The following is a 57,671-nucleotide window of genomic DNA, read 5'->3' on the forward strand; positions in this document are numbered from 1 at the left end:
AAAGAAGCTATTGTAGATATTGAAAAGAATAAGTTAAAGGAAGCTGTTAGGTTGATTTCGGAAAAACAAGCTAAAGGAGAAATCACAGAAGAAGAAGCTAAAAAACAAAAAGAAGCAGCCGCTAAGTTAGCAGCACAAAATATTGAGAATAAAACGGCTATTGTAGATAACAAAATAGCGTTAGCAGAAAGAGGAGAAGATGTTGAAAATGGAGAAGCAATTCAGAGTACCTTAATTTTTGATAAAGACGGACTTAGAATTGAGAATAGAAAGGTGTATGGAGATACGCTTAACAGAAGACACTATAAATATGATAAAAGAACTACAGGAAGTTTAGTAGTAGCTTTAGGATTAAACAATAGTATTATTGATGGAGAAGGTATAGATGGTTCTCCGTATGAGATAGGTGGAAGTAGATTTTTTGAGATTGGGTATATGTGGAATACACGTTTGTTTTTAAATAGCAATGCTGTACGTTTTAGATATGGTATTACTTTTCAGAACAACGGTTTAAAGCCTACTGATAATATGTACTTTGTAGAAAATGGAGATCAGACCCTTTTACAAGAGCACCCTAATAGCTTGAAAAAAGTAAAACTACGTATGGATAATATTGTAGTGCCTGTATTTTTTGAGTTTGGACCTTCTAAAAAAATTGATAGAGGAGATTATTTTAGATATAGCAATGATGAAATGTTTAAGTTTGGTATTGGTGCATATGCAGGTTTAAACTATAGTACACGCCAAAAGTTAAAATATAAAAATGATGGTGACAGGGTAAAGGAGAAGATAAAAAGTGATTTTAATACCAATAATTTTATTTACGGAGTAGCCGCTTATATTGGTATAGGAGATACCTCTTTATATGCTAAGTACGATTTAAACCCAATTTTTCATGATGCTGTAAAAGAACAGAATAACGTATCGTTAGGAATACGATTTGATTTAGATTAAATATTTTTGAATTAGAATAATACCTTTGACAAACGGCGCCTAGTTAGGCGTCGTTTTTTTGTTATATTAGTAAATGGTACCAACCCTCACGAAAAATTAGTTAATTTTGCAGACCAAAAATTTATAGAGTATTGATTGCTAAGGAAACCATAGATAAAGTTTTTGATGCTACGCGTGTAGAAGATGTTATTGGAGATTTTGTTCAATTGAAGAAATCGGGAACTAATTACAAGGGGTTAAGTCCGTTTACAGATGAACGAACCCCAAGTTTTATGGTATCTCCTGTAAAGCAAATATGGAAAGATTTCAGTAGTGGTAAGGGGGGTAATGCAATAGCTTTTATAATGGAGCATGAGCATTTTACATACCCAGAAGCTATTCGGTATTTGGCTAAAAAATACGGTATAGAAATAGAAGAAACAGAGCAAACAGACGAAGCAAAAGAGCAAGCTAATGAGCGAGAAAGTATGTTTGTGGTTTCAGAATTTGCCCAAGAAAACTTTGAGCATAACTTATGGGAAACCGGCGCTGGTAAAGCTATAGGGCTTTCTTATTTTAAAGAACGAGGTTTTTTAGATTCTACTATTAGAAAATTCAAACTAGGATATTCTTTAGATGAGTGGGATGCTTTTACAAAGACAGCTTTAGATAAAGGCTATCAGTTAGAGTTTCTAGAAAAAACGGGACTTACTATTGTAAAAGAAGAAGGAAAGCATTTTGACCGTTTTAAGGGGCGTGTAATGTTTCCTATACATTCTATGAGTGGTAGAGTACTTGGCTTTGGGGGTAGAATTTTAGATACACAGAAAAAAGCAGCTAAGTACCTAAACTCTCCTGAGAGTGATATATACCATAAGAGTAAAGTGTTGTATGGTATTTACCATGCAAAACAGGCTATCGCTAAAGAAGATAGTTGTTACTTAGTAGAAGGATATACAGATGTTATACAGTTTCACCAAAACGGAATAGAGAATGTAGTTGCTTCTAGTGGTACTGCACTAACACCAGAGCAAATTAGATTAGTTAATAGGTTAACTAAAAATATTACGGTGCTATTTGATGGTGATGCGGCAGGGTTGAGAGCTTCCTTACGTGGGGTAGATCTTATCTTAGAGCAGGGAATGAATGTTAGGGTGTGCACGTTTCCGGAAGGAGATGACCCTGATAGCTTTGCAAGAAAAAATAGTTACGACGATATAAAGGCGTATTTAGCCGAGAATGCCCAAGACTTTATTCAGTTTAAAGCTTCCTTGTTAGTTAAAGAAGCTAAAAACGACCCGATTAAAAAGGCAGATACTATTAGGGATATTGTAGGAAGTATAGCCAAAATACCTGATAGAATTCAGCAAGAAGTGTATTTGCAGGAATGTTCTAGAATTATGGATATTTCTGAAGATGTACTTTTTAATACCTTGGCACAACTTCATAATAAAGAGGTTAAAGAAGCTGATAAAAACTACAAAAAAGCAAGACAGCAGCAAGCTTTTAACGTTGTTAAAAACGAGCCCTTGCAGCAAACTAAGGTAGACAGGCAATATCTATTAGAACGAAAAATTATTGAGTTGTTGTTACTCTATGGAGAACGTTCTACTGTTTTTGAAGACATGGTGTTGAAAGAAACAGAGAAGGGCTTGGCAATGGAGCAACAGGAATTTGAAGCAAGAGTATTTGAAAAAATATATTTAGATCTTCAGGAGGATGAGGTAGAGCTTTCTAATGACATTTTTAGAAATATTTATGCGAGTTTAATGGAGGCGTTTACCTCAGAGAAGGCTTTTACAATTGAAACTTATTTGCAAGAATTAGAACCTACAATATCTGCAGAGGTAACCTCTATACTGATGGATGAAGAAAAATATAGCTTAGATAATTGGGAGTCTAAAGATATTTTGGTGAAAGCTAAAGATCACGATTTAGGATTGCTAATTAACGAAACTATCTTAAGTCTACGATGCTACCTAATAGAAAATAGAGTAGAGGATTTAAAAGCACAAACGTTACAAAATACAGAAGGTAATACAGAACTTCTAGAAGAAGCTATGCATTACCTTCAATTAAAAAAAGTATTGTCTGAAAAACTAAATAGAGTTCTCTAATTAAAACAACTCTAAAGCTTTTGCTTGTTGTAACATATCTACCATATTATCTACGTTTAGTTTACGCATTAATCTGGCTTTGTATGTACTTACAGTTTTTTCATTTAATCCAAGTTCTTCTGCAACTTGTTTGTTTCTCTTACCTGCAGATAATAGCTTAAGAACTTCTACTTCTCTAGTAGAAAGTCTTCTAAAATATTTTCTTGGTTTGTTTGTGCTTTCGTCAAAAGCTAATCTTTGTGCAAGCTCGTTAGTAATAAACATATTACCTCCGGCAACTTTAAGAATAGCTTCTTTTAAAAGCTCTAAACTAGCGGTTTTGGATATATAACCATGTGCTCCTGCTCTTAGGGTACTTACAGCGTAAACATCTTCTGGTTGGGCACTATACATAAGTACTCTAACCTCGGGGTATTCTTTTTTTAGTTTACGTAAAGCGGTAATTCCGTTAACCTCAGGAATATCCATCTCTAGAAGTATTAAGTCAGGGGTATGACTGGTTAAATACTCAAAAAGTTCATTGGTGGTAGATACTGAGTCTACTACATCTAACTCTGTAGAAGGCTTGAAGAAAGACTCCAATCCTTGCTGTACGATCGGGTGGCTGTCTGCCACTAAAACTTTAATCATTTTTTAGGGTTTAAGGGTTCATAAAACAACAAATGGGATTAACAAAACAATCCAATATTAATTTTGAAAATCCTCACTCTGTATTTGTGGGGTATGTAGGCTGTAAAAATAAGAAAATTATTCTTTTTGTCAAAAAAATATGATACTTACCTCTGAAATCCCTCAATTATTTTAATTCGTTGGGTATCAAACAAACAGGTATCGGGTCCATCTTGTGTTTGTTTGCATTATTGAACCTTTTGTAGATGGCAAAAACTTGCTGTTTTCTACCACTAAAATCATCTATAGTTTTACCAGCTTCATCTTGCGCCATAGCCCATTCTAACTCAGGGTAAGATGCTCCTAATTGATCCTCGTCGGTTCGGTCGTCTCCCCATAAACCGTCAGTAGGTGCTGCTTCAATAATTTCTTGGTTTACTCCTAATGCTTTGGCAATTTCGTACACTTCTGTTTTTAATAAATCTGCAATAGGACTTAAATCTACACCACCATCACCATATTTAGTATAGAAACCAACTCCAAAATCTTCTACTTTGTTACCAGTACCTGCTACTAATCTTTTTTCTAGTGCTGCAAAATAATAAAGGGTAGACATACGTAATCTAGCTCTTGTGTTGGCTAACGACATAAATCTATCTTCTTCACTACTTACAGGTGGTAAGCTTTCAATTAAACTATCAAAAACCGGAGTTAAATTTACGGTAGTCATATGTACCTTTTCAAAATTGCTTTCTAACCACTTGATATGATTTAATGCGCGGCTCACCTGATTTTCAGATTGGTGAATTGGCATTTCTAAACACAGTACATCTAAACCAGTTTTTGCACATAAAGTAGACGTAACGGCCGAATCAATTCCGCCAGAAACTCCAATAACAAAACCATTCATTCCTGCGTTGGTAGCGTAGCTTTTTAACCAAGAGACAATATGCTCAATAATTTCATTTGTTTTCATATATAGATAGTTTACTTTAAATAAAGTATAAATACATTAAATTTGCAGCTAATTTACCTTTTTTTAATAATTAAAAATAGCGTTTAGCGTTCTCATTTGAAACATTATATAAATTTTATGAAAAAAATATCTCTACTAGTTGCGGTATTAGTTTTGTTTTTAGGCTGTGATAAATCCTCTCAAATTGAGAAGGAAATTAGCGAGATTCCTGTAGAGGTAAAAGTAAAGCGTTTTGATCTTGATTATAAGAAGGCAACACCTGCAGACTTGCCCCAGTTAAAGCAAGAGTATCCGTATATGTTTCCTCAGGAATATCCAGATTCTGTTTGGGTAACTAAAATGTACGATACACTACAGAGATCTTTGTTTAATGAGGTTTATAAAGCCTTTCCTGATTTTGAAGCACAGGAGAAAGAGCTAGCGTCTTTCTTTCAGCATGTGAAGTTTTATTATCCTAACGACCCTATTCCTACGGTTATAACTGTAACTTCTGATGTAGATTACAAAAACCAGGTTATATATACAGGTAAATATTTGGTAATAGGCTTAGATACCTACTTAGGTGCTTCTCATGAGTTTTATTCAGGTATGGCACAATACATAACAGAATCTTTAGATAAAAAGTACATGATAGTAGATGTTGCTTCAGCGTATGCCGATGCTAAAGTAGCTTCACCAAGAATGAAAGATTTTCTTTCTGTAATTATTTATTATGGTAAAAAACAATATATAGAGCAGTTGCTAATACCTAATAAATCGGCTGCAGAGAGGTTGAAATATAGCGAAGAACAGTATACTTGGGCAGAAGCTAATGAAGCTATGATATGGCAATACTTTGTGGAAAATGAGGTGTTGTATAGTACGGCTCCTAAATTACTAGAGCGTTTTGTTATGCCTGCTCCGTTCTCTAAATTTTATTTACCAGTAGATAATGAATCACCTGGTAGATTGGGTATTTACATAGGAAGTAAAATTGTAGATGCTTATATGAAAAACAATGATGTATCTTTGCAACAAATGTTAAATACCTCTGCGCAGGAAATTTTTAAGAGTGCGCATTATAAACCAAAAAAATAATGAGTAAAGGAAATACTTCAGATATTCAATTAAATATTGAGTTAGACGAAAATAAAGTACCAGAGAAATTAAGTTGGACGGCTAAAGATGGCGGAATAGAAAATGAAGAGGCAAAAGCAATGTTACTTTCTATTTGGGACCATGATAAAAAAGAAACATTAAGAATTGATTTGTGGACAAAGGATATGCCTTTAGATGAGATGAAAATATTTTTTCACCAAACATTAACGGCTATGTCTGATACTTTTTACAGAGCTACTCAGGATGAAAAAATGACTGCAACCATGAAAGATTTTTGTGATTATTTTGCAGAGAAGCTTGAGTTAAAAAAATAGAAAATATCTTTCCGAATATAAAAGTTAGGTGGTAGCAATTTGTTACCACCTATTTTTTAAAATATACTTTAAAAGTAGTGCCTTTGTTTACGGTGCTTTCTACTTCTATTTTTCCTTCCATAGCCTCTATTTGATTTTTGGTAATAAATAATCCTATTCCTTTGGCTTCTGGGTGTTCGTGAAATGTTTTATACATTCCAAAAAGGTTTTTTTTGTGAATGTTTAGGTCTATACCTATTCCATTATCGGCTACTAATAGGACGATGTAATTAGTACCCTCTTCAATAGATAGGTTTATTACCGGAGTTCTAGAAGGATGTTTGTATTTAATAGCATTGCTCAAAAGATTAATGAGAATGCTGTCTAAATAAGCTGGTACATAGTTAATATACACATCAGCTTTTATGTTGTTTTCTATGCTAACATTGTTTTCTAAAATATGAGCATTTAAGCCATTTAAGGTGTTTTCTATAAAATCTGTTAGGTTTAGTTGTTTTACATCTTCTCGTTTTTTGGTATGCACCAAAATAACATCGTTCAAATGTTTAATGGTAGCAGAAAGGTTATCTACCGCCTGATTAATCATTTTAAAGTAGTCGTTATTGGTTTGTAAGGGCATTTCCATCTTCATTAAGTCTAGTAGCATAGCTAAATTGCCAGAGTGAGAGCGTAGGTTATGCGATACAATATGGGCAAAGTTTAATAATCGATGGTTTTGATTTTGCGTAATTTCTAATAACGATTGTATTTTTCTGTAAGCTGCTTTTTGTTCAGATAAATTGGTTATTTGAGATACGAAGTGTAGCGGATTTCCATTGTTATCTTTTATGATGGATACAGATAGCAATGCAAAAATAATATCTCCATTTTTATGGAAATAACGCTTTTCTAATTGATAAGTTTCTGCTTTACCGTCAATAAGATCGTATACATTTTGTAAATCAATATCTAGATCTGCAGGGTGTGTGATGTCTTGAAATTTTATTTTATATAACTCATCTTTTTCATAGCCCAGCATTTCACATAAACTTTTGTTTACACGTAGCCAATCTCCTTCTAATCCAACAATGGCCATTCCTATAGAAGAGCTTTCAAATGTATTTCTAAACAGTGCTTCTTGGTGGGCTAACTTTTCTCGTTTTTGTACTTCCTCTGTAATGTCTTGAATTAAACCATAAAGTTTTGTGCATTTTCCGTTTTTCATAACGGGTATGCCTATAGCTTTAACCCATTTATCATTTCCTTTTGCGGTAGTTATTATGGTTTCTACTTCATAGCGTATGCCTTTGGTAACGGCATCTTCATAGCTTTTCTGTACAATAGCTAAAGAATCTTCGTCTTTAGAAAAAACCAGCGCGTCTGCTAAGGTGCCTTCAAAGTTTTCAGGTACTTCATAAATTTCTTTGGTTACCTTGTTCCAGAAGAATTTTTCTGTTTCAGGGTATACTTCCCAGATACCAATGGTAGCAGCCTCGTTGATATGTTCAATTAAGGTTTTATGATTTTCTAGTGATTGAATGCGGTCTTTTTTTTCTGTAGTACCAACTACATATTGGGGTTCGTTATATTTGTCAAGTACTACAAAACCAGTACATTTAATCCATATAACTTCGTTATCTATATCGTGGTATCTTTCTAACGAATGAAAATCTTTTTTAGTAGACTGAAGATAGTTTTGAAGTTGTTGATAGGAGTACTGTAAATCTCCTTTTAAAATGGCTTTTTGCCAAAAGAGATCATCATTTGTTTCAGTTGTATTGAGGTAACCAAGAAGTTTCCAGAAGTCGCTAGTAAAGTATCTTTCTTCTGGTTTTTTGATATTCCATATCCATGCACCTTGCGCATTTTCTAGTTTAACGGGTATGTTACTTTCTGCATCGTCTTTTAATAGAACAGAAAGTTCTTGGGCTAAATAACTCATATGTTCAGGATTGGGTACTCTATTAACAAAATTACTAAAATTTTGCCGGTACCATAATCCTGAACATATGAAGTTAAGAATTCTTAAGTTTTGTATTTATTTACTTAAGAAAATATGTAGAAAAGTATGTTTATTGTTTAATAAACTGAAGATTTACTAGTAAGGATACTGTATCTGATACTACAACACTACCAGCTTCTGTCACAGCGCTCCAAGTAAGGCCGAAGTCTTTTCTGTTGATTTTTGCTACCGCTTCAAAACCAGATTTTGTTTGTCCGTAAGGGTCAACCGCAGTACCATTGTATTCAACTTCAAACACTACTGATTTAGTAACGTTTTTGATAGTTAGGTCTCCAGTTAATTTACCGCTTTCGTATGAAGTTGAAACAAATTTAATTTCTGGATACGTTTCAGCATCAAAGAAATCAGCAGATTTCAAGTGGTTGTCTCTATCGGTATTGTTAGTGCTAATTGAAGCTGTTTTTACAGAAGCTTCAAAAACTGCATCTTCAAAATTTTCTGAAGTAGTTTCTAATTTACCTTCAAATTCTCCAAAGTTACCTGTTACGGTAGAAATCATCATGTGTTTTACTTTAAACACCATTTCTGAATGCGTAGGGTCAATAATCCAAGTTGTCTTTTCCATGTTTTTTAATTTTTAAAATTTTTAATTATAATTTCATTGGGACTTCCATTAATAGAAGTCTTGTGTTGTTCTCTTTTGTGTTAATGGTAAAGCTATCGGTATCCCATATACCAAAACCATCTCTTTTTTCTAAGTTTTCACCGTTTATAGTTGCTGAACCTTCTAAAACAAAAACGTAAACTCCATTTTCTGGTTTTTTCAAATTGTATGTTTCAGAGATGTCCGTATCAAAAGTTCCTAGATGAAACCATGCGTTTTGATGTACCCAAACACCATCGTCTTCTTTGTTTGGAGATAGTATTTGAAATAATTGATTTTGGGTATCTGTATTCGATAGCGTTATTTGATCGTATCTAGGAGTTACATTTTTTTGATTTGGGAATACCCAAATTTGTAAAAATTTAACGGCTCTGTCTTTATTTTTATTATACTCACTGTGGAAAACTCCTGTACCTGCACTCATTACTTGTATGTCTCCCTCTTTAATAGTGGTAGTGTTGCCCATACTGTCTTTATGTTCTAGGTCTCCTTCTAACGGAATTGAAATAATTTCCATATTGTCGTGAGGGTGTGTTCCAAATCCCATACCAGCAGCAACATTGTCATCATTTAAAACACGTAATGCGCCAAAATTCATGCGTTCTGGGTTGTAATAATTTGCAAAACTAAAAGTATGATGGCTATCTAACCAACCATGGTTAGCATGTCCTCTGGTGTCTGCTTTGTGAATGATTGTTTTCATAGTATCACTTTCTTTTATAGTTAATGTTTTCACATCTGTTTCTTTAATCATAGCATCATAATCAGATTTTTTTAGCTTCACTTTGGTAGCTCTAATCATTTTTTCTGATTGATGCGATGTTTCTTTGAAACTCATGTTGTTTTTATTTTACAATACAAAGTACCGTAATAAAACAAGGCTAGAAAATATGAGAATGCGGGAAAGACTTATAAAAATCCGATGTTAGATACTTTTCTTGTAGCTAGAAGGAGAGTGTCCTGTACATTTCTTGAAAAAAGAGCTGAAATGAGAGGGTTCGCTAAAGCCTAATTCATAGCCGATTTCTTTGGTAGTTAGGTCAGAGAAATACAGCATTCGTTTTGCTTCTATGTCAAGACGCGATTGAATGTATTCTTTAGCCGTTTTACCAATTAAAGATTTTATAGTTCTGTTTAAATGGTCTGGTGTTATGTTTAAAGCTTCTGCATAGGTAGAGGTTGCATGCCATTTTTTATAATTGTGTTCAACCAAATTTTTAAACTCTTTTAAGGTGTGGTTGCCAGTTTCTATTTTTTGAAGGTTATCTTCTTTAAAAGAGCATAAATTGGTGCATTGAATCAAGAACAGCTTTAAATAAGATCCTATGGAAAAATCTTTTAAAGGAGTGTCTGATTTGTAAAGTTGTAGCATTTCCTCTGCAAAGAAAGTTAGTTTTTCTAGTTGATTATCTTGTAGTTTAAGAGGAGGGCTTTCTCCGTAATCGTAAAACAAGTTTAAGTCGTCAATAAAACTTAGAGGAATGTTATTTTCAATTAAAAATTGACTCGAAAAAACCATAGAGTATCCATAAGTAGCTTTTTCTTCTATTACTTGGTGTACTTGTCCAGGGCTAAGAAAAAATACTTGATGGTCTTCAATTTTAAATTCTTTAAAGTCAATGGTATGTGTGCCTTTTCCTGTTTTTACTAACAAAACTGTGTAAAAGTCGTGTCTGTGTGGAGTGTCTGGTTTACCTTGGTGTTTAACGTAAATATCTTCTGTTCTAGAGATACCAAAACTCATTGCAGGGTTGGTTTTGTTTACGTTATTATATGTTTTAATTGATTCCATAAAAAACCTTCGGTAGGGTAAAGGTACATTATTCTTTGTTCATTTCAGAAGTGTCTTGCTCTTTAAGTTCTACTTCAATATTTTTTGTAAATACTGCATATGAAGCGGGGTTGATTTTTTTACCTGATGAATTTGCGTAGAATTTAGTAAACTCGGCGCCAAAATATAATATAGCTGCTGTATAGTAAAGCCATACCAATAATACTATAACGGAGCCTGCTGCTCCGTAAGCAGAGCCTGCGCCACTTGTTTGTATGTATAACAGGATAAAATATCTTCCAACCATAAATAGCAATGCGGTAAAAAAAGCACCTACCCTTACATCTTTCCAAGATATGGAAGCGTCTGGTAAAACCCTGAAGACAGTACCAAATAATAAGGAAAGTACGCTAAAGGTTAAGGCTATATTGATACCGTTGAATAATAACACAGTGATATGAGGAAAATGTGATTTTAAATATTCGTTAAGAGCTACTAAAATACCGTTTAGTATAAGTGAAATAACCATTAAAAAACCAATGCCAATAATTAATGATGATGATAATAGTCGGTCTTTTAAAATTTTTAACCATCCTTTTTTAGGCTTAGCTTTAATTTTCCAAATCATGTTAATGGAGTCTTGTATTTCGCTAAATACGGTGGTAGAGGTTATTAGTAAGGTGATAATACTAATGGTGATAGCAGTGGTTGTTTGTCCTGAAAGTTCAAGGTCTTTTAGTATATCTTGAATTTGCAATGCGGCATCAGAACCAATTAGATTATTTATTTCGTAAAAAATATGTCCTTTCACCGCATCCTTACCAAAGAAAAAACCAACAATAGACATTACCAAAATAAGTAAAGGGGCTAATGCTAGGGTAGTGTAGTATGATAATGATGCGCTTAATTTTAAGCCTTTATCGTCAAAAAAAGCGATGGCGCTTTTCTTAAGAAGAGAGCCAAATAATTTTAGATGGTTGATAATTTTCATAAAGACTTCTTTTTAAATGAAAGTATAAAAAAGGAAGGATTTAAGTGTGGTTCTTAAGAAACCTTTAAGGGTGATTTGAAAAAAGTTTATGAGTTTGGTGTGACAAAAATGTAAGTAACTCGTCATAATAGAAACTAAAAATATCAACCATGAAAAAAATATTCATTTTATTAGTAAGCTTAGTTGCTTTGGCTTCGTGCGGAACTAAAACGCCTTATGATACCTTTAGAGAGGAAAATAAAGAAGAAATTACATTTTCGTTAAACGCGTCTTCTACATTAGCAAATTTGTTTGTAAATGAAGATGATATTGCGGGGTTAAAGAATGTGGTTTCTGGTATTAAAAACTACCGAATAATGGTTTCTGATAATAATGGTGGAGCGCTTGAGAAAAGGTTTAAAGAATTAGTGAACTCTAAAAAATATGAAGAATTATTTAGAGTAAGTAACAATGGTGATGATGTGCGTTTGTACTTTTATAAAAAAGGAAACAAGATAAAAGAAATCATCTGTAAGGTAAATAGTAAGGAAAACTTAGTGGTGCTTAGTGCGCAGGGGAATTTAAAAATAAAAGATTTGAATAAGCTGGTAGAAGAAATGACGGTGGGGTCTAGATAATTATTCCCCACTATTTACCACTTCGTTTAAACTATCTATATATGCTAGTACTTCATCTTTACCAAAACCAGAAGAAGAGGAAGTAACTAAATGATGCGGAGCTTCTTCCCAAACATCATTGGTAAGGGTGTCTAAATATTTAGCTACATTTTTTTCTAGTGCAGCAGGTTTTAGTTTATCAGCTTTTGTAAAAATAATAGAAAAAGGAATTTGGTTTTCGCCCAGCCACTGCATAAATTCCATATCAATAGGTTGTGGTTCGTGGCGAACATCTACCAATACAAAAGCAGAAATTAACTGTAAGCGTTTCTCAAAATAATTGGTAATAAACTTCTGAAAAACCTTCTTGGTGCTTTTAGAAACTCTAGCATACCCATAGCCTGGTAAATCTACCAAAAACCAATTATCATTTATTTTAAAATGATTGATAAGCTGCGTTTTTCCTGGTTTACCAGATGTTTTAGCTAAACTTTTTCTATTGGTAAGCATGTTTATTAATGATGATTTACCAACGTTTGAACGGCCAATAAAGGCATATTCAGGTAAACGCTCCTTTGGGCATTTAGAAACGTCAGTATTACTCATTATAAAGTCAGCCTTCTTAACTTCCATATATTATAAACTTCTTTTAGTAAGCCAAGCATCTAAAATTTCGTTGAATGTGTTAGGGTGTTCCATCATAGGGGCATGTCCACATTCATCAATCCAATACAGGTCAGAGTCTGGTAATAATTCATGAAACTCTTCAGCTACATTCGGAGGTGTTACAGAGTCGTTTTTACCCCAGATAATACAAGTAGGAGTGTCCATGTTAGGAAGGTCTTTAGACATGTTGTGGCGAATAGCGCTTTTAGCAATGGCTAAAGTTTTAACCAGTTTAGAACGGTCGTTTACGGTTTCAAAAACTTCATCTACAATTTCTTTAGTAGCCACTTTTGGGTCGTAAAAAACGTCTTCACTTTTCTTTTTGATAAACTCATAATCTCCACGCTTAGGATATCCATCTCCCATGGCGCTTTCATAAAGTCCAGAACTACCTGTAATTACAAGAGCCTTAACTTTTTGCGGGAAGAGTTTAGTGTGTAATAAACCAATATGACCTCCAAGAGAATTTCCTAATAAAATAGCCTTGTCAATCTTTTTATATTCAATAAACTGTTCTAAAAACTTAGCTAAGTTTTTAACGGTAGTTTTAATCAATGGCATTGAGTAGATAGGTAATTCTGGAATAAGGATTTTGTATCCCTTTTTTGAGAAAAATTGGGTTACTCCTTCAAAATTACTTAGTCCTCCCATTAAACCATGTAAAATGATAATGGGTTGTCCTTCTCCAATCTCTAGGTAACTGAACTTACCTTCTTTTTTTACATTCTTAAGCATCAACGATGTTAATTTTTCCAAGAAACAAATATAAGTATTTACACAAAACTCCTACCTAAAAAAGGAAAAAGCTTTAAACAAATAGGTGAATTCACTTTTTAGAGGCTCTTTTTATGCAAGTAGAGGCTAAATGATTGAAGTCCTAAATGTTATCCTAAAAAAGTTAAAAAGATCAAAATTTATTAACAATGTGGGTTTTAGTGGTAAAATGTGGGGAATTATTCCATATATTTGAAAAACTAACAGGTTAGGTGGATAATTAATGACAAATTTTATCGGAACATATGAGTGTAAGGCAGATACCAAAGGTAGGGTGCTGCTTCCGGTTGCGTTAAAAACGCAACTTGCGCCTATGTTAGAGCAAGGATTTGTTGTTAAAAGGGCAGTTTTTCAAAATTGTTTAGAGCTGTATCCTATGGAAGAGTGGAATGCAATGATGCAGAAAATAGGAAAGCTTAACAGGTTTAATAAAAAGAATAATGACTTTATAAGAAGATTTACTGCTGGGGTGAAAATGGTGGAAGTAGATGCTAGTGGTAGATTTTTAATTCCGAAAGACTTGGTGAATTTTGCGGGCATTTCTAAAGAGATAGTATTGTCGTCTGCAATTAACATTATTGAAGTTTGGGATAAAGATACGTACGAAAAAGTAATTGATGATGCTACAGATGATTTTGCAGACTTGGCTGAAGAAGTAATGGGAGGTGATGATGATGAATAACGAAGGAAATACATATCATAATCCGGTACTCTTGAAAGAGACTGTGGATGGTTTGAATATAAAAGAGGATGGTGTTTATGTGGATGTGACTTTTGGCGGAGGTGGTCATTCTCGAGAAATATTAAAGCGACTTGGTAAAAATGGTAGGTTGATTGGCTTTGATCAGGATGAGGATGCATTAGCCAATGTGCCAGACGATGACCGATTTACTTTAGTAGAGCAAAATTTTAGACACATCAAGCGTTTTTTAAGATTTCATGGAATTAAACAGGTAGATGGTGTTTTAGGTGATTTTGGTGTGAGTTCGCATCAGTTTGATGTTCCGGAGAGAGGGTTTTCAATTCGTTTTGATGGAGATTTAGATATGCGAATGAATCAGCAGAGTGATGTTTCTGCTTCTACTGTGGTAAATGAATATGATGAAGCTGATTTAAGAATGGTGTTGTCTACGTATGGCGAATTAAAATCTGCTTACGGAATGGCAAAAGCTATTGTTGCAGCAAGAAAAAATGAGTCTATTAAAACAAGTGAAGATTTAAAACGCGTGTTGGCTAAGTTTTTACCAAAGTTTAAAGATAATAAGGTGTTAGCTCAAATTTACCAGGCAATACGAATAGAGGTGAACCAAGAGATGGATGTGTTAAAGGAGTTTTTAATGCAGATGCCAGAAGTGGTAAAGCCTGGAGGGAGAATAAGTTTGATTAGTTACCATTCTTTAGAGGATAGATTGGTAAAGCGCTTTATAAGAGAAGGGAAGTTTGAAGGGCAGGCTGAAAAAGACTTTTATGGGAATATAGATGTTCCTTTTAAAAAGGTAGGCGGGTTGATAGTGCCAACGCAAGAAGAAATAGAAATTAATAATAGAGCGCGTAGCGCAAAATTGAGAATAGCAGAGCGTATATGAAAAACGGATTACTAGACTTTTTAAAAGGAGATTTTCTGGTAAGGCAGGAAGCTGGAGCGGCAAAAAGATGGCGCTTTCTGTTGTTTGTTTCTGTGTTAGCTGTAGTAATGATTAGTAGTTCGCATAGTGCAGACCAAAAAGTGCACTTGATAGCTCAAATGAGTGAAGAGGTGCAAGAGTTGCGTAGTGAGTTTGTAGAAACAAGGTCTCAATTACAACAATTAAAATTAGAATCAAAAATTAGACAAGAGGTGTTAGCAATGGGTTTGAAACCATCTGTAAATCCACCAAAAAAAATAAGAATAGAGAAGTAAACTGATGGCAGTTACCGAGAAAAAAATATTAGTCAGATTATATATTGTGTCAGCATGCATGTTTTTGCTGGCATTGGCTGTATTTGTAAAATTGGTGACCATTCAGATAGTAGACGGAGAAGGGTATAGAACAGCTGTAAAAGAGGCTAACATAAAAAGTGTGGTGGTGCCTGCTAATAAAGGTAGTTTGTATTCTGATGATGGAAGTTTATTAGCAACTTCAGTAACTCGTTACGATGTGCATTTTGACGCGGTTACTGCTACTGATAAAAACTTTGATGAAAACATTAAGCCTTTGTGTGATTCTTTAGGGAAACTGCTGGGTAAGAGTAGTGCTGGCTTGCAAAGTAGATTAAAAAGAGCAAGAGCGCATAAGAATAGATATTACTTGATAGCTAAAAACCTAGGGTACGGTGATTATGTACGCTTAAAAAATTTTCCGCTTTTTAAACTAGGAGCTTATAAAGGTGGAATTATTACAGAGCGTAAAACCGTTAGAGAATATCCGTTAGGGTCTATAGCTAAAAGAAGTATCGGTTACTACCGAGTTACTAGAGGTGGAGAAGTAAAACCAGTTGGGTTAGAGCAAGCGTGTGAGCAGTATTTGAATGGTAAAGATGGGGAAAGCTGGAAACAACGTATTGCTAAAAATTTATGGAAGCCTATTAATAGTACAAATGAGATAGAGCCTAAAGATGGGAGTGATGTGGTGTCTACTATTGATATTAATATACAAGATATAGCGCACCATGCTTTGTTAGAGCAGTTAGAAAAATATAAAGCAGATCATGGTAGTGTAGTAGTAATGGAAGTTGCTACTGGTGAGATTAAGGCTATTGCTAATTTAGGTAGAACTAGTAACGGTAAGTATTACGAGCGTTTTAATTATGCCGTAGGTGAAGCCCATGAGCCTGGGTCTACATTTAAACTAATGGCGGTAACGGCTGCTTTAGAAGAGAAAGTGGTAGATACGAGTTATATGGTAGATACAGAAAATGGAGTGATAAAATATTATGGTAAATCTGTTAGAGATTCACATAGAGGAGGATACGGAGTGGTTTCTTTGGCGGAAGCATTTCAGTTTTCTTCTAATACCGGTATTGTAAAAACCATACATGAAAGTTTTAAAGATGATCCGAAACGATTTACAGATAGATTGGATGAAATGAATGTGGCTCAGCTATTAGATTTATCTGTAAAAGGAGAGGCAGAACCTCATATGCCGCATCCGGGTGATAAAACTTGGAGTGGTATTGCTATGGAGTGGATGGCGTTTGGGTATGGAGTTTCTTTAACACCACTACAAACCTTAACGTTTTACAATGCTATTGCTAATAATGGTGAAATGGTAAAACCACGATTGATTAAAGAAGTTAGAGAATGGGATAAGGTGGTTTATAAATTTGATAAAGAAGTTATCAATCCAAAAATATGCTCTCAGGAAACTGTAAATAAAGTAAAGCAGTTGTTGAAAGATGTAGTAGAGAAAGAGCATGGAACTGGGCATAAATTGTATTCGCCAGATTTTTCTATGGCAGGTAAAACAGGTACGTGTCAAAAGGACTATGCGCATACAGATAGAAGTAAATTAAACTATATCTCATCATTTGCGGGATTCTTTCCTGCTGAGAATCCTAAGTATTCTTGCATTGTGGTAATTCATGAGCCAGATAAAAGTGTAGGGTATTATGGTGCAGATGTTTCTGGGCCTGTATTTAAAAAAGTAGCCCAAAAGATATATACCAGTTCTCCTTTAATAGATACGGTAAAAGAAATAAGCAAGCCTGCTAATGAAGTGATTGTAGATTATGAGCGCTTTTTTGACAAGGCTAATGACAAAAGTGCCGTGAATGTACCTAATGTAAAAGGTATGTCGGGCATGGATGCAGTTGCTTTACTAGAGAACTTGGGGATTAGAGTAGAAGTGAATGGAGTAGGAGATGTAGCATCACAATCTATTCAAGCAGGACAAAGAATAACAAAGAACTTAAAAATTGTATTAACACTGTCATGATGTTGTTGAAAGACATATTGTATAAAGTTAGTATTGAAGCAGTTTCTGGTACTACGGCTGTAGCAGTTAATGCAGTGCACTTTGATTCTAGAAAAGTGGCATTGAATGATGTGTTTGTTGCAATTAGAGGAACTGTGTCTGATGGTCATGACTATATAGAAAAGGCAGTTAATCAAGGTGCTTTGGCTATTGTGTGTGAGGAGTTTCCTGAAGTAATGGTAAATGGAGTTACCTACATACAGGTGGCAGATACGCATAGTGCTTTAGCTTTTATGGCTGCTAATTATTATGAAAATCCTTCTTTTAACTTAAAGCTTGTTGGTGTAACAGGTACCAATGGTAAAACAACAGTAGCTACGTTGTTAGCTCAGATGTTTGAAAAAGCAGGTTATAAGGTAGGGCTTATTTCAACCGTTAAAATTTTAGTAGGAGATACAGTATATCCTGCAACACATACTACGCCAGATTCTTTAACCATCAATAAGTATTTACAGTTGATGAATGAAGAGGGGGTTGAGTATTGTTTTATGGAAGTTAGTTCTCATGGAATAGATCAAAAACGTACAGAAGGCTTAAAGTTTGCTGGAGGTATTTTTACGAATTTGTCTCATGATCATTTAGATTATCATAAAACTTTTGCGGCTTACAGAGATGTGAAAAAATCCTTCTTTGATAATTTGCCAAAAGATGCATTTGCTTTGGTAAATGTAGATGATAAGAACGGGTTGGTAATGTTGCAAAATACCAAAGCAACTAAAAAAACATACGCCCTAAAGTCGTATGCAGATTATACAGCAAAAATACTAGAGAATCAGTTTTCAGGCTTATTACTAAAGATTGATGATCAAGAAGTATGGACGCGATTAATAGGTGATTTTAATGCATATAATCTATTGGCTATTTATGCAACGGCTGAATTACTAGGGTTAGAAACATTAGAGTCTTTACAGTTGTTAAGTCAGTTAGAGAGTGTAAGTGGTCGTTTTCAATATGTAATATCAGATACTAAAGTTACGGTAGTGGTAGACTATGCTCACACTCCAGATGCGCTTTTAAATGTATTGGAGACTATCAATAGTATTAGAACCAAAAATGAAAATTTAATTACTGTTGTTGGGTGTGGTGGAAATAGAGATGCGGCAAAAAGACCAGTAATGGCATCTATAGCTGCTGAAAAAAGTGATACTGTAATATTTACATCTGATAACCCTAGAGATGAAGATCCGCAATTAATTATAGATCAAATGGAAGAAGGGGTAGATGCTGTGAATTTTAAAAAAACAGTATCTGTGTTAGATAGAAAACAAGCTATAAAAACGGCTTGCCAAATGGCTATGCCTAATGATATTATTTTAATTGCTGGTAAAGGGCATGAAACCTATCAGGAAATAAAAGGAGTAAGAACCGATTTTGACGATTATAAAATAGTGCAAGAACTTTTAAAAAAACTGGAAAAATAACAACCTATGCTATACTATTTATTTGACTATTTAGATAAAAACTATGACTTCTTTGGAGCGGGAGTATTTCAGTACATCTCCTTTAGAGCGGCGTTGGCGGTTATTTTTTCGTTGTTGCTTTCTACTATTTATGGTAAAAGGGTAATTACCTTTTTAAGAAAACAACAGATAGGAGAAACCGTGCGTGACTTAGGGTTGAAAGGGCAAAATGAAAAGGCGGGTACACCTACCATGGGAGGTCTTATTATTATTGGAGCAACTTTAATTCCGGTGCTGTTATTTTCAAGATTAGATAACATTTATACACTGTTACTAATTGTTACTACGGTATGGATGGGAGTAATAGGGTTTGTAGATGACTATATTAAAGTATTTAAAAAAGATAAAGAAGGGCTACAAGGTAAATTTAAAATTGTAGGCCAGATAGGTATAGGTGTTATCGTTGGTGTTACGCTATACCTACACCCAGGTGTAACCGTAAGAGAAAAATTAAAGGATGGAGCAGAAACTGAAGTTGTGAGTAGTACCACTGCTCAAGTAGATGAAGTAGTAGCGTTTGATACTGCTCAGAAATCTACCAAAACTACGGTTCCTTTCTTAAAGAATAATGAGTTTGATTATGCATCTATTCTTACTTGGGTAAGTGAAGATTTAAAAGATTATGCTTGGTTAATATTTATACCAATAGTAGTATTTATTGTAACAGCTGTGTCTAACGGAGCCAACCTTACAGATGGTATTGATGGTTTGGCTGCGGGAACATCTGCTATTATGGTAGTTACTTTGGGGATTTTTGCATGGGTATCTGGTAACATTATTTTCTCAGATTATTTAAATATTATGTACATACCAAATGCGGGGGAGATTACCGTGTTTATTGCTGCTTTTGCTGGTGGTTTGGTAGGGTTCTTATGGTACAATACATATCCGGCTCAGGTATTTATGGGAGATACGGGTAGTTTAACCATAGGCGGTATTATAGCGGTTATTGCTATTGCAATTCGTAAAGAATTATTAATACCTGTTTTGTGTGCAATCTTTTTTGCAGAGAACCTTTCAGTAATGATTCAAGTAAGTTATTTCAAGTATACTAAAAAGAAATACGGAGAAGGAAAACGTGTGTTCTTAATGGCGCCTTTACATCACCATTACCAGAAAAAAGGATACCACGAAAGTAAGATTGTAACGCGCTTTTGGATTATTGGGATTTTAATGGCGGTATTAACTTTTGTAACACTGAAACTAAGATAACATGAAACGGTTAGTGGTACTTGGTGGAGGTGAAAGTGGTGTGGGAACTGCCATCTTAGGAAAACAAAAAGGATATGATGTCTTTGTATCAGACAAAGGCTTGATTAAAGAAAAATATAAAGAAGTTCTTTCAAAATTTGAAATTGATTGGGAGGAAGGGCAACACACAGAGCCAAAAATAGTGAATGCTGATTTGGTGATGAAAAGCCCGGGAATTCCTGAAAAAGTAGCCTTAGTGCAAAAGCTAAGAAGTCTAAAAGTGCCCGTGGTATCTGAGATTGAGTTTGCTGCAAATTATACCAATGCAACATTGGTGGGTATTACCGGTAGTAACGGTAAAACAACCACTACAATGCTAACAAATCATTTGCTACAGAGTGGTGGTTTAAATGTGGGTATGGCAGGGAATATTGGAGATAGTTTTGCGCAGATGGTTGCTCAGGAACAGCACGATGTATATGTGTTAGAAATAAGTAGTTTTCAGTTAGATGATATTGAAAACTTTAAACCACATATAGCGGTGTTAACCAATATCACACCCGATCATTTAGATAGGTATAATTATGAGTTTGAAAACTATATAGCAGCCAAATTCAGAATTACAGAAAACCAAACTGAAGAAGATTATTTGATTTATGACGCAGATGATTTGGTGATTGAAGAATGGTTAAAGAATAATAAAGTAAGAGCAAAATTGCTTCCTTTTTCTACCGAGAAGGTGCTAGAAGAAGGGGCGTATTTAGAAGATAATAAGATTATAACAAATATTGACAATTCAATTTTTACTATGTCAGCAGATACATTAAAGTTAGAGGGAAAGCACAACGTTAAAAATGCTATGGCAGCATCTACAGTTGCGCAGTTGTTGAAGATTAGAAAACAAACCGTAAGAGAAAGTTTTGAGACCTTCCAGGGGGTTGAGCATAGACTTGAAAAGGTACTTAAGATTCAGAATGTACAGTACATTAACGATTCTAAAGCTACCAATGTCAATTCTACCTTTTATGCTTTAGATAGCGTAAGTACACCAATTGTTTGGATTGTAGGTGGTGTAGATAAAGGAAATGATTATGATGCCTTGTTACCATTGGTAAGAGAAAAAGTAAAAGCTATTATATGTTTAGGGCTTGATAATAGAAAAATAGTTGATGTTTTTGGATCTATTGCAGATGAGCTTGTAGAAACAGGTTCTATGGCAGAGGCTGTAAAAGAAGCTTACAGAGTATCTGAAAAAGGAGATACTGTTTTGTTATCGCCTGCATGTGCAAGTTTTGATCTGTTTGAAAATTACGAAGACAGAGGAAGACAGTTTAAAGAAGCAGTAAGACAGTTGTAAACACATATTATGTTACAGATTTTTAAAAGTTTAAAGGGAGATAAAGCTATTTGGGCAGTGGTTGCATTGCTTGGGTTGTTCTCGTTTTTACCTGTGTACAGCGCCAGTACCAATTTGGTGTATGTAGTGGGTAGCGGAACTTCTATTGGCTATTTGCTTAGACATGTCTTCTTACTCATTTTTGGATTTGTAATTATGTACGCTGTTCATAAAATTCCGTTTAGGTATTTTAAAGGAATATCTATTTTATTTATGCCTTTAGTAGTGGTGTTATTAGGTATTACCCTAATGCAAGGTACCACTATAGGTGGGGCTAATGCTAGTAGATGGATAACTTTACCCTTTGTAGGGATGTCGTTTCAAACGTCTACGTTGGCGTTTGTGGTTATTATGATGTATGTAGCAGGGTATCTTTCTAAAATTAAGGATAAAAAAATATCTTTTAAAGAAAGTATAATACCGCTATGGGCGCCGGTGGCAGTAATTCTGGCGCTTATTTTACCTGCCAACTTCTCTACTACGGCAATCATGTTTTTTATGGTTTGTGTGCTATGCTTTTTAGGTGGTTATCCTGTAAAATACTTAATGGGTATTATTGGTGTGGGTATTGTTTGTTTGGCAATGTTTGTGCTAACCGCTAAAGCTTTTCCGGGGCTGTTTCCTAACAGGGTAGATACTTGGATTAGTCGTATAGAGAATTTTACCAGTGATGAAGATAACCCAGTAGAAGATTATCAGATTGAGAATGCTAAAAAGGCTATTGCTCTAGGAAGTATTACTGGTGTAGGAGCAGGTAAAAGTGTTATGAAAAACTTTTTACCACAGTCAACCTCAGATTTCATATTTGCTATTATTGTAGAAGAGTATGGGTTGGTTGGGGCAGGTATCTTAATCTTATCGTATATGTTTTTGCTTTTCAGAATTATTATTGTGGCGCAGAAATGCGACTCGGTTTTTGGGAAGCTGTTGGTTATAGGGGTGGGCTTGCCTATTATATTCCAAGCCATGATTAATATGGCGGTTGCTGTAGAGTTGTTTCCTGTAACCGGACAAACCTTACCGCTTATTAGTAGTGGGGGAACCTCTATTTGGATGACTTGTATGGCGCTTGGGGCAATTTTAAGTGTAAGTGCAAAAAGAGAGCAAGTAAAAGAGAAAGAAGAAATTATAGAAACTGAAAAAGAAGACGAATTAAATCCGTTAGAAGTTTTAAGTGAGCAATTATAAATTTATCATATCAGGTGGTGGAACTGGCGGACATATTTATCCGGCAATTGCTATTGCAGATGCTTTAAAGCAAGCGTATCCTAATGCCGAATTTTTGTTTGTTGGGGCAAAGGATAAGATGGAAATGGAAAAGGTTCCGCAGGCAGGGTATGAAATAGAAGGTTTGTGGATAGCAGGTTTACAGCGTAAGCTTACGTTGAAAAACTTAATGTTTCCTATAAAGCTTATCAGTAGTCTTTTAAAGGCTAGAAAAATTGTAAAGAAATTTAAGCCAGATGTAGCTGTAGGTACTGGTGGCTTTGCAAGCGGACCTTTGTTGCAAATGGCAGAAGCTGCTGGCGTACCATGTGTGTTGCAAGAGCAAAACTCTTTTCCGGGTATTACCAATAAGTTGTTGTCTAAAAAAGCAAAAACTATTTGTGTAGCGTATGATGGTTTAGAGCGCTTTTTTCCCAAAGATAAAATTGTAAAAACAGGGAACCCTGTTCGTCAAGATTTATTGTCTATAGAGGGTAAAAGAAAAGAGGCTATTGAGTTTTTCGGTTTAGCGGAAAGTAAAAAAACAGTATTGATTTTAGGAGGTAGTTTAGGTGCAGCCAGAATCAATAAATTAATAGAAAAAGAGTTGTCTTTTTTTGAAGATAACGATGTGCAAGTGCTTTGGCAATGTGGTAAGCTGTACGAAGATAAATATGTGAAGTATAGCAACGGTACTACGGTGAAAGTGATGCCATTTATAAAAGAAATGCAATTGGCATATGCTGCGGCAGATGTTATTATTTCTAGAGCGGGAGCAAGCTCGGTTAGTGAATTGTGTATTGTTGGTAAACCGGTATTATTTATACCGTCACCTAATGTAGCGGAAGATCACCAAACTAAAAATGCGTTAGCAGTGACAAGTAAAAATGCTGCAATAATGATTAAAGAACAGGTGCTAGATGATGAGTTTGAAACTCAGTTTAAAAAACTGATTTCAGATGCTATGTATCAGCAGCAGCTTTCAGATAATATAAAAATGTTGGCGTTGCCTAATGCAACCCAATCAATAGTGTTAGAAATTAAAAAATTATTAGCTTGAATTTAGCAGGTATACATAATGTTTACTTTGTAGGTATTGGCGGTATAGGTATGTCTAACCTAGCACGTTATTTTTTCTTGAATGGAAAAAATGTAGCAGGGTACGATAAAACACCTTCTGATATTACCGATGCGTTGCAAGAGCTTGGGGTTACTATTTGTTTTAGTGATGCCATGACAGAGGTGTCTGCCGAATTTTTAGATGCGGCAACTACCTTGGTGGTGTATACCCCGGCTGTGCCACAATCGCACGAGCAGTTGCAGTATTTTTTAAAGCATAATTTTGAAGTTAAAAAGCGCGCTGCGGTATTAGGGGCTATTACTAAAGATACCTTTTGTTTTGCAGTAGCAGGTACACACGGTAAAACTACTACTACGGCTATTCTTGGGCATTTACTTAAAGAAAGTGGTGTGCCAATGACAGCATTTTTAGGGGGTATATCTGAAAACTATAACACTAATTTTATTTCTACCGGAACAGAAATGTCAGTAGTAGAAGCAGATGAATACGATCGTTCATTTTTGAATTTGCATCCAGATGTAGCTTGTATTACTTCTATGGAAGCAGATCATTTAGATATTTATGAAAATGAGGAAGGGATAGTAACATCCTTTAAAGATTTTGTGGCTCAATTAAAGCCCAACGGTAAGTTATATATTAAAAATGGGGTGCCGTTACAAGGTATAACATACGGTATAGAAGACGATTCTGATTACTGTATTAAAAACATCACAATAGAAAACGGAACCTACTGTTTCGATGTGGCAACACCTACCAATACCATTGAAGGTGTACAGTTTAACAAACCTGGGAAACACAACTTGTTAAACGCCTTGGCAGCATTTACGATGGCGATTAATTCCGGCACCCCAACCGATCGCCTCGTAAGTGCCCTGTCAACATTTAAAGGTGTACGTAGAAGGTTCTCGTATCATATACAAACGGAAGAGTTAGTATTTGTAGATGATTATGCACATCATCCAACAGAAATAGATGCATTGCACCAAGCGGTGAGAGAAATGTATCCTGACAAAAAAGTGACTGCTGTTTTTCAGCCTCACTTATATAGTAGAACTCGTGATTTTGCGAAAGCGTTTGGTAGCGCCTTAGCGCAGTTTGATGAAATTATACTGTTAGATATTTATCCGGCAAGAGAATTACCTATTGAGGGAGTAACTTCTGAATGGTTGCTAAGCTTAATAGATAATACCGCTAAAAAACTAATGAGTAAGGAAGCTTTGTTAGCTTATTTGAAAGTTAACAAGCCTGAAGTTTTAATAACGGTAGGTGCCGGAGATATAGGGAATGAAGTTGCAAAAATTAAAGAGGTATTGTTAGCATGAAAAAGGTGATGCCATACATACAAGTTTTAAGTTGTTTTGTAATATTTTACTTGCTTTTTTCGTTCGCGTCAACAAGAAATGATCATCGTAAAATAAAAGCAGCAACTATAGATTTTACAGGCGATTCATCACTTTTTATTACGCAAGAAGAGGTTAATAAATTGTTGATACAAAATCACGCTTCTGTTACGAATATAACAAAAGATGCATTAGATTTGAATAAGATGGAAGATGTGTTGTTACACAACCAGATGATAAAAGAAGCAGAAGTGTATGTTACTATAGATGGGGAACTTAAGGTACATGTGGCACAGCGCAAGCCTTTGGCACGTGTTACAGGTTCAGAATCTTTTTACATTGATGATGAAGGAAAAAAAATGCCGTTGTCTAAAAATTTTACGGCTAGAGTACCCTTAATTAAAGGAAATATTACACAAGAAAACCAAAAAGAAGTTTTTAAAATACTTCAAAAAATTAGCTCAGACGAGTTTTTGAGAGAAAGTGTTGTAGGAATTTTGGTAAATAATAATGACTTTGTGCTACGCCTAAGAGCCAACAATTTTAAGGTGCAATTAGGGTCGGCAACAGAGTTAGATTTGAAAATAAAAAAATTGAAAGCCTTTTATCAAAAAGCTTTAAAAGATAATAGTCTTGATGCTTATAGCTGGGTAAATTTAAAGTTTAGTAATCAGGTTGTGTGCACTAAAAAATAGAATATGGATCAGAACAATTATGCAGTAGGATTAGACATAGGAACCACCAAGATTGTAGCTATGGTGGGGAGAGAAAATGAATTTGGTAAGATTGAAATTATTGGTGTAGGAAAGTCTAAGAGTTTGGGCGTTCACAGAGGGGTAGTTAATAATATTACCCAAACCATTCAATCTATTCAAAAAGCTGTTCAGGATGCTGAAAGTGTTGCAGGTGTTTCTATTTCAGAAGTTGTAGTAGGTATAGCCGGGCAACATATTCGTAGTTTACAACACAGTGATTATATAACCAGACCAAGTTTTGACGAAGTTATAGGAAACAAAGATGTAGAAGATCTTTGTAACCAAGTATATAAACTGGTAATGTTACCAGGAGAAGAAATTATTCATGTATTACCACAGGAATACAAAGTAGACGGACAAGCTGAAATTAAGGAACCAATAGGAATGTATGGTGGACGTTTAGAGGCTAATTTCCATGTAGTGGTAGGGCAAGTTTCTTCTATTAGAAATATAGGTAGATGTATTAAAAGTGCAGGCTTAGAATTAGGGGGTATTAATTTAGAACCTTTAGCTTCTGCCAATGCAGTTTTAAGTCAGGAAGAAAAAGAAGCAGGGGTAGCTCTTATTGATATAGGAGGAGGTACTACCGACCTAGCTATTTTTAAAGATGGTATTATTAGACATACCGCAGTTATACCTTTTGGTGGTAACGTAATTACAGAAGATATTAAAGAGGGTTGCTCAATTATAGAAAAGCAAGCCGAATTATTAAAAGTAAAATTTGGGTCGGCATGGCCAGGGGAAAATAAAGACAATGAGATTGTTTCTATACCTGGATTACGTGGTAGAGAGCCTAAAGAAATTACTCTGAAAAACTTGTCTAAAATAATTCATGCCCGTGTGGTAGAAATTATTGAGCAAGTGTTTATGGAAATTAAAAATTACGGACACGAAGAACAAAAACGTAAACTTATTGCTGGTATTGTTTTAACAGGGGGAGGAAGCCAGTTAAAACACTTAAAGCAATTAGTAGAATATATTACCGGAATGGATACCCGTATAGGGTACCCTAACGAGCATTTAGCCGGAGATTCTGATTCTGATATTGCAAGCCCTGTATATGCAACAGCAGTAGGGTTGGTAATGAAGGCTTTAGAATACCAAAAAATGCGCCCCGAACCGGAAGAAATTATAGAAGAAGAACCAATTGTAGAACAACACATAGCACCAACTATTAACCCAGAGGAAACACCAGAAGAACCGGAGGCAACACCTGAAAAAGCACCGGAGTCTAAAGTGCAACGAAAGTCGTTTTTAGACAAGTTTACCGATAGGTTAAAGGATTTTTTAGATAACGCAGAATAAAACCAGAAAAAGAAAAGTATGACCAGTAACACAGAATTTGGAAACATTTCATTTGATTTACCTAAAAACCAAAGTAATGTTATAAAAGTGATTGGTGTTGGAGGAGGCGGTAGCAACGCTATTAATCACATGTTTCAGCAAGGGATTAATGGAGTTGACTTTGTTATTTGTAACACAGATTCACAGGCTTTACAGAACAGCTCAGTTCCTAATAAAATTCAGTTAGGAGTATCATTAACAGAAGGATTGGGAGCAGGTGCAAACCCCGATGTAGGAGAACAAGCAGCTATTGAAAGTTTAGAAGATATTAAAGGAATGCTAGATACTAGCACCAAGATGGCGTTTATTACTGCCGGAATGGGTGGTGGTACCGGTACCGGAGCAGCTCCTGTAATTGCTAAGCTTGCAAAAGATATGGATATTCTTACTGTTGGTATTGTTACTATGCCATTTCAGTTTGAAGGAAAAATGCGTAACGAACAGGCGCAAAAAGGTATTGAAAATCTACGTAAACATGTAGATTCTTTAATCGTTATCAATAATAATAAGTTACGTGAAGTTTACGGTAATCTTGGTTTTAAAGCTGGTTTTTCCAAGGCCGATGAAGTTTTAGCAACTGCCTCTAGAGGTATAGCAGAAGTAATTACGCATCACTATACGCAGAATATTGACTTGCGCGATGCAAAAACAGTATTATCTAACAGTGGTACTGCTATAATGGGGTCGGCAACAGCATCTGGTACACACCGTGCAGCAGAGGCTATTGCACAAGCGTTAGACTCTCCATTATTAAACGATAATAAAATTACTGGAGCACAAAATGTGTTGTTACTTATTGTGTCTGGTACTGAAGAAATTACTCTTGATGAAATTGGTGAAATCAACGACCATATTCAAGGAGAGGCTGGCCATAGCGCTAACATTATTATGGGTGTTGGTGAAGATGAAGAATTAGGAGACGCTATTGCAGTTACCATTATAGCTACTGGTTTTAACCAAGATCAGCAGCATGAAATTGTAAATGTAGAAGCTAAAAAAATTATACATACACTAGAAGATGAACAACGTGCCACTCAGGATCTTTCTCCTAAGTCTACGGGTTCAAATTTTAGTAACGTAGTTGCAAAAAGCACCTCTGTAACTACCAAGGTTACTCAAGAGAGAATAGAAGTTGAGCAGGCGCCAGTGATTAAACACTCATTGGAAGAAGAGGTGGTAGAAGAAAAAGTAATTTTAGAGGCTACACCTGTAGCACCAGAAGCTCCTGTAGTAAACCAGACTCCTGAAGTTACTGAAGCACCGATGGCACGCCCAGAAGGTTATGTTAAAACTACCGAGGTAATTAAGAATATTGACGTAGATGCAGAAGAGGTAACTATAACCCCTATTGCAGCACCTATACAAGAAGAGGTAGTGTTAGAAGATGATTTTGAAATTATTGATACTACCGAGCATATTAACCAGATTGAGGTAAACAACTTTGAAGAGGTAGAAGAAACTTCTAAAGAGCAGTTTAGCTTAAGTTTTGATATGCCGTTGTTTAAAGAAGAAGTAGAAGAGGAAGCACCACAAGCAGCTGTAAAGCACGAAGATGAAGAAGAGAAAGTGGTTATGTTTGAGCTTACCGATACTACTAAAGAAATAGAAGTAAACGATGCTTTAGAAATTACACCACCAGAGGTAAACGATGGGGAAGTGAAGCGTTACAGCCTAGAAGATTACATGGAAATGGAATCGGCACTAGAAAATGCACGCCCACAAGAGCAACCAAAGAAAAAACCAGAGGTAGACCGTAGTGTAGTATTTGAGAAAAAGGTAGTGGTAGAAGAGGTAGAAGAAGTGGCTCCGGCAACGGAAAACACCGACCCTTTTAATAACCCTATTAAAGATTTGTTACAAAGTAGAGCAGACGAGCGTAGAAGAAAGCTAAAAGACTTTAATTATAAGTTTAATAGCAACATCAAAAAAATTGATGAGATAGAAAAGGAGCCTGCATATAAGCGTATGGGGGTAGACCTAAATGCACAGCCTACTATTAGTAATTCTTCTAGACTTTCTTTAAACAGAGATAGTAACGATGAGTTACAATTAAGAAGCAATAACAGCTTCTTACATGACAATGTAGATTAAGTTATATATTATATATTGTATGAGAGCCCGGAAGTAATTTTTCGGGCTTTTGTATTTCTGGTAATTACCAAATAGCGGTGCGTTTTTGTAACCGCTAAATAAATTAAAATTAATACCTTTGCACCTTACTAAATTGTACGTATTATGAGTTTACAAGCCGATATAATGACTGCCATGAAAACCGCTATGAAAGCAAAAGATAGCGTATCTTTAGAGGCATTAAGAGCCATCAAATCTGCTATATTATTAGCACAAACTGAAACAGGTTCTAAAGAAGAATTAACTGAAGACGATGAAATAAAAATACTTCAGAAGTTGGTAAAACAACGTAAAGATAGCGCTGCTATTTATACCGAACAGGGAAGAGCCGATTTAGCAGAGCCTGAAATAGCACAAGCTGCCGTAATAGAGCAATTTTTACCAGAACAATTATCGGAAGAAGAAGTAGAAAAAGTAGTAAAAGATATTATTGCTAAAACCGGAGCTGAAAGCATGAAAGACATGGGGAAAGTAATGGGTATGGCATCTAAAGAATTAGCCGGTAAGGCAGATGGTAAAACCATTTCTACCATCGTAAAAAAATCGTTATCGTAATTACGATAGTGTTGGCTCCGTAGTTCAACTGGATAGAATATCAGATTTCGGCTCTGAGGGTTGGGGGTTCGAATCCCTCCGGGGTCACAAAAGAGGCATCAATTTGATGCCTCTTTTGTGTATTATAAATCCAACTAATTCTATATTTTCACCTCTTTTTATTTGAATTTTTTACATATTTTCCGGAATTCATGGGAAAATTGAAATGAATTTGTTTTTTGATAACCTGGTTAAACCTATTAAAATCGTTGAGGTGATAAGATTCGAACCTTATTGTTCACAGATAGTACTAGGCTAATCAGGAAAGAACACACTTTCAAATGCGATAACATTTTACCAAATGCTTAATCTAATTTCTTATTTTGCCAAATGACAAATAGATAACTAACCATGATTATTAAATTTGTAAAATGGAAAAACTCATAGAATATATTTTACAATTTGGCAACCTCAATAAGCAGCAAATTGAACTGATTTCAAAAAATGCAGCGGAAACTCAACTTCATAAGGACCAATATTTTGCAGAAGCAGGCAAAACGTTTAATCGGGTAGCTTTTGTTTTGGAAGGCGTTCTGCGTATTTGCTATTACAACAACAAAGGCGAAGAAATAACAAAGTATTTTATAGAAGAAAACAACTTCGTAGCAAATCCATACCAAAACGAACCGTTCACAGAATACATTCAGGCAGCTACAGATTGTAAATTGATTGTATTTTACCCACAACAGTGGAGCCAACTTTCCAATACAATTTTAGAATGGGATACTATTATAAATAAGATATTTCATCATGCTTTAATGAAGAAAATGGATAGGAGAAGTTCCTTGGTTTCTGAAGATGCCACAACACGTTATCTCAAATTTATAGAAAAATTCCCAAGCCTTACCAATCGGGTCCCACTTTCTTATATCGCTTCCTATCTTGGCATTACACAATCTTCCTTGAGCAGGATCAGAAAAAATATAGCATAAATCCTTTTTTGCCAAATGGCAAAAGACTTTTAGTAGGGTTGCTGCACCTTTGCTTTCATAATTGAAAAACAGAGAAAATGAATATTAAAAAAACAATTACTATTGGTGCCAATACAGCAAATCCTCTAACAGTAAAACGATTGGGTTATGGGACAATGCGTCTTCCTGGTGAACAAGTTTGGGGCGAACCAGAAAACAGGGAAGAAGCATTGCAGATATTAAAAGCAACTTCTGAAGGTGGTATTAATTTTCTGGACACAGCCGATTATTACGGAGAAGATGTAACCAACCGACTCATTGAAGAAGCCCTGTATCCTTATAAAAAAGACTTGGTCATTTGCACTAAAGTGGGTGCCAAGAGAGGTGCCGATAAAAGCTGGGGTGTTTACGACGAACCTGAAAATTTGCGAGCGAGTATTGACAATAATTTAAAGACCTTAAAAATTGAGAAAATTCCACTGGTACATTTTCGTGTTATGCCCGGAACTTCCACACCCTTTGAAGAATCGTTAAATGCCATGTTCGACATGCAAAAAGAGGGGAAAATTTTGAACGTTGGTGTAAGTAATGTAACCCCAGAAGAATTAACAACAGCATTATCTTTGGGGAATGTGGCAAGTGTTGAAAATGCATTTGGATACGGACAACGAACGAGTTTTTCAGTATTTGGTCAAGAAGTTAGGGGTATGCAAGAAGTAATGGGTATTTGTGTAGAAAATGATATTCCGATGATTCCTTTCTTTTCTTTGCAAAATTCTTTACCTAAAAACGAAAACAAAATTGCTGAAATTGCAGAAAAATACAATGCCACACCTGCACAAATAAATTTAGCGTGGTTGTTACACTATAATGATTTGATTTTGCCTATTCCCGGAACTTCCAAGTTAGCTCATTTTAAGGAAAATATTCAAGCTTTTGATATTCAACTTTCAGAAGATGATATGAAGTTTTTGGGATAATCCAATATATGGAAAAAGAGGGCTGTATAAAAGGAAATAATTTTAAGCATTTCTTTTTTACTCCTTTGGGGATACATTGAAAAAATTTTAATGCCTACCCGCAAAGATTTAGTTTTCTATTATTTATTTCAAAAACCAAAACCTATTATTTAAAACTTGTACGAAATTCCTGTGGGGTTTGATTTGTTTTAGACTTAAATAGCTTATTAAAGGATTGTGAATGTTCAAACTCCAATTCAAAAGCATTTTTGCTAACGGAAAGCTGGTTAGTAGAAAGGTGTTCCTTAGCCCTTTCGATAAGTTTGAAATGAATGTATTGCAGAGCGCTTTACCCAATTATCCAATTATGGAGTGGAACATCGCTTAAATATCCAGCAGAAATATTGAGTTGATATGTCAGTCAGGAACTGTAGTGTTGGCTTCCTTTGTTGTAATGTTTGTTACTGAAATAAGTATCTAAAATAGCTTCAGCAGTAAAGGGGCAAAACGCATCTAAAGAGGAAATAAAGATGCAATTACCCCAAAACGATCTGATAAATAAGTGATTTGAATTTTTTCAAGCAGCCAATATATCAGCTAAAAGCTTTAAATCCTCTATTAATTGGTTCGAGTTTTGTACCATATCGTTCACAGGAATATAAAAAGCCTTCAAAGTCATTGATTTTGGAGGCTTTTTTGGTTCAATTTTTACCCCAAAAAAATTATTTTATCTTAAATTACTGATTATCAGTGATTTTATGATTCGAATCCCAAAAGGTTAATTGGAAATGATCCAATCTATCTTATGAATGATACAATTTAATATGAATTCATGATACTTAAACTTGTTATCCTTTGCTAAATTTTAATTCATCAAAATACATTTTTTTAATTTCTTTTCTGGATGCTTCCGCACCGATTTCCATGCGTCTGTTATAAATGGCTTGAGCACTTTTACCCGCAAAATAACGCAGTTTATCTTTGTTGTCTGTGGTAGCATCATAAATCACCTCTGCAATTTCTTCAGGCGTAGAAGATGGCTTCACCATACCTAACATTTTATCTTCAACAGCTTCGTAATATGGAAGCGGTTTTACATCGGAATTATGACTGAATAAATCCGTATTCGTAGCACTCGGCGAAACAGTTTTTACCCCCACACCAAACATTGATAATTCAATAGATAAACATTCGCTCCAACCTTCCACTGCCCATTTTGTGCCATTGTAAATACTTGTAAACGGGAAGCCTGTATGTCCTCCAATGGAAGTTACATTAAGAAATAATCCTTTTTTGCTTTCCCTGAAATAAGGAATAAACGCTTGTGTCACCCGTACTGTTCCTAAAAAATTAGTATCTACTTGTCTCACGATGTTTTCATCGGTAAAGGCTTCAAGGGAACTCATTAAACCATAACCGGCATTGTTTAGGACTACATCAATATCGGTTAATGAAATTGCCTTTTCTACTGTTTTTTTAATTTGTGAAAGGTTCGTTACATCCAAAGGCAAAAGGGTTACATTTTCTAGTTTCGTAAGTTCTGTTTCTTTCTCAGGGTTTCGCATGGTAGCAATTACGCTCCAACCTTTGGATTGAAATAATTTTGCCGTTGCTTTTCCGATGCCGGATGAAGCCCCTGTAATGAATATTGTTTTCATTTTACTTTATTTTTTGATTACAATGTAAAAGTAAAAGCAAAAAGTATATATTTGATACTTGTATACAAAAGGATACTTAATTAATGACAAAGGAAGAAAAACGGTTTCAGGAAAAAATAAAGTCCATACAAGACACTATGTTTGTTATTGGCGGAAAATGGAAAATACCCATTATCCTGTCTGTTTACAGCGGTAACAAGCGGTTTAACGAGATTTCAAATTCCATTCCGAAAATCACCAACCGTGTTTTGTCCAAAGAATTAAAGCATTTGGAAGAAAACCTATTGATTACAAGGAATGTAATTGAAGATTATCCTGTTAGGATTGAGTATGCTGTAACAGATTATGGCCTCGGGTTGGAAGAAATCGCGAAACCTCTGGAAAGTTGGGGCAAAAAACACAAGAAAAAAATCATCGGAAAATAGCTGTTGCTACTACAGCCCTTATGAATGGCGTTTGTTTTTTAATTATTGGGTGAATTAAACTCTGTAACCCAATACTATTCTTATATCGGTCATCACTAAGATTTAGTATGCATATTACTTTTGGAGATAGGTTTTTACAATCAGTTAAAAGAATTCCTAAACTCTAATGGGGTTAATTTGGTTTTTGATTTAAACAATTTACTGAAGGCCTGAGAATGTTCAAACCCTAATTCATAAGCAACCTCAGTAACTGTTAAATCGGTTGTAGAAAGTTTTTCTTTAGCTTTTTCAATGAGTTTTTTATGAATGATTTGTTGGGTGGTTTGTCCGGTCAGTGATTTTAGCAGGTTGCTCAAATATCCTGGTGACACATGTAAGCTGTCTGCTACAAATTGTACACTAGGTAACCCCTTCCTAATTAAGCTATCGGACGAAAAATAATCAGCGAGCAGTATCTCCATTTGTTCAAAAAGGTGATGATTCCCTTTTTTACGGGTAATGAACATGCGGTTATAGAAACGTTCCGAGTAATTCAGCAAAGTTTCTAACTGCGAAACAATAATATTTTGGCTAAAAGGGTCAATTCGTTCATTGTATTCTTTTTCTATGGTTTTTACGATTTGCTCCAATTCCTGTTCCTCGTCTTCAGATAAAAACAAGGCTTCGTTGGTGGTATAATTCCAAAAATCATACTGATTGATTTTTGTTGCTAAAGGAGTACTCCATAGAAAATCCGGATGAACAAGTAACATCCATCCGGAAGGGGTATGATTATTTTCTTCAATGTGAAGCCCGAATACCTGATTCGGGGCTACAAAAAATAGTATTCCCTCATCAAAATCATACTCCTTTTGTCCGTATCGGAACTTTGAATTCATATCGCGTTTCAGGGCAATCATGAAATAGCCGAATAAATAGCGGTGGTCGCCGGCTTCGGCCCCTTGAAATTGCTCATTAAACCTGATTAAACTAATCATAGGGTGTTTGGGAGCTGGCAAGCCACGCAGCCGATGATATTCTGATATGGTTTTGATGTTTTTTGGAGTATTCATACTTTAAAAATACACATTATTCTCAATGTCCTTAAAAAGAGTAGGGTGAATTGGTTGCCAGCCCAGACTTTTTTGTGTTTGTTTGCTGTCAATAGGAATATTAAGGGAGGCGAAATGGAAAAAGCCCCCAAAATAATCAGTAGCTTCTTCTTTCGTTAGGGAAACTAAAGGAAGGTTCATTTTTTTACTTAGAAGACCTGTGAGGTCTTTTAAAAAGATTTGAGATTCTGCAACAGCATGATATCTTGTTCCGGGAGCATCCTTTTTTTGCATGGCTAATCGGTAAACGGGGGCTGCATCTAGTCGATTTACGGCCGCCCAGGCATTCATACCGTCTTCTATGTAAGCCAATTTACCTTTAGATTTTGCTAGGTTTACTAGGGTAGGAACAAATCCATGTGTATCTCCGTAGCCATGAACCGATGGAGGTAAACGGACTACAGAAATATTAAGGTTTTGTGCAGTAAGCTCATCCGCTACTTGTTCCGAAACATAACGTGGAATTTGCTTGTTTTTACCCCTGTCATTTTCGTTTACCAAGTTTCCGGTAGCTATAGCCCCGGCTGCTCCAGTGATTACTAACGGCCGGTTACTGCCTTTTAAAACGTTGCCCATTGCCAAAACGGCTGCACGTTCCTCTTCACATGATTTCTGAAAACGTGTAAAGTCATGATTAAAAGCAGTGTGAATGACTCCATCTGAGTTTTCTACTGCCGCTTCTAAACTTGCTACATCCGTAATGTCGCCCAGATGTACTTCAGCTCCCATTTCCAGGATTTTTTTTGCAGAAGACTCAGAGCGGGCCAATCCCAATACTTCATACCCATTTTCTAAAAGGTCTTTTACGACTGCTGAACCAACAAATCCGCTAGCTCCGGTTACAAATATTTTCATTTTAAATAATTTTTAGTAAAGTTCTTAGATTCAAAATTCAATAAAATAAAGCGTTTCATTGTATCCAAAACCTATGTTATTGTATCCAAAAATTGTTACAGCAATATATTATTGGGAACCGTTCTTTTTGTTTTTTTTCGCCAGTTCGGTGGGCGTCGTATCAAATAGTTTTTTAAAAGCAAATGAAAAATGTTGTAAGGTTTCAAACCCCAGTTCCAGATAAATATCAGAGGGTTTTTGATGTTTTTTTTCAATCAGGAAATGTGCTTCCTGAAGTCTTTTTTTTACCAACCAGCGGCTGGGTGTGTCGTTAAATGTTTCTTTGAAGTCACGTTTAAATGCTGATAAGCTCCTTCCTGTCAGGTAAGCAAAACGCTCAACACTTACATTGAATTTGAAATTTCGGTTCATAAATTCCTCAATGTTGATTTTTTCGGGAATTCCATAATCAAAGAGCAATCCTGACAATTGAGGTTGTGATTGTAATAAAATCAATAACAATTCCTCTCGCTTTAAATCAGTAAAAGGTTCTGCGATGATCAGGCGATGATAGTGAGGGAGTAAGGATTGAATAAAGGCTGGCAGCAAATCATTTTTAGCAATGCGATTGAGGGTTTCTGTTGAGTTGTATTCGCTTATCTCAGGTTTATATTTTTCCTGAAAGCGCTTCAGAAAGGCTTCGTCAAAGAACACAAAAACTTTTTCCAGTTCACCATCTACTTTTTCCTTATTGTAGCGCGCCAACCTGTTCTTTCGGGCAATGAGTGCATCGCCGGACTTTAGCACATCATGTCTACTTCCATCATACGTGTGCATCAATCCTTTGATAATGTAAACAAAGGTATGCTCCGCAATAAATTGCTGTGGGGAAATCTCTTTGCCTACATGGTGCATGTGTGAGGTGTCCTTCATAGTTTATTCAGTTCATTTATTTTTACGATAAGTTCAGGAATTAAAATTCCACGACCAATTGGCATGTTTTGAGGCAAGCTAAAAATCTCAGCGCTTCCATCCTTCTTCACTTGCATATTTTCTAAAACCATTTTTAAGTTTTCTTCATCGTTTTTATTCCACCTACCTGTACCAAAAGTAATGGTAATATACCCTGGTTCGATGCGTTTTCCGTTGAGCGAATCGAGAAATGCACCCTGCATGGTTCCTTCTTTAATCTTGAAGGTACTGTTAATCTTTAATGTAATAGTCTGCTCAGTTTTATTGCTAATGTAAATCCTTTTATTCATGGTGCAAGAGGTTATTAATAGAGTAATTATACCAATGAAAATTTTCTGAAATGTTTGTCTCAAAGTCATTATTCAAATTTTTAAAGGGCTTTTGTTTTTGCTTTTTCAATATTTTTATTAATTAACTTAGTAAAGAAGTTTGGTGCAATCCTGCTCATCCACTTCATTAGATTTGATAATCCGGGCCTGATTTCATACTGATCTTTTAAAATTCCCTTGATGGAAACCCGAACCATATCGCTCATTTTCATCATTCCCCTTTTACTGGTTTCGGGAATAGCCGTTTGCAAAGGCTTGTCCGTTTTAGGGGGAGCAACCTCAAATACCTTTACCGAGGTGTTTTTAAGTTGAAGCCGTAGTCCCTGAGAGTAAATGTGAACGCCTGCTTTAGTACCGCAATAGATGGGGGAGGTGGTAAAAGGAATAAAACCTAAACCGGAAGTTATATTCACAATAGCGGAAGATTTCTTTGTTATCAGATGTGGTAGAAATTGTTGAATCATACGCACAGTTCCTGAGAAGTTGGTTTCAATTTCATCGGTGATATTCTCTAAATCGGTGGATGGATCAAGTAATGCTACACTCCGCATAACTCCTGCATTATTGACAATGATATTCAATTCAGGAAATTGCTCCGTTACTTTTTTGTAAAGTGCTTCTATATCTTTGGGCTTATTGATATCACTTTGAAAAGTGACAATTTCGGGGAATTGTTCCTTGGTGCGATCCAATTTATTCTGATCTCTTCCGGTCACCATTACTTTGGCACCCTGCTTCAAAAACTGTTTGGCAAACTCTAACCCGATGCCATTGCTTCCACCAGTGATTAAAATAGTACTCTCTTTTATATTCATTTTTTATTTTTTATTCGGGACAACTAATTTTATAATAATACCCCAATATTTTTTAAGTGCCGTGGCTATTATGGCAACAACTATAACTATCATACTCAAAAGTTTTCTTCATTTTTAATTACAATTCTATCCTTACTCCAAAAGTTGGGAAAATACCAAAACCTATATTGTATACTTTACCAGTATTAGGTAAAAAAACCTCTGTGTTTATATTAAATCTATCAGCCACATTGACTATATCTACAAAGGCAGAAAGGATCCCCCAATTGGTGAGCATATTATAATCAGCTCTAAGATCTATACTTACAAAATTAGGAAAGCGCTCTCCATTTATACTTGTTATTTCTTGTGCAAATCTTAATTCATCAGAATCATTAAGTACATTGGAATGTACTACGTATTGATCTGTTGGTCTACCTGTACTATAGCGAAACTTTCCTGAAAAAATCCATTTATCATTAGGTTTATAACTTCCCATAAGGCTAATAGTATGTGGAATATTAAAATTATCGTCATACCTCCCCAACCCATAATGATCATTACGTTTACTTTGCATGTAGGAATAACTTATCTGACCATAATAATTTTTAGAGAGTCTTTTGGTCATACTAATATCTGATCCATAAGCATAACCACCTCCGTTGTTTGTGAAATAACTTTGAAATTGATTGGGTTGTACGACCAAATCATTAAAATGCTTATACCAACCCTCTATTACCAATTTTAAATCGTTTGATAACTGTAATTTATATCCTAAAATGGATTGTATAGACTTCTCATTTTTCAATTTTCCATTTAAGGATTGTCCTGCGAGATTCGCATAAGCCACATCTTGATAATATACACCTGTAGCAAAATTTATACTGTTTTTTTGACTTAGTTGGATACTCCCGCTTAATCTTGGAGAAATGCTATGTTGGTTTGTAAAACCAGTATAATCATATCGAATTCCAGGATTTAGTGTTAGTAATTTAAAAGTATTCCAAGACAGTGTAATATAACCTGAACTATTAAACCCGGTTTTGTTAAAATGAGCATTGTAATTTATTGGATTTAATACTTGAAAATACTGAGATGGATTCTCTAACTCACCAGAACGGAAAGTATACAACGTATCGATACTCTTTAAATTTCTTTTATAATCAAGATGAATTGTTGAAGCATCTATACCGGCTGTTAGAGACAACCTATTAAAACGTTTGGTATAGATTGCCCGATATCCTATTTCATTCTGATCATTTTTAATTGATCTCAAATCTTTATCATATCTCCCAGCATTCACATTAATAATAACCCCATGGTCATCTAAAGCCGGAGTAAACCGACCAAAGTGATTATCTACTTTAGAAGACCTATAGTACAGTACATTTTTTAAATAGCTATCAGAATTAAGTAAGGTTCTTAAATTAATCCCCAAGAGCAACTTATTACCACGATGATCGTATAAAGTAGTACCTCCACTATTATCATCGTTAATATTAGTTCCTATTTCAACGTCATCAATAGTTCTCACAGGACGCTCCGGATTATACATGGCGACTAAGGAGAGTTTATTTTTAGGATTCAATTGAGTAGTTGTTTTTACAATATAATCTCCGTATGAAATAGAAGCCTTTTGTTCTCCTAATAGATTAATAAGGAGTCCGAAATTTTGATATCTTCCGGAAGCAAACATACTAGTTTTAGAAGAAACAGGACCATCTGCAATTACGGTAGCTCCTAACAAATCAAATTGACCACTAAAAGACCAACTCTCTCTATTCCCTTCCTTTATATTCAACCCTAAATATGAAGAAGATCTTCTTCCGTATAAAGCACTAAATCCTCCGTTTTGAAACTGTACATTATCTATCACTCTTGGTGCAAAAATACTGAACCTTCCCCCATTAGGATCATTAAAACCAGAATTAAAACCTTCCGCTTCCAGATGAGAAAGTTCCAGCATTGGGATATCATCAACCATATAAACATTATCTCGTGTACCTTGTCCTCTTGCAGCAATAGCTGAAAACTGAGAACCACTACTTACTACTCCCGGTAAAGTAGCGAGTGCACGCATAATATCGCCCTGTGCACCAGGACTTCGATAAATTTCTTCTCTTGCATAAGAAAAAGAGGATACTGGAGTGGCAGGATTATTTTCATTTCTATATGCACGAATTGTCACCTCATTTAAAGAAGATGTTTCCTCTAGCAGTTCTATTTCTGCATAATATGTTTTATTTACTGAGATCAACACATCATTTATTTTCTTAGTTTGAAAACCTAAGTACGAGAGGCTTATGGTATACATTCCAGCAGGAATATTATTTATTACACCATAACCCAAAGTATCGGAGACCGTTCCTAGAGTAGTATTTTCAAGATGTATATTTACTCCTAGGAGCGGTTGTTTGGTAGTCTCATCAACAACCTTAATTTTACAGCTACCGACTGTTTGCGCCACTCCCAAAAAACTTAACATACCACACAAGGCTGTTGCTATTAGTTTTTTAAAATTGTAATATCTTGTAGTACAATTTTTTGCTGTAATTAAAACTTTTCCCTTTTTTTCCATGCACCAAAATTTTATAAAGCAAAACTGCAAAAAGAAATTACATGCTATTTACCTGTAAAGGTCAAGTTTATTTATCTCAAAAGTTCAGCATAACTACTATTACTGAAACCTGAGGAAGAAACATAATTATACAATTACATCATATTTTGTATTTTAAGGCAGAGCTCTTATAGTTAAGATATTTTTTAACAACTACATATTCATTTATTTTAAAGGAATTTAAAGTTGGCAATATGGCTCACAACGGGATCATGAATTTAGTGATAATGCATATGTTTATTAAGAGATAACACCTCTCACTTCAATAAATATTTTGCTAAATAAGCAGTTCTAGTTAGGGGAAGTTTATACGATCAAATTATTAATGGACTAAATGAACACGGCTTCGACTGTCAAGAATTCCTCAATCGAAAAAGAAAATAATGAAACTTTATAAGTAAAATTCAATTCTAATATTGCTTGGATCGTTGAGCCAGATTTTTTCCTTTTTTACTTGAATCATCGATATGAATACCACTATTTTTTATTCCTTTTTCTTTTAAGATTTTTTCTATTCCTTCCAATTCCGATAGATTTTTAAGTCCAAATGCAATGGGGTCAAGACCAATAGTTGAAGAGTCAAATTTAGAATGCGATATTTTTTCTTTTTCTATAAAAATCAACATCGTTTGCCCTACTTGATATATTGCTGTATTTGAATTGGTATAAAGCGCTTGACCAAATATTTTGGTGTAAAACTTTTCTGTTTCGGCTACATCTAAAATCGTAAAAACAATATGGTGGATGGTCATATTTACTTTAATAGCTTCAGGTATCATTTTATGCATTAAATAAACTTATTGGGGAGAATCATTATAGTGTGATTATTGCACACCAGCTAATAAATCGTGAGGATAACCTAATGATATATTGCTTAAATTATCTAATCTAGTAATCTGCTCTTTGGTTAATTGAAGGGTTGTCGTATGAAAAGAATCTTCAAAATGAGAAAGTTTACGGGCACCCATTAAAGGAAAGACGTTTTTTGATAATACCCAGGCAAACGCAACTTGTCCGGCAGTAGCATTTATTTCTTTTGCTATAACAACAAGTTCATCAATGATTGTTTTTGTTCTGTCATCTTCTGTATATTCAGAATCACTTCCTAAATTTAAACGCCCGGACGCTCCATTTCTGTATTTTCCGGTTAACAGTCCACCAGCTAATGGAGAATAAGTCATCGTTCCCAAACCAAATTCTTCTGCCATAGGAAGAAACTCTCGGTCTGCCGTTCGCTGCAATAAATTGTATTCTATTTGCAATGCGGTTACATTTGTCAGGCTTGCAATGGATGCAACTTTCCAAGCAGGAAAATTAGTTAAACCGGTATATAGAACTTTCCCTTCTTTTACCAAATCTTCTAAACCCCTTATAATTTCTTCCATAGGAGTTGCGCCATCATCAAAATGAGGCATATAAATATCAATATAATTGGTTTTTAATCGCTTTAAACTTGCTTCCACAGCCTGTTTCATCGATTTACGGTGATTTCCATAATTGCTTTTGGCAGGATTAATTTCACTACTTTTTGTATACTTTATACAGATAATAAAATTATTTCGTTGGTTTTTCAGAAAGTCACCAACTATTTCTTCCGCTTCCCCAAATTGATACAAATCAGATATATCAATAAAATTTCCTCCTGCATCTGCATAAGCAGAAAGTATTTTTTTAGATTCCTTTGGTGTAGCACCGTACCCTTTTCTGGTTCCAAAGTTCGCAGCCTCTAATATAACTTCGCTTGCATATAAGCCTGTATTAGAGCCAAATAATTTATACTTCATAGTGATTGTTTTATTGTCACAAAATTACAATCCTTAAACACGAGGGTCAAGTACGGATAAATTTGTCCGTATTATAATTGTTATATTTGATTGTTAATTGATTTGATATGTACGAAAGAAAAACACCTGTAACCATAGATTGCGGCCTTCATTTATTTATGGAAGTAATGAACGGTAAATGGAAGATAAATTTAGTTTGGTGTGTGTATAATGAAATAAAAAGACCAGGTGAATTACGAAGAAAAATACCAAATGCTACAAGGCGGGTACTGGAGGGACAGTTAAAACAATTAGTTAATCACGGTATCCTTTCAAATAAATCTTATGATGTAAAACCTCCTAAAGTTGAATATAGTTTGACTGAATTGGGAGAATCATTAATTCCAATCATTAGGTCAACAGCAAAATGGGGAGAAGAAAATAGAGAAAAATTGGAAAAATTAATATTGGAATAAAAAATGCCGATGTCTGCTATTGGGGCAATAAAGATGCAATTACCCCAAAACGATCTATTTAACCATTGGTAAATAAGTGATTTGATTTTTTTTAAGCAGCCAGTATATCAGCCAAAAGCTTTAAATCTTCGATTAATTGGTTGGAGTTTTGTACCATATCGTTCACAGAAAAGCATCTAATTTTTATAGTTAGGTGCTTTTTTATTTGAAATAATATCTTCTTACATTTACTATTCATGTTTTGGAATACTTTGGTTATTTCAAAGATGCTATTGGTTTGGCTATTTAATTTATTAAAACATGAAGTACACTTTTTCCTTTATATTCTTGTTGTTGGTTTTACCGCTTTCAAGTAAAACATTGTCGCTAAATGCAATATCTGATAGCAATATACTTACCTATAAAAAAGCTGGCCTAATCTGGGGGTTTCTAAAATACAATCATCCTACTATTAGTTCTGGGAAATATAATTGGGATGATGAATTTGTTAGATTGTTTGCCACCCTAAAGGGAGCTGATAATGATACTGATGCAGAAACTGTACTATTAAATTTTGTTAATCAATTTGATAATAAAAATATACCAGATGGAGAGGATGTGATAAACTCTAATTATCAATGGATGAGTTCTTATTTTACTAATAGTAATTTAAAGAATACTATTTATAGAATTAGTCAAAGTAAGCGAAAGAATGATTATTATGCTAAAATTGATAACCTAAACTATCTTAGTTTTTCTAATGAAGAACCATTTAAGAATTTTGATGTAACAGAAGCTTCACATCGTCTGCTATTGTTTTTTAAGTTTTGGAATGCCATTCAGTACTGGGATGTAAATAAGGAGTTTGTTAAGCATGATTGGTTAAGTATTTTAGATACTTATATCTTAGATTTTTTAATGGCTAATACGAGTTATGAATTTGAACTAGTTAAAAGCAGATTGATAGCTGAATTAAATGATTCTCATTCCAGTTATTTTTCAAAACAAGTGTTTGACAAGGATTTTAAATTTAAACCTAGTTTTGGAGTTGTATACGTAAATGATTCCTTAGTAGTGAATTATATCTATGACAAAGCTAGTTGTATTAATAATAACGTTAAAATTGGTGATATTATAACCAAAATAAACGGGGAGTCTATTAAGGATGGTTTGCAAAAAAGATTAGCTCATCTTATTTCTGCATCCAATTTCAATTTTTTAACTCGGTTTTCTTATTATTTGTTATGTCAAGAAACTAATAAGGTTAGTGTAACTATTGTTAGAAATGGTTTAGTGGTAGTACAGGAAATAAATTTATTAGAGGATATAAGTTATAATGATTCTTATACAATAGAAGGTAAACATGCTACTATAGAAAAATTGGGAGTGAATGATTTTTATGTTGATTTGTCTAAATTATCAAGTAAAGGATGTGATTCTTTTTTTAAAGCACAGAAAAAATTAGGTATTGGAAATTTAATCTTAGACTTAAGGAGGAACAACAACCTTCATTTGAATACAAATAAACTTTGTAATTATCTAATTACAGAAGAAAGAGAGTTTGTGAAAGTAATTGGTCCAGTGAAGAACAATCCTTTAGAGTCAGATTTTGTTAGTGGAGGTGGTATAGCTAGTTTGGTAGTATCTCCCTTCGTTGTTGGAAAAAAATCTAATTCACAGTTAGTGTCGGGTAAAATTGTTCTGTTAATAAATAGAAATACCCAAAGTAGAGGTGAGTATTTAGCATTAGCTTTGCAACAAGCTAATAATTGTATTACAGTAGGTAATCAAACAGCAGGTTCACCTATGAATATAACCACTTTAGTGCTTCCTGATGGATCTAGTTTTAATTTTACTTCATTTAAAGCGTTATATCCTGTTTCAAATAAAAGTGTTCAACAACATGGAGTTAAAGTAGATGTTGTGGTAGATGTGAAGGCTAGAAACTACTCACCCGATCAGTATTTAGAAGTAGCTAAGGAGGTTATAAACCAATAAATAGTTCAACTATTTCAGTATTATACTATCGTAATCTAGCATATCAAAATGTACTCACCAATTTTTCAATTTCATCAATAGAAGGGTTAATAGATAAGATGGTTCCGTTTTCATCTAAAACGTAGGTATAAGGAATGCCTATAGCGCCTAGTTGATTATATATGGTTTTTTGGGAGTCAAGTAAATTGGTCCAAGTTAATTTGTCTTTTTTAATGGCTTCTTTCCAAAGTTTTGTGTCTTCATCTATAGAGATACTTACAATGTCAAAATTCGGGTTTTGTACGCGTTCTTTAAGAGCTACATATTTAGGGTTAGCTTTTCTGCAAGGCACACAGTAAGACGCCCAAAAGTCTACCAGTGTTATTTTACCATGATTATAGGTTATGGCAATAGTATCGTTTTGGGTATTGGGTAAAGCAAATTCTAAAAAAGATTTTCCTCTAGAGAATTTATCTAAGTTAGCAATGCCTCTTTTAAATACATATAAATCGTTATTACTTTGTTTGGTAGTATCTAGTTTAGCATAAAGTTTTAGTAATTGTTGCTTAGTTAGCACCGGATTTAAAAAAGAGCAACTTGCCAAAATAGCACCAGAAAATGGGTGTGTGGGATGTGTCGTTGTTAGGGTATCTAGTTTTTTGTAAAGTAAATCAGGAAAGTTTTGGTTGCTTTCATGTTTTTTGTAAAAGGCATAAAAGTCTTGCTCTATAGTATAAGATTTAGAACCTTCTATATTGGTAATTGTTATAAACGGGTATGAACCCTCTTTATAGTCTTTGTGATCATAATCAGTGGTAAGGGTTAAGTGGCTATTTTCTACGTAGAAGAACGCCTGCTCACTCCCAGATTTTAAACTTAAATGTCCGTCCTTAGTATAGGGTACTTTCCCTGTAAAGTGAAATGTATTCTCTTTAACCAAAACACTATCAACTGTATCTGCATAGGTTAGGTAAATATAACCTTCAAATGGAGTAGCTAAAGTCCCAGTAATTTCAAATTGGTTGTTGGTAACCTCTTCTTTTTTAGTATTTTGATTACAAGCACACAACATGCCTGCAAAAATTATAGCAAATATTTTTTTCATTTCTACCAGCTTATAAGTTTCTACAATGTAAGTAAAATATTTAACAGTGTCGTAAGATAATATATCTGTTTAAAGGCTTAGTGCTTTAGTTACAATACCCAAACTTCAACATCCGTAAAATGGAGGTTTATTTGCTGTAGTAAATCAAAGTTTTTATTAGAGTTGATACCTGCCTCTAAAACAATATTTGAAGTAAAGGGTTTTAAGCCAACGGTTAATTTTGAATTTATTTTTGAATGCCTATGCAAAAAACAGTTTCATCTTTATTAACGGGTGGTGTTCCAATTTTATAAAGTATAGTTCCTGTTTCTGGTGCTATCATTTGGCTAAGCTCATTTCCAAAAATATCTTTAATAGTGCCTATGATGGTTCCTTTTTTAACCACATCGCCAGCTCGGTAACTGCTATTTAGTATTCCTTGTGCTGATGCATATATGTATTTTTGGTTCGTAAAATAGTTTCTTTTTATAAAGTTATGGGATTCTGGTTGTTTGTACATTTGTAGCTTTGCTAGTATGTTTAATACGCTTTTTTCAATAGTATTTACTTCTGTTGGGCTTACTAATCCTAGTTTACCCATTTCTATGCTTATACCGGTAATACCTTGCTGAACCGCTTGTTTGAATGCATATTCAGCAGGTTCATTGGCGCCTAAGGTATAAGGGTATGAAACTATATTTGTAAAGCCACTACTATCACACAATGTAGCAGCAAGTTTAGTTTGTTCTTTATAAGAAGTGTTGTTGTAGTAACATATAAATGGTAATAAATCTTCATTAACATCGCCGGCATGAATATCTAAAACAACAGTGGATATGGCAAACAATTCCTGTGTTATAAAATGAGCAATAACCTGTGTTATGCTACCATTTTTGTTTCCTGGAAATACTCTATTTAGGTTTTTGTTATCTATTGGGTTAGTGAATGGAGTTCGTTTATAAAATGCATTTATGTTAGCTAATGGTACTATAATTACGTTTCCTTTTAAGCTGTTTGGTTTTATGCTATTGCGAAGATTAGAAGCCGCTAAAATAGGAGGGTATTCCATTCCGTGAATACCAGCTATAAGGGTAAATGTAGGTCCTGTTTTTGCTCCTTTAATTATAGTTAATGGAAAGTCTACAGATGTACCTTGGTAGGTGTGTAATTTTATTATGGTATCTAATTTGCTTGGTTTAGCATTGGCTAAATGGTTTGCTATAAAGCCTTGCGCTGTTAAAATGTTGCAAATTAAAAAGAAGCAAACTGTGCTATATATTTTCATTTTCTTTTATTTTTTATGAGATATTTACTCGATACTGTAAATTAAGTGTTTTGTTGACTTACCTCTAAGACAACTGCTTTTATAGTTAGTGTATCTGTCATGGAAGTTGTTTTTGAGCTTACTGAAAAAAGCAGCTACTCTTATTGAGTAGCTGCTCTTAATAAAACATGAAATATTAAAACAGACCAATAATATTTGTTGTTATAAGATGTATTGAGTAGGGTATTACTCAATAATCTTAATATCTACCGAAGTTCTACTTTGCCACCCTGTAATGTCGGTAACAGAATACGCGCAATGATAATCGCCCGTATCTATAGCTTCTGGTATGGTAAGCGTAATTTCAATTTCATAAGATGAAAGTCCGCTTTCAATGGTAAAGTTTTCCATATATATGAACGGATTTACAGCCGATTTAACAGCATCTAAATCACATTGCACGCCCTGATCATCATGTGTATGATGGTCAAAGTTGTTGTGAATGTCTAAACTATAGGAAGCCAATTCATCATTATCTGAAACCATAGCTTTAAAAGTATAGGTTTCTCCTCTTTGTAATTGTGCACAGGACTGTGGAAAACCATTATTATAGTCTAAACTTATAGTGGGTCTCGTAAGGTCATTGTCCTCGCTACTATCATTTGAGCAAGAGCTGATGCTACCCACTACCAGAATAGCTGTACAACATACAGTTAATGAAGCTTTTTGAAATAGTTTATTCAGTAACATCAATATGGGTTTCAAATTCGTGGGTATTTCCATCTTCATCTTCAATAGTAAAGGTAATGTGGTATTCTCCAGCAGGTGCATTTGCAGGCACGTCTATATGCTCATGAAATTCTACTTCTGTTTCACCGTGGTACCCTGTTGTAAATTCATTTTCATAATCCCATTCTACTTCCCCAGCACCAGGAACAATATCATGTGCATGAATATCTACATCAATACCATGAATACCATTTACCGCATCAATCATAAATTCCGCATGAAAGTCTGAGCCTCTTGCTACAGAGCTGTCAATATTTAGGTCGCTTACAGATATATAGTCTAAAATATCAATATGACCTTCTACTTCAGTACTATTACCAAGTTCATCAATTACAGTTAAAGTCATGTGGTATTCTCCAGCAGGAATATTTGCAGGAACATCTATGTGCTCATGAAAAGTTGGGTTAATTACTTGGTAATCGGCATCTGTATAAACGTTTTCATAATCCCATTCTACTTCACCTTCTGCTGGGGTAAGGTCGTGTGCATGGATATCAATAGTAATGCTACTAACTATATTTTCTGCGGTAATATCAGCTTCTAAATGAATATCTGCTCCCTTATAAGCAACAGGATCTGTAGAGTGAGTACTTCCCTCTCCATATTCAAAATTATTTATTACCGGTGCGGCACCTACTGGTGTTCCGTCATCATCATTGTTACATGAAAAAAGTGTTGTTGCAATTAGTGCAATAACAGATACATTCTTAAGGATTGTTTTCATAACTAGTATTTAAAAATTAAAAAATTGATTTACATGGGTATGGTAACCGAAGCTGAAATGTTTCTACCAGGTTCGGGTACATCTATAAGTCTATAAAAGCTTGTGTGATTAAAATATTTAGTGTTGAATAGGTTATTTACTTTTACTCTTAATTGAGTTTGTTTTTTAGAATTGAATAGCTTTAAATTTCCTAATATAGATAGGTTAACTAATTCATAACCAGGTGTTGTTTCTTCAGGAGGAACAATTTCTGTTTGTTTTGCGGTTACTCTAAGGTCTGCTGTAATTTGTACATTGTTAAATAGCCATATTTCTTTAGGGGCTTTGAATGCTAAAGAGAAAAAGCTAGAAAGTGGAGGAGAAAAAGGAAGCGTAAATCCTTCTTTTGGACCACTTTTTTGGATAGACTGTACATATTCTAATGAAGCATTTGCACTCCAAGCATTTGAAATCTCATATCCTGCAAATACTTCTCCGCCATAGCGTAGAACTTTACTTTGTGTGTATTCGTAAATTTGTAAAGTTTCGTAATAATTTGGAGTAGGGTTAAGGTATATAAAGTTGTTAAAGTAATTTACAAACGGACTTATTCCTATTTCTAGTTTGTTTTTTTTATACGTAGCTTCAATGTCTATTTGGTATGATTCTTCAGGGGAAAGGTCAAGGTTTCCTCGTTCATATCTATACATATGATAGTTTACACCGTCAGAAGCTAATTCGTTGGCAAGTGGCATTCTAAAACTTTTTCCTAGGTGTAATTTGTACGTTGTATTTTTACCTTGATAACTTACCCCTAACGAACCACTTATATTATTGTATGATACATTTTCTCCCGTAGCTCTTTGTTGATATATATAAGAGGTTGTTCCGTTGTTGTTAGAAACTGTAGACGGAAACCAATCGGAGTAGGCTTGCGTATTGTAATACCCGTAGTCATATCTTAATCCAGCTTGTAATTGAATCTTTTCTGTGAGTTTAAACAGATAGTAACCAAATGCTCCTGCAGAGAATCTTGTATATGCCGGAATTAAGTAACCCCAGCCACCAATATTATTGTTTTGATATTCTGTATTAATACCTGCTACAATTTTATGGTTTTTATTAGGCTTGTATACATCTCTTATGTTGAAAGAATATGTGTTTTTATTAAAAATTCTTTCGGTACTATGAGTTGGTTTGGGCATATAGCCGTGGGGTACAGGCTCTGAATGTTCTTCTCTAAGATTATTCTGAAATCCTGTTTCGGTATGTATGGTGTGTTTCTTTAGGTAAAAACTTGTGTTGTTTAATATCTTAAAATGATTTACAGTGTGATATGGTAAATCTACATCTCTGTTAGACGCATCATAATCAATAGTAGAGGTGCGTACTTCAAGACCATGTGCATTAGCAAAAAAACCATTTTTAGCATTTACGTTGGTTAAAAAAGTTTCTGTTTTAAATCTATCCCCAATATATCCAAAGCTAAATGCTGCATTGGCTTCTGTACCTGCAGTGTTTCTTAAGTTATTATTATCTAATTCAAAAATATAACTATCGTATTGTACTCTATCTGTTGGTACTTTGTAATCTGCATAATCTCTAAAGGTAACTCTTCCTCTGTAATACCAATTTTCATTTCTAAACTGAATACCAGATGATATGCCTAATAAATTATTGTTACTTTCACCTAAAAGATTAACTTCTCCTTTAAATGTATGTGGTAATGGAGCATTAGGAGGTGTAATGGCAACCACCCCAGCAATAGCATCTGAGCCATATAATAAAGAAGCTGGGCCTTTAATAATGTTTATGTTCTCAATACCATACTGATCTATTTCTAATCCGTGGTCTGCGCCCCATTGTTGTGCTTCGTGCTTTATACCATTTTCAACCACACTTACACGGTTAAAACCTAAGCCTCTAATAACAGGTTTAGATTGTCCCGAGCCAATAGTAATAGTACTTACACCAGGTATTTTACTTAAGGTTTGCATTAAACTGTTTTCTCTGTTTTCTTGCAAAAACGCTTCATTGACATTGGTGGAAATCAATGGAGCTATCTGCTGATTGTTCTTTCCGTTAACTGAAATTTCTACAGCGGAGAGCGCATTGTTTTTTGGAGTTAGTTTTATAGTTAAATTCGATATTGTTGCGTTAGTATTTACAGTAATGTGTTTGGTTTTAAAACTAATATGTGATATATGTAGTTGTACACTATCCTTTGGTTGAATCCTTAATTCAAAGGTTCCATTGGAATTACTAACAGCATAGGAGTTCTTGTAAATAATGGTTGCATTTTCTACAGGAGTTTGATTGGTTTCATCAATAATTTTTCCAGAAATGAGTATAGCATTTTGAGCATGCGTGAGCTGGGAAACAACTGTAAAAACAATTGTTAGCAATAAGTATTTCATAAAAGAAATTAAAATATTGGAGTCATACATGTTAGCAAATACCTGATGCTATGAGGTATTAGAAAAAGTATGAACCTACTTTAAATTACACGAAAATTAACTTGTAGTATAATACACTGTTTATATAAACAGTGGTTTGCAAGTGTATTATTTACTTGAGTTAAGCCGTGTGAGGAGGAGGGAGACTAAAATAATGTAGTTTAAAAAACTTTGTAACTAAAGTTGATTGATAATTGGTTTGGGGAGATTTCTTCACCCAAGTAGGAACCGCTTTGTTAGTATGCACTACGGCATTACTGATATTTAAAACAGGAGCCTTTTGATCTTGCAAAACAAAGTCACAAAGTGCACATTCAATATCATCCGTATCATCATTTGTTTCGTAGATGTGCTCTAAAGCATGCAGACCAGAAAGTTTAATGCTAAGAAGTAATAGCAAGAATACTTGACTTATGATATGCTTTAGTTTTGGGTTCAATAAAATGCGTTTATATGTTTCAAGAGCAAATGTAGCGGTTTTTTTTAATAACGCAAATAAGTTGCAATATAATATTAGTTATTTGATTAGGGGTTGATGCTTTTAATGAACGAAGAAAATTCACGTATTGGTATTTATGATGGGGGGTATATTTTGTAAATTTGCTAATTCATAGAATTTTAGGGTTATGGCCATCACAAGAAATACAAAAGCACAAGAGGAGGTGTTAAAGCTTATGGAGCTAAGTAAGCATACGCTTACAGTAGATGAAATTTGTGAACTTGTTCCTCTTAAAGTGAATAAAACAACAGTGTATCGAATGCTAGAACGATTTGTTGCTGCGGGTAAAGTTCATTTTATTACAGATATTGATGGCAAAGCGCACTATGCTTTATGCAATTCTTGTAAAGAACATCATACGCTACATAATCATATTCATTTTCAGTGTACTGAATGTAATCATGTAGAATGCTTACCAACAAAAGTAGAAATACCTGTATTACCCGGATACCAAATGGATGAAACACAGTTTTTAATTGTAGGGGTTTGTAAAGAGTGTAATGGAAAGTAGCTTTTATGTTTTTCTAAGACTCTAATTTATCCAATTCTATTTGGTAGTCGTACTGTAAATCTTCATGTAACTTGGCTAGCGTATTTTTAATCATGCGTAGCTGTGTTTGATAGGTGTTTCTCAATACCGAGTTGCGGGTAAAGCTTGGCTTCATGGTGCGTAATTTTCTGCAAAAATAAAGCAGCAATACTACTTCAGTCTCTTTGTTTTGCGAATACCTAATGTACTTTTTAACTGCAGTTAAGATTTTTCTAACCCCTTTTTTAATAAGGTAATAATTCTTGGTGTTTAAGCCGTCAAATGCTTCATCTATAAATTCTTTTACGCTATCGATGTACCCCTGTTCGTTTTCGGCTTCAAAAAGTAAATAGGTAAGTAATTCTTTATTCTCTTTTTTAAACTTAGCCAGTCGCAAACAAACTTGTAAAAGTTCGTCTTGCGAGTAGTAATTCAGTTCTTTTTTAATAGCAGCTACAGTAGCAGTATCCATATATGAAAATTTGAATTGCTAAAATACGTATTTTGTTCAGAAGGTTTTAAAAGGGTCTGACCATAGGGTTGGTGGCTATAACTAAAATTAAGATTTCAATAACTGATATAAATACATGTTTATTCATTAAAAAGCTTCTTAACTTTGTGTCTTAAAAGTATACCTCGTTGAATCTGAATTTGAAAAAAATACATCAGCAACTTCGTGCATTATGGATTCAGAAGTTCTGGACAAAACCTAATAACCTTTGGGCTTTAAAGGTGTTGGTAAGTATAGCATGTTTATTAATACCTTGTATTATAGCGGGCGAATCTTCTATAGGGGCTACCCTGTCTTTAGGGGTAGTGGCTATGGCACTTTCTGAAACCGATGTACACCCACGTGCAAAGCTAAAAGCGGTATTGGTAACCTACATAGTATTTGTGTTTGTAACCGCTATGGTAGAGTTGTTAAGGTTAAACCCATTAATATTTGGTATTTGGTTGGCTGTGTTTACCTTCAGTTTTACGTTGCTAGGTGGGTTAAGTGCTCGTTATCAAGGTATCACTTATGGTGCTATTTTAATTTCGGTATATACCATGTTGGGGGCAGGTTATGGCCATCCGTGGTACTTTCAGCCTATAGTAATGCCGTTGGGCGGTTTAATTTATGCCATTGTTTCTTTAGGTATTGCCTATGCACATCCGTGGCGTTTGTTAGAGGAACAAATATCTTTTGGATTTACCAAAATGGCAGAATATGTGGCTTTAAAAGCCACATTGTTTCCAAGTACAAAGGATAATCAAGAAGAAATTAGAAATGAGTTAGCGCTTAAAAATATTGAAGTTTCTCAAAAAATAAATCAAATTAAGGCCGACTTGCACAGTTTTGCAGCAGCGTCTTCAGATAAGTCGTTACCACGAATTACCATATTTTTTGACCGATGGTATAAGTTGCAAGAAATACAACGTAGAGCAACTTCTAGCCATGAGGAGTATTATGTGTTAAGTGAACATGCCGAGAATGAGGAGCTGATTACGGGACTAGGACAAATGATGAAGGAAATAGCGAAGGCTATTCAACTATACGGAGATAGTATTCTTACAGAAACTACTTATGAGCACCCGGTAAGTTTAACATGGACCAAAAAGGCATTAACAGAATTGTTTCAGCGTAATAAAGAGAATCCGCAGTATAAGGCGATGTCTTTATTATTTAGTAATATATCTGAGTTAGAGCGTATCCTACAAACCATAGATGATGAAACCTTGGTAACGGAAGCAGATGCTGCTAGTTTTAAAAAGAAACCTGCTTTAGTACCTTTAAAAAAGTTAGCCAATCCTAAGCATTTACGCTTTAAGCATGCCATTCGCTTAATGCTATGTTTGGTAATTGGCTATGTGTTGAAATACTATTTTCAATTTGAGAAAGGAGACTGGATATTGCTTACTTCTATGTTGGTATTACAACAAACTTATTCGGCTACCAGACAACGTATTTTGTACCGTATTTTTGGTACCATTATAGGGGTGGTATTGGGTATTTCAATTGCGCATATAATATCTAATGTGCAGGGACAAATTATTGTATTGCTTATATCTGCGTATTTGTTTTTTAAATATGTTAGAACGGTATATACCATTGCAGTTATTTTTATAACCACCTTTGTATTAGAGATTTTTGATATATTGGGTAATATAGGTGTGTTGGTTATGCAGCCAAGGTTAATAGATACCCTTATAGGTACGGCACTTGCCTATATTTCTATAAGATTGTTATGGCCTAATTGGACGTACAAACAATTACCTGTACTTATAGAAACTGCCATAGGAAAAAATAAACGTTACTTTGATGGTGTGTTTAAACAAGAGGTAGACTATGCTACGTATTTACATTACCAACGTACCGCTAATAATGCCGATAATCAATTAACAGAGGCGTGGCGTGGTATGCGTTTTGAACCTAAGGGAAAACAGAAGTTGTTAGAGTCGGCACGTAACTTTACGTATTTTAATCACTCGTTATTATCTTATATTTCTGCTTTTGGTGCACACCATTACAAGAATCCACTCTCTAAAGAAGAATATAATTATTGTAAGCAGATTTCGGCTTTGTTAGATGTAATACACGAAAACAAGAATTTGTTGTTGTCTAATTTTGAAGCACTCGATGCGCAATCTGCAAACCTTGTGGAAGAACTGAATAGTTTAAAAGAAACTTCAGAGTTAAAGAGTATTGTTATTTTGCATAACATAGCAAAAATAACGCATGAGCTACTTTGGGAAACTAAAAGATTGAATTAACTAGAGGAGTTTACCTGCTTTTTATCATTTATACAGCTCATTTTATATGTTATTTTTGAATATGTAAAAAGATAATTATGGAGACTAATCACATACAAAACGAAATAGATTTACCAGAAAAAACAGAAATACGATATTCTACCTCTACTAATAATTTGTTGTTAGCTGTTTCTTTAGGCTTTATGGTTGCAGGGGTGTACTTGCTTAAATCATATACAGATAAAGTGTATATGTTTTTCGGGTTCTTTTTAGTATTTCTAGGAGCGCATAGAACTTTTAAAAATTGGAAACGTATGCGCGATAAATCTCCAAAAATTGTTATTGATGATAAAGGGATAGCAACTTTTAACAGCGGTTTTAACTCGTGGGAAAACATTAGTAATGAAGAGGTAGTAATGGAAATGGTGGGCAGGTCTAGTAAAGCTTGTTTAAAGTATAATTTTGGAGCAGCTGCAACTTGTGAAAAAATACTTATAGATGAGTTAGATGTTAGCTTTAAAGATTTAGAAGCTATGTTGCAAGAATACAGAATACGCAACAAAAACTTAACAAAAAGTGAAAATTAACCAGATGGTTTAGCAGAGCAAAAATTTTTTACGATTTTTGTTTGTGTTATGAGTAAAGCAACAAATAATAAAGTTAAGGTACTGTTTAGGTATTTCAGTACTATTTTAGATAAAGACGTAGTGGAAACTATGTGGGCAGATATAGTAGACCCAAAGAAAAATGTGTTTAAATTAGATAATATTCCTTTCTATGGGCCACCCATAGCACGTGACGATATTTTTATTGCAAAATATAGTGAGGAGGAAAAAAAGTTAATTTATCATAGAACTATAGAGTCTTCGGGTAATTCTATTGTTTTGGTAGTTGTGCTAAAAAAAGGGTTAGATAAAGAATTACTTAGAAATACGTTTAAAGATTTAAACTGTGAGTCTGAAGGTGTAGGCGATAATTATTTTTCTATGGAAATAAAAGAAAATGTAGATTATACCAAAATTAAAGATATACTACATAAGTTAGAACAAGGTGGGGTAATTAGCTACGCAGAGCCTTGTTTGTCTACAAAGCATAAAAAGGATATTTCAGACGAATAGATATTTAAAAATTAGCACATGCCGCATATACAAGTAAAGTTGATAGAAGGAAAATCGGAAGCATTAAAAAAGGAACTAGCAGAAGAGTTGGTAAAAACAGCAGAAAGAGTTTTGGGCAACAGAAATGAAGCCTTCTCTTTAAGCATTGAAGATTTTTCTTCAGATGATTGGAAAACCAAGGTGTATCCTAAAGATATTATGGAACATAAAGATATTCTGTATAAAGAACCAGGGTATACTATGTAAATTTATATAATAGGGGTTGAGTTTTCAATCCCTATTTTTTTATGGAGTGTGTTGGGGTGCTATTTCTTATAAATATAAAGGCATCAAAATCTGTTGTTGTTTCTATACCATACGGGTATTTCTCAGTAAAACCTCCACCAGCAAAATGAACTCTTTTTTTACTTTTCGGAATTTCATTAGTGGTAATAAAATAAATATCACTTGGTAAGGTTGCTAAATACCCTGATAAGTTTGATTTGTGAGCCTTTTCTATTTCAAATTTATGCAAAACATAGGTTTTCTTTTCATTACTATATTGAGTATCTATAAAACTTCCTTTTTCAAATTCGGTACCTATGGCGTAATAGGCATTATTAAAAATATCTTTTAAGAATTTGCCTGATCTTGTATATCCTTTAGTAGTGTAAAATGAAACATGCCCATTGTGTGCTAAAAACAAACCTTTCGTTTGTGAATTTAAGGCATAGTAAGTTTCAATATTTTTGGCTAAAAATTGATCTCTTGCTTGTGCGTTTTCTTCTATTTTGTTTTGATTTTTTAAATCTAACTCAAGGTTTTGTAGCACGGCATCACATAATAGTTTTATGGTAGTGTTCTTAGAGTTTGCTTGTATGGAGGTTACTATGGGGGTTAGTGTTGTTCTATCTTCATATAAATTGTAACTTGATAAAAAAGGGGTTAGGTTTTTCTTTACAGTAGCATCTTTTATAAGTGCATAAAGTGTATTTATATTTTTGTGTGCTGTCTGCATGTCTACCCCTACAATAGAGATTTGTTGAGTGCTATGAGAAAGGTTATAATTTCTAATCCATTCAATAAAAGCACTCATCTCGGTAGTGGTAAACATAAATTGCCTGAGCTCTTTGGTTACAACACTAAGGGTATCGTTAGCACCTTTTACGTATGCGTCTGCTCTTACGCAAGATCCAGGGTCAGTTTCTAAAAATAGCGTATTAAAATTATGTTCATTAACCAAGTAAGCAAACAAACGATGTCTCATTTTTAAAAATTCAGAAGTGCCATGGGTAGCTTCTCCAAAACCAATCAATTTTTTGTCTTTTATAAAACGGTCTAGTTGGTGAAGGTCCTTATTGTTTTCGTGAGTATAGAGGTAACTGTTAATGGTAATGTACGATGAATTTTGACACCAGATTTTGGTAGTGATCAGTAGTGAAAAACAGATAAATAGAAGTCTCATATTTGTAAACTAAATAGTATTTAAATATAACGTAAAATTATACAAAATTATTAGAGAGCGAGACTTTGGGTATTTACCTAGGTTTAGCCTACTATTCTAATAATCCCATATCATCTTTTAAGTGAACACCTGATATTTTTTTAGTAAGCGAAGCATTCACTAAGTAAAATAATTTTTCAGACGCTTGAATAGGAGGGAGCCCCTTTATTCTAATGTTACTAATGCAATTTCTAGATTCATCGGTAAGCCCTACTTCTGGGGCATAAGTAAAATAAGCGCTCATGCTATCAGGAGATGAAAGTCCTGGGCGTTCTCCAACTAGTATAATACTTAGTTTGGTTTCTAATAAAGCACCAATTTCATCTG

57 protein-coding genes and 1 tRNA gene (2 of these 58 only partly in view) are annotated in these 57,671 nt (G+C 34.5%); 30 read left to right on the forward strand and 28 right to left on the reverse strand.

Annotated features, from left to right (window positions below; genetic code table 11):
* A protein-coding gene (locus Y10_RS07255; RefSeq protein WP_281764691.1) for a hypothetical protein crosses the window boundary here: on the forward strand, window positions 1-954 show its 3' portion. It extends 162 nt beyond the left edge of the window; only the last 954 of its 1,116 coding nucleotides appear in the window; its start codon lies off the left edge, out of view; its stop codon occupies window positions 952-954.
* 131 nt (window positions 955-1,085) lie between these two features.
* A complete protein-coding gene (gene dnaG / locus Y10_RS07260) occupies window positions 1,086-3,050 on the forward strand; it encodes a DNA primase (protein WP_281764692.1) in 1,965 nt (654 codons plus the stop codon).
* Here the strand turns inward: dnaG and Y10_RS07265 are convergent, their stop codons facing one another.
* Together Y10_RS07265 and nadE are read right to left on the reverse strand one after the other, a co-directional pair.
* Window positions 3,051-3,680 (reverse strand): response regulator, encoded by a 630-nt coding sequence (locus Y10_RS07265; protein WP_281764693.1) that lies wholly within the window; start codon window positions 3,678-3,680, stop codon window positions 3,051-3,053.
* A gap of 166 nt (window positions 3,681-3,846) precedes the next feature.
* Window positions 3,847-4,635 (reverse strand): NAD(+) synthase, encoded by a 789-nt coding sequence (gene nadE / locus Y10_RS07270; protein ID WP_281764694.1) that lies wholly within the window; start codon window positions 4,633-4,635, stop codon window positions 3,847-3,849.
* A 117-nt stretch (window positions 4,636-4,752) separates the two neighbouring features.
* Between nadE and gldB the strand changes: the two genes are divergently transcribed.
* Window positions 4,753-5,712: a gliding motility lipoprotein GldB gene (gene gldB, locus Y10_RS07275; RefSeq protein ID WP_281764695.1), complete on the forward strand. Its 960-nt coding sequence runs from the start codon at window positions 4,753-4,755 to the stop codon at window positions 5,710-5,712.
* Window positions 5,712-6,047, forward strand: coding sequence for a gliding motility protein GldC (gldC, locus tag Y10_RS07280; protein ID WP_281764696.1), 336 nt, complete (start codon window positions 5,712-5,714; stop codon window positions 6,045-6,047). Before gldB ends, gldC begins: the two co-directional genes overlap by 1 nt.
* Window positions 6,048-6,096: 49 nt before the next feature.
* Here gldC and Y10_RS07285 read toward each other — a convergent pair whose 3' ends face one another.
* From Y10_RS07285 to Y10_RS07305, 5 genes are all read right to left on the reverse strand, one after another.
* Window positions 6,097-7,968, reverse strand: a complete 1,872-nt coding sequence (locus Y10_RS07285; RefSeq protein WP_281764697.1) for a PAS domain-containing sensor histidine kinase — start codon at window positions 7,966-7,968, stop codon at window positions 6,097-6,099.
* A 130-nt stretch (window positions 7,969-8,098) separates the two neighbouring features.
* Window positions 8,099-8,614, reverse strand: coding sequence for a YceI family protein (locus tag Y10_RS07290; RefSeq protein ID WP_281764698.1), 516 nt, complete (start codon window positions 8,612-8,614; stop codon window positions 8,099-8,101).
* Between the two features lie 25 nt (window positions 8,615-8,639).
* Window positions 8,640-9,356 carry a pirin family protein gene (locus tag Y10_RS07295; protein WP_281764778.1) on the reverse strand — a complete coding sequence of 239 codons (717 nt, stop codon included), beginning with the start codon at window positions 9,354-9,356 and terminating at the stop codon, window positions 8,640-8,642.
* A gap of 222 nt (window positions 9,357-9,578) precedes the next feature.
* Entirely contained in the window at window positions 9,579-10,445 is an 867-nt protein-coding gene (locus tag Y10_RS07300) for an AraC family transcriptional regulator (protein ID WP_281764699.1), read from the reverse strand.
* A 28-nt stretch (window positions 10,446-10,473) separates the two neighbouring features.
* Complete coding sequence (locus tag Y10_RS07305) at window positions 10,474-11,415, reverse strand: YihY/virulence factor BrkB family protein (RefSeq protein ID WP_281764700.1); 942 nt, start codon at window positions 11,413-11,415, stop codon at window positions 10,474-10,476.
* A gap of 149 nt (window positions 11,416-11,564) precedes the next feature.
* On the opposite strand from Y10_RS07305, the gene Y10_RS07310 reads away from it, so the two are divergent.
* On the forward strand, window positions 11,565-12,032 hold the full coding sequence (locus Y10_RS07310; RefSeq protein WP_281764701.1) for a DUF4252 domain-containing protein: 468 nt from the start codon (window positions 11,565-11,567) through the stop codon (window positions 12,030-12,032).
* Here Y10_RS07310 and yihA read toward each other — a convergent pair whose 3' ends face one another.
* Both yihA and Y10_RS07320 read right to left on the reverse strand, forming a co-directional pair.
* Window positions 12,033-12,644 (reverse strand): ribosome biogenesis GTP-binding protein YihA/YsxC, encoded by a 612-nt coding sequence (gene yihA, locus Y10_RS07315; RefSeq protein WP_281764702.1) that lies wholly within the window; start codon window positions 12,642-12,644, stop codon window positions 12,033-12,035.
* A gap of 3 nt (window positions 12,645-12,647) precedes the next feature.
* Complete coding sequence (locus tag Y10_RS07320) at window positions 12,648-13,412, reverse strand: alpha/beta fold hydrolase (RefSeq protein ID WP_281764703.1); 765 nt, start codon at window positions 13,410-13,412, stop codon at window positions 12,648-12,650.
* A gap of 262 nt (window positions 13,413-13,674) precedes the next feature.
* Here Y10_RS07320 and mraZ point away from each other — a divergent pair, with 262 nt between their 5' ends.
* From mraZ to Y10_RS07405, 17 genes are all read left to right on the forward strand, one after another.
* A complete protein-coding gene (gene mraZ, locus Y10_RS07325) occupies window positions 13,675-14,133 on the forward strand; it encodes a division/cell wall cluster transcriptional repressor MraZ (RefSeq protein WP_281764704.1) in 459 nt (152 codons plus the stop codon).
* Window positions 14,123-15,037, forward strand: coding sequence for a 16S rRNA (cytosine(1402)-N(4))-methyltransferase RsmH (gene rsmH, locus Y10_RS07330; protein ID WP_281764705.1), 915 nt, complete (start codon window positions 14,123-14,125; stop codon window positions 15,035-15,037). Before mraZ ends, rsmH begins: the two co-directional genes overlap by 11 nt.
* Complete coding sequence (locus Y10_RS07335; RefSeq protein ID WP_281764706.1) at window positions 15,034-15,351, forward strand: FtsL-like putative cell division protein; 318 nt, start codon at window positions 15,034-15,036, stop codon at window positions 15,349-15,351. Before rsmH ends, Y10_RS07335 begins: the two co-directional genes overlap by 4 nt.
* A 4-nt stretch (window positions 15,352-15,355) precedes the next feature.
* The gene (locus tag Y10_RS07340; RefSeq protein WP_281764707.1) at window positions 15,356-17,365 is read left to right on the forward strand and encodes a penicillin-binding protein; all 2,010 of its coding nucleotides are present in this window, start codon (window positions 15,356-15,358) and stop codon (window positions 17,363-17,365) included.
* Window positions 17,362-18,825 (forward strand): UDP-N-acetylmuramoyl-L-alanyl-D-glutamate--2,6-diaminopimelate ligase, encoded by a 1,464-nt coding sequence (locus Y10_RS07345; protein WP_281764708.1) that lies wholly within the window; start codon window positions 17,362-17,364, stop codon window positions 18,823-18,825. Before Y10_RS07340 ends, Y10_RS07345 begins: the two co-directional genes overlap by 4 nt.
* Before the next feature lie 6 nt (window positions 18,826-18,831).
* Window positions 18,832-20,076 carry a phospho-N-acetylmuramoyl-pentapeptide-transferase gene (gene mraY / locus Y10_RS07350; protein WP_281764709.1) on the forward strand — a complete coding sequence of 415 codons (1,245 nt, stop codon included), beginning with the start codon at window positions 18,832-18,834 and terminating at the stop codon, window positions 20,074-20,076.
* Window position 20,077: 1 nt separating this feature from the next.
* The gene (gene murD / locus Y10_RS07355; RefSeq protein ID WP_281764710.1) at window positions 20,078-21,412 is read left to right on the forward strand and encodes a UDP-N-acetylmuramoyl-L-alanine--D-glutamate ligase; all 1,335 of its coding nucleotides are present in this window, start codon (window positions 20,078-20,080) and stop codon (window positions 21,410-21,412) included.
* Between the two features lie 9 nt (window positions 21,413-21,421).
* Window positions 21,422-22,639: an FtsW/RodA/SpoVE family cell cycle protein gene (locus Y10_RS07360; protein WP_281764711.1), complete on the forward strand. Its 1,218-nt coding sequence runs from the start codon at window positions 21,422-21,424 to the stop codon at window positions 22,637-22,639.
* Window positions 22,626-23,717, forward strand: a complete 1,092-nt coding sequence (gene murG / locus Y10_RS07365) for an undecaprenyldiphospho-muramoylpentapeptide beta-N-acetylglucosaminyltransferase (protein WP_281764712.1) — start codon at window positions 22,626-22,628, stop codon at window positions 23,715-23,717. The genes Y10_RS07360 and murG overlap by 14 nt, the downstream gene beginning before the upstream one ends.
* Entirely contained in the window at window positions 23,714-25,060 is a 1,347-nt protein-coding gene (gene murC, locus Y10_RS07370; protein ID WP_281764713.1) for a UDP-N-acetylmuramate--L-alanine ligase, read from the forward strand. Before murG ends, murC begins: the two co-directional genes overlap by 4 nt.
* Window positions 25,057-25,773: a cell division protein FtsQ/DivIB gene (locus Y10_RS07375; RefSeq protein WP_281764714.1), complete on the forward strand. Its 717-nt coding sequence runs from the start codon at window positions 25,057-25,059 to the stop codon at window positions 25,771-25,773. The genes murC and Y10_RS07375 overlap by 4 nt, the downstream gene beginning before the upstream one ends.
* Before the next feature lie 3 nt (window positions 25,774-25,776).
* Window positions 25,777-27,138, forward strand: coding sequence for a cell division protein FtsA (ftsA, locus tag Y10_RS07380; protein ID WP_281764715.1), 1,362 nt, complete (start codon window positions 25,777-25,779; stop codon window positions 27,136-27,138).
* Between the two features lie 18 nt (window positions 27,139-27,156).
* Window positions 27,157-29,268: a cell division protein FtsZ gene (gene ftsZ / locus Y10_RS07385; RefSeq protein WP_281764716.1), complete on the forward strand. Its 2,112-nt coding sequence runs from the start codon at window positions 27,157-27,159 to the stop codon at window positions 29,266-29,268.
* A 144-nt stretch (window positions 29,269-29,412) separates the two neighbouring features.
* A complete protein-coding gene (locus Y10_RS07390) occupies window positions 29,413-29,862 on the forward strand; it encodes a GatB/YqeY domain-containing protein (protein ID WP_281764717.1) in 450 nt (149 codons plus the stop codon).
* A 13-nt stretch (window positions 29,863-29,875) separates the two neighbouring features.
* Window positions 29,876-29,949 (forward strand) — tRNA-Arg (locus Y10_RS07395).
* Between the two features lie 323 nt (window positions 29,950-30,272).
* Entirely contained in the window at window positions 30,273-30,833 is a 561-nt protein-coding gene (locus tag Y10_RS07400) for a Crp/Fnr family transcriptional regulator (protein WP_281764718.1), read from the forward strand.
* A 77-nt stretch (window positions 30,834-30,910) separates the two neighbouring features.
* Window positions 30,911-31,792, forward strand: coding sequence for an aldo/keto reductase (locus Y10_RS07405; protein WP_281764719.1), 882 nt, complete (start codon window positions 30,911-30,913; stop codon window positions 31,790-31,792).
* A gap of 145 nt (window positions 31,793-31,937) precedes the next feature.
* Here the strand turns inward: Y10_RS07405 and Y10_RS07410 are convergent, their stop codons facing one another.
* Entirely contained in the window at window positions 31,938-32,114 is a 177-nt protein-coding gene (locus Y10_RS07410; RefSeq protein WP_309297823.1) for a helix-turn-helix domain-containing protein, read from the reverse strand.
* 505 nt (window positions 32,115-32,619) lie between these two features.
* A complete protein-coding gene (locus Y10_RS07415; protein ID WP_281764720.1) occupies window positions 32,620-33,429 on the reverse strand; it encodes an SDR family oxidoreductase in 810 nt (269 codons plus the stop codon).
* A gap of 83 nt (window positions 33,430-33,512) precedes the next feature.
* Here Y10_RS07415 and Y10_RS07420 point away from each other — a divergent pair, with 83 nt between their 5' ends.
* Entirely contained in the window at window positions 33,513-33,854 is a 342-nt protein-coding gene (locus tag Y10_RS07420) for a winged helix-turn-helix transcriptional regulator (RefSeq protein ID WP_281764721.1), read from the forward strand.
* A 140-nt stretch (window positions 33,855-33,994) separates the two neighbouring features.
* Here the strand turns inward: Y10_RS07420 and Y10_RS07425 are convergent, their stop codons facing one another.
* The 8 genes from Y10_RS07425 to Y10_RS07460 all read right to left on the reverse strand — a co-directional run bounded on the left by Y10_RS07425 (window position 33,995) and on the right by Y10_RS07460 (window position 42,275).
* Window positions 33,995-34,906, reverse strand: a complete 912-nt coding sequence (locus Y10_RS07425; protein WP_281764722.1) for a helix-turn-helix domain-containing protein — start codon at window positions 34,904-34,906, stop codon at window positions 33,995-33,997.
* Between the two features lie 3 nt (window positions 34,907-34,909).
* Window positions 34,910-35,800: an SDR family oxidoreductase gene (locus tag Y10_RS07430; protein ID WP_281764723.1), complete on the reverse strand. Its 891-nt coding sequence runs from the start codon at window positions 35,798-35,800 to the stop codon at window positions 34,910-34,912.
* Between the two features lie 108 nt (window positions 35,801-35,908).
* Window positions 35,909-36,712 (reverse strand): helix-turn-helix domain-containing protein, encoded by an 804-nt coding sequence (locus Y10_RS07435; protein WP_281764724.1) that lies wholly within the window; start codon window positions 36,710-36,712, stop codon window positions 35,909-35,911.
* Window positions 36,709-37,110 carry a hypothetical protein gene (locus Y10_RS07440; RefSeq protein WP_281764725.1) on the reverse strand — a complete coding sequence of 134 codons (402 nt, stop codon included), beginning with the start codon at window positions 37,108-37,110 and terminating at the stop codon, window positions 36,709-36,711. Before Y10_RS07440 ends, Y10_RS07435 begins: the two co-directional genes overlap by 4 nt.
* An 11-nt stretch (window positions 37,111-37,121) precedes the next feature.
* Window positions 37,122-37,895, reverse strand: coding sequence for an SDR family oxidoreductase (locus tag Y10_RS07445; protein ID WP_281764726.1), 774 nt, complete (start codon window positions 37,893-37,895; stop codon window positions 37,122-37,124).
* Window positions 37,896-38,013: 118 nt separating this feature from the next.
* Window positions 38,014-40,452, reverse strand: coding sequence for a TonB-dependent receptor (locus Y10_RS07450; RefSeq protein WP_281764727.1), 2,439 nt, complete (start codon window positions 40,450-40,452; stop codon window positions 38,014-38,016).
* A gap of 449 nt (window positions 40,453-40,901) precedes the next feature.
* Window positions 40,902-41,270, reverse strand: a complete 369-nt coding sequence (locus tag Y10_RS07455) for a VOC family protein (protein ID WP_281764728.1) — start codon at window positions 41,268-41,270, stop codon at window positions 40,902-40,904.
* Window positions 41,271-41,315: 45 nt separating this feature from the next.
* Complete coding sequence (locus Y10_RS07460; RefSeq protein ID WP_281764729.1) at window positions 41,316-42,275, reverse strand: aldo/keto reductase; 960 nt, start codon at window positions 42,273-42,275, stop codon at window positions 41,316-41,318.
* 107 nt (window positions 42,276-42,382) lie between these two features.
* On the opposite strand from Y10_RS07460, the gene Y10_RS07465 reads away from it, so the two are divergent.
* Both Y10_RS07465 and Y10_RS07470 read left to right on the forward strand, forming a co-directional pair.
* The gene (locus Y10_RS07465; protein ID WP_281764730.1) at window positions 42,383-42,730 is read left to right on the forward strand and encodes a winged helix-turn-helix transcriptional regulator; all 348 of its coding nucleotides are present in this window, start codon (window positions 42,383-42,385) and stop codon (window positions 42,728-42,730) included.
* 300 nt (window positions 42,731-43,030) lie between these two features.
* Window positions 43,031-44,707 (forward strand): S41 family peptidase, encoded by a 1,677-nt coding sequence (locus Y10_RS07470; RefSeq protein ID WP_281764731.1) that lies wholly within the window; start codon window positions 43,031-43,033, stop codon window positions 44,705-44,707.
* Between the two features lie 43 nt (window positions 44,708-44,750).
* Here the strand turns inward: Y10_RS07470 and Y10_RS07475 are convergent, their stop codons facing one another.
* The 6 genes from Y10_RS07475 to Y10_RS07500 form a co-directional block, all read right to left on the reverse strand.
* Entirely contained in the window at window positions 44,751-45,791 is a 1,041-nt protein-coding gene (locus Y10_RS07475) for a TlpA disulfide reductase family protein (protein ID WP_281764732.1), read from the reverse strand.
* 226 nt (window positions 45,792-46,017) lie between these two features.
* The gene (locus Y10_RS07480) at window positions 46,018-47,055 is read right to left on the reverse strand and encodes a succinylglutamate desuccinylase/aspartoacylase family protein (protein ID WP_281764733.1); all 1,038 of its coding nucleotides are present in this window, start codon (window positions 47,053-47,055) and stop codon (window positions 46,018-46,020) included.
* 225 nt (window positions 47,056-47,280) lie between these two features.
* Window positions 47,281-47,784 (reverse strand): DUF4625 domain-containing protein, encoded by a 504-nt coding sequence (locus Y10_RS07485; protein ID WP_281764734.1) that lies wholly within the window; start codon window positions 47,782-47,784, stop codon window positions 47,281-47,283.
* Entirely contained in the window at window positions 47,771-48,547 is a 777-nt protein-coding gene (locus Y10_RS07490; protein WP_281764735.1) for a DUF4625 domain-containing protein, read from the reverse strand. The genes Y10_RS07485 and Y10_RS07490 overlap by 14 nt, the downstream gene beginning before the upstream one ends.
* Before the next feature lie 29 nt (window positions 48,548-48,576).
* Window positions 48,577-50,943 (reverse strand): TonB-dependent receptor, encoded by a 2,367-nt coding sequence (locus Y10_RS07495; protein ID WP_281764736.1) that lies wholly within the window; start codon window positions 50,941-50,943, stop codon window positions 48,577-48,579.
* Window positions 50,944-51,103: 160 nt separating this feature from the next.
* Window positions 51,104-51,421 (reverse strand): hypothetical protein, encoded by a 318-nt coding sequence (locus Y10_RS07500; RefSeq protein WP_281764737.1) that lies wholly within the window; start codon window positions 51,419-51,421, stop codon window positions 51,104-51,106.
* 187 nt (window positions 51,422-51,608) lie between these two features.
* On the opposite strand from Y10_RS07500, the gene Y10_RS07505 reads away from it, so the two are divergent.
* Complete coding sequence (locus Y10_RS07505) at window positions 51,609-51,992, forward strand: Fur family transcriptional regulator (RefSeq protein WP_281764738.1); 384 nt, start codon at window positions 51,609-51,611, stop codon at window positions 51,990-51,992.
* A gap of 13 nt (window positions 51,993-52,005) precedes the next feature.
* On the opposite strand, the gene Y10_RS07510 is transcribed toward Y10_RS07505, so the two are convergent.
* Window positions 52,006-52,482, reverse strand: a complete 477-nt coding sequence (locus Y10_RS07510; protein WP_281764739.1) for a hypothetical protein — start codon at window positions 52,480-52,482, stop codon at window positions 52,006-52,008.
* Window positions 52,483-52,661: 179 nt separating this feature from the next.
* On the opposite strand from Y10_RS07510, the gene Y10_RS07515 reads away from it, so the two are divergent.
* The 4 genes from Y10_RS07515 to Y10_RS07530 all read left to right on the forward strand — a co-directional run bounded on the left by Y10_RS07515 (window position 52,662) and on the right by Y10_RS07530 (window position 56,107).
* On the forward strand, window positions 52,662-54,764 hold the full coding sequence (locus Y10_RS07515; RefSeq protein ID WP_281764740.1) for an FUSC family membrane protein: 2,103 nt from the start codon (window positions 52,662-52,664) through the stop codon (window positions 54,762-54,764).
* Window positions 54,765-54,841: 77 nt separating this feature from the next.
* Window positions 54,842-55,330 carry a hypothetical protein gene (locus Y10_RS07520; RefSeq protein ID WP_281764741.1) on the forward strand — a complete coding sequence of 163 codons (489 nt, stop codon included), beginning with the start codon at window positions 54,842-54,844 and terminating at the stop codon, window positions 55,328-55,330.
* Between the two features lie 48 nt (window positions 55,331-55,378).
* Window positions 55,379-55,861 carry a DUF4265 domain-containing protein gene (locus Y10_RS07525; protein ID WP_281764742.1) on the forward strand — a complete coding sequence of 161 codons (483 nt, stop codon included), beginning with the start codon at window positions 55,379-55,381 and terminating at the stop codon, window positions 55,859-55,861.
* Window positions 55,862-55,879: 18 nt separating this feature from the next.
* Complete coding sequence (locus tag Y10_RS07530) at window positions 55,880-56,107, forward strand: tautomerase family protein (protein ID WP_281764743.1); 228 nt, start codon at window positions 55,880-55,882, stop codon at window positions 56,105-56,107.
* A 31-nt stretch (window positions 56,108-56,138) separates the two neighbouring features.
* On the opposite strand, the gene Y10_RS07535 is transcribed toward Y10_RS07530, so the two are convergent.
* Both Y10_RS07535 and eutC read right to left on the reverse strand, forming a co-directional pair.
* Window positions 56,139-57,305, reverse strand: coding sequence for an erythromycin esterase family protein (locus tag Y10_RS07535; protein ID WP_281764744.1), 1,167 nt, complete (start codon window positions 57,303-57,305; stop codon window positions 56,139-56,141).
* A gap of 91 nt (window positions 57,306-57,396) precedes the next feature.
* Window positions 57,397-57,671 carry the 3' portion of an ethanolamine ammonia-lyase subunit EutC gene (eutC, locus tag Y10_RS07540; RefSeq protein ID WP_281764745.1) on the reverse strand. The gene runs 529 nt beyond the window's last position, so 275 of the gene's 804 nt are visible here — the last part of the coding sequence; the start codon falls outside the window, past its right edge; it ends in the stop codon at window positions 57,397-57,399.

This window comes from Neptunitalea lumnitzerae (assembly GCF_027924185.1).
In the GTDB taxonomy this organism is placed as follows: domain Bacteria; phylum Bacteroidota; class Bacteroidia; order Flavobacteriales; family Flavobacteriaceae; genus Neptunitalea; species Neptunitalea lumnitzerae.

What these genes read in the sequence shown, in the direction of transcription:
- Y10_RS07265 (WP_281764693.1), bottom strand. Translation starts at nt 3,680, where the DNA reads ATGATTAAAGTTTTAGTGGCAGACAGCCACCCGATCGTACAGCAAGGA.
- nadE (WP_281764694.1), bottom strand. Translation starts at nt 4,635, where the DNA reads ATGAAAACAAATGAAATTATTGAGCATATTGTCTCTTGGTTAAAAAGC.
- gldB (WP_281764695.1), top strand. Translation starts at nt 4,753, where the DNA reads ATGAAAAAAATATCTCTACTAGTTGCGGTATTAGTTTTGTTTTTAGGC.
- gldC (WP_281764696.1), top strand. Translation starts at nt 5,712, where the DNA reads ATGAGTAAAGGAAATACTTCAGATATTCAATTAAATATTGAGTTAGAC.
- Y10_RS07285 (WP_281764697.1), bottom strand. Translation starts at nt 7,968, where the DNA reads ATGAGTTATTTAGCCCAAGAACTTTCTGTTCTATTAAAAGACGATGCA.
- Y10_RS07290 (WP_281764698.1), bottom strand. Translation starts at nt 8,614, where the DNA reads ATGGAAAAGACAACTTGGATTATTGACCCTACGCATTCAGAAATGGTG.
- Y10_RS07295 (WP_281764778.1), bottom strand. Translation starts at nt 9,356, where the DNA reads ATGAAAACAATCATTCACAAAGCAGACACCAGAGGACATGCTAACCAT.
- Y10_RS07300 (WP_281764699.1), bottom strand. Translation starts at nt 10,445, where the DNA reads ATGGAATCAATTAAAACATATAATAACGTAAACAAAACCAACCCTGCA.
- Y10_RS07305 (WP_281764700.1), bottom strand. Translation starts at nt 11,415, where the DNA reads ATGAAAATTATCAACCATCTAAAATTATTTGGCTCTCTTCTTAAGAAA.
- Y10_RS07310 (WP_281764701.1), top strand. Translation starts at nt 11,565, where the DNA reads ATGAAAAAAATATTCATTTTATTAGTAAGCTTAGTTGCTTTGGCTTCG.
- yihA (WP_281764702.1), bottom strand. Translation starts at nt 12,644, where the DNA reads ATGGAAGTTAAGAAGGCTGACTTTATAATGAGTAATACTGACGTTTCT.
- Y10_RS07320 (WP_281764703.1), bottom strand. Translation starts at nt 13,412, where the DNA reads ATGCTTAAGAATGTAAAAAAAGAAGGTAAGTTCAGTTACCTAGAGATT.
- mraZ (WP_281764704.1), top strand. Translation starts at nt 13,675, where the DNA reads ATGACAAATTTTATCGGAACATATGAGTGTAAGGCAGATACCAAAGGT.
- rsmH (WP_281764705.1), top strand. Translation starts at nt 14,123, where the DNA reads ATGATGAATAACGAAGGAAATACATATCATAATCCGGTACTCTTGAAA.
- Y10_RS07335 (WP_281764706.1), top strand. Translation starts at nt 15,034, where the DNA reads ATGAAAAACGGATTACTAGACTTTTTAAAAGGAGATTTTCTGGTAAGG.
- Y10_RS07340 (WP_281764707.1), top strand. Translation starts at nt 15,356, where the DNA reads ATGGCAGTTACCGAGAAAAAAATATTAGTCAGATTATATATTGTGTCA.
- Y10_RS07345 (WP_281764708.1), top strand. Translation starts at nt 17,362, where the DNA reads ATGATGTTGTTGAAAGACATATTGTATAAAGTTAGTATTGAAGCAGTT.
- mraY (WP_281764709.1), top strand. Translation starts at nt 18,832, where the DNA reads ATGCTATACTATTTATTTGACTATTTAGATAAAAACTATGACTTCTTT.
- murD (WP_281764710.1), top strand. Translation starts at nt 20,078, where the DNA reads ATGAAACGGTTAGTGGTACTTGGTGGAGGTGAAAGTGGTGTGGGAACT.
- Y10_RS07360 (WP_281764711.1), top strand. Translation starts at nt 21,422, where the DNA reads ATGTTACAGATTTTTAAAAGTTTAAAGGGAGATAAAGCTATTTGGGCA.
- Y10_RS07375 (WP_281764714.1), top strand. Translation starts at nt 25,057, where the DNA reads ATGAAAAAGGTGATGCCATACATACAAGTTTTAAGTTGTTTTGTAATA.
- ftsA (WP_281764715.1), top strand. Translation starts at nt 25,777, where the DNA reads ATGGATCAGAACAATTATGCAGTAGGATTAGACATAGGAACCACCAAG.
- ftsZ (WP_281764716.1), top strand. Translation starts at nt 27,157, where the DNA reads ATGACCAGTAACACAGAATTTGGAAACATTTCATTTGATTTACCTAAA.
- Y10_RS07390 (WP_281764717.1), top strand. Translation starts at nt 29,413, where the DNA reads ATGAGTTTACAAGCCGATATAATGACTGCCATGAAAACCGCTATGAAA.
- Y10_RS07400 (WP_281764718.1), top strand. Translation starts at nt 30,273, where the DNA reads ATGGAAAAACTCATAGAATATATTTTACAATTTGGCAACCTCAATAAG.
- Y10_RS07405 (WP_281764719.1), top strand. Translation starts at nt 30,911, where the DNA reads ATGAATATTAAAAAAACAATTACTATTGGTGCCAATACAGCAAATCCT.
- Y10_RS07415 (WP_281764720.1), bottom strand. Translation starts at nt 33,429, where the DNA reads ATGAAAACAATATTCATTACAGGGGCTTCATCCGGCATCGGAAAAGCA.
- Y10_RS07420 (WP_281764721.1), top strand. Translation starts at nt 33,513, where the DNA reads ATGACAAAGGAAGAAAAACGGTTTCAGGAAAAAATAAAGTCCATACAA.
- Y10_RS07425 (WP_281764722.1), bottom strand. Translation starts at nt 34,906, where the DNA reads ATGAATACTCCAAAAAACATCAAAACCATATCAGAATATCATCGGCTG.
- Y10_RS07430 (WP_281764723.1), bottom strand. Translation starts at nt 35,800, where the DNA reads ATGAAAATATTTGTAACCGGAGCTAGCGGATTTGTTGGTTCAGCAGTC.
- Y10_RS07435 (WP_281764724.1), bottom strand. Translation starts at nt 36,712, where the DNA reads ATGAAGGACACCTCACACATGCACCATGTAGGCAAAGAGATTTCCCCA.
- Y10_RS07440 (WP_281764725.1), bottom strand. Translation starts at nt 37,110, where the DNA reads ATGACTTTGAGACAAACATTTCAGAAAATTTTCATTGGTATAATTACT.
- Y10_RS07445 (WP_281764726.1), bottom strand. Translation starts at nt 37,895, where the DNA reads ATGAATATAAAAGAGAGTACTATTTTAATCACTGGTGGAAGCAATGGC.
- Y10_RS07450 (WP_281764727.1), bottom strand. Translation starts at nt 40,452, where the DNA reads ATGGAAAAAAAGGGAAAAGTTTTAATTACAGCAAAAAATTGTACTACA.
- Y10_RS07455 (WP_281764728.1), bottom strand. Translation starts at nt 41,270, where the DNA reads ATGATACCTGAAGCTATTAAAGTAAATATGACCATCCACCATATTGTT.
- Y10_RS07460 (WP_281764729.1), bottom strand. Translation starts at nt 42,275, where the DNA reads ATGAAGTATAAATTATTTGGCTCTAATACAGGCTTATATGCAAGCGAA.
- Y10_RS07465 (WP_281764730.1), top strand. Translation starts at nt 42,383, where the DNA reads ATGTACGAAAGAAAAACACCTGTAACCATAGATTGCGGCCTTCATTTA.
- Y10_RS07470 (WP_281764731.1), top strand. Translation starts at nt 43,031, where the DNA reads ATGAAGTACACTTTTTCCTTTATATTCTTGTTGTTGGTTTTACCGCTT.
- Y10_RS07475 (WP_281764732.1), bottom strand. Translation starts at nt 45,791, where the DNA reads ATGAAAAAAATATTTGCTATAATTTTTGCAGGCATGTTGTGTGCTTGT.
- Y10_RS07480 (WP_281764733.1), bottom strand. Translation starts at nt 47,055, where the DNA reads ATGAAAATATATAGCACAGTTTGCTTCTTTTTAATTTGCAACATTTTA.
- Y10_RS07485 (WP_281764734.1), bottom strand. Translation starts at nt 47,784, where the DNA reads ATGTTACTGAATAAACTATTTCAAAAAGCTTCATTAACTGTATGTTGT.
- Y10_RS07490 (WP_281764735.1), bottom strand. Translation starts at nt 48,547, where the DNA reads ATGAAAACAATCCTTAAGAATGTATCTGTTATTGCACTAATTGCAACA.
- Y10_RS07495 (WP_281764736.1), bottom strand. Translation starts at nt 50,943, where the DNA reads ATGAAATACTTATTGCTAACAATTGTTTTTACAGTTGTTTCCCAGCTC.
- Y10_RS07505 (WP_281764738.1), top strand. Translation starts at nt 51,609, where the DNA reads ATGGCCATCACAAGAAATACAAAAGCACAAGAGGAGGTGTTAAAGCTT.
- Y10_RS07510 (WP_281764739.1), bottom strand. Translation starts at nt 52,482, where the DNA reads ATGGATACTGCTACTGTAGCTGCTATTAAAAAAGAACTGAATTACTAC.
- Y10_RS07520 (WP_281764741.1), top strand. Translation starts at nt 54,842, where the DNA reads ATGGAGACTAATCACATACAAAACGAAATAGATTTACCAGAAAAAACA.
- Y10_RS07525 (WP_281764742.1), top strand. Translation starts at nt 55,379, where the DNA reads ATGAGTAAAGCAACAAATAATAAAGTTAAGGTACTGTTTAGGTATTTC.
- Y10_RS07530 (WP_281764743.1), top strand. Translation starts at nt 55,880, where the DNA reads ATGCCGCATATACAAGTAAAGTTGATAGAAGGAAAATCGGAAGCATTA.
- Y10_RS07535 (WP_281764744.1), bottom strand. Translation starts at nt 57,305, where the DNA reads ATGAGACTTCTATTTATCTGTTTTTCACTACTGATCACTACCAAAATC.